Origin of the sequence: Pseudomonas sp. IT-P44, assembly GCF_949768225.1 — a bacterium.
GTDB classification, from domain to species: Bacteria; Pseudomonadota; Gammaproteobacteria; order Pseudomonadales; family Pseudomonadaceae; genus Aquipseudomonas; species Aquipseudomonas migulae.
In genome coordinates this window covers 286,058-339,591 of the sequence record NZ_CATKQM010000035.1, presented here as the reverse complement: position 1 = coordinate 339,591, position 53,534 = coordinate 286,058, and the positions used below count along the sequence as shown (strand labels likewise).

Sequence of the window (53,534 nt, the reverse complement as noted above, 5' to 3'; positions counted from 1 at the left end):
AAGCGCTTTGGTTACTTTCGCGCTTTTCGAAAGTGACTCGCTGTAAAAGCGAAACCAATAGCCGCCGTTACCCCAAAAATGGATATGTACTCCAAACAAAAAAACAACAGCATCAACCCCAACCATCACGGTTTATCCGACAAATCCTGAAATAACCCCCTACCCTGCTTGCGCGGCCACCTCCTGCTCTCTAACGTAGCGCCTTTACTGACGCTACCCCCCCGCAGGAGCTTTGCCATGGCCTCGCCAGCCCTCACACATTTTCTTCCCCGGTTCGGCGTTGCCGCAGCAGTGGCCGGTGTTTTGAGCCTGTCCGGTTGTCAGACCTGGAACGCCCAAGACACGCTCCCGCCCACCACCGGCGTGCAGCCGCTCAAAGGTCTGGCGCAAAACGTTTCGGTGCGTCGCAACGCCATGGGCGTGCCGTTGATCGAAAGCAGCAGCTTCCACGACGCGCTGTTCACCCTCGGTTATGTACACGCGAGCGACCGCATCACGCAGATGGTCACCCTGCGCCTGCTGGCCGAAGGCCGGTTGTCGGAGATGTCCGGTTCGGACCTGCTGGACGCCGACCGCTACATGCGCGCCGTCAACCTGAAGAAAAGCGCCGGCGAGTTGTACAAGGCCTCTTCGCCGCGCCTCAAACGCTTCTTCGAAGTCTATGCGCGCGGGGTCAACGCCTACCTGTTCCGCTACCGCGACAAGTTGCCGGCCGATCTCACCGCCACCGGCTACAAGCCCGAATACTGGAAACCGGAAGATTCGGCGCTGATTTTCTGCCTGCTGAACTTCAGCCAATCGGCGAACCTGCCCGAGGAAATCTCCTCGCTGGTGCTGGCCCAATCGGTCACCACCGACAAACTCCCGTGGCTGACACCGTCCGCCCCCGACGAAAAACTGCCGGTGGCCGAAGCCGAAAAACTTCAGGGCCTCAAGCTCAACGGGGCGATTCCAGGCCTCGCCGAAATCAGCAAAGCCACCGGCCAACTGTCCGATCTGAATCTGCTGGGCGCCACATCATCGAACAACTGGGCGATTGCCCCGCAACGCAGCCGCAGCGGCAAAAGCCTGCTGGCCAGCGACAGCCATGGGCCGCTGGGCGTGCCGTCGCTGTTCAGTTACGTGCAGATTCGTGCGCCGAAATACCAGGCGTCCGGCGTGACGATCGCCGGTTTGCCGATGGTGCTGGGCGGTTTCAACGGCAAAGTGGCGTGGAGCATGACCTCGGTCATGGGCGACAACCAGGACCTGTTCCTGGAAAAAATCCAACGCCAGGGCAACGGTCTTTCCTACGAAGTCGGCGGCAAATGGCAGCCGGTTATCGTTCGCAACGAAACCTATTTCGTCAAAGGCCAGCGGCCGATTCGCGAAGCGGTGTACGAAACGCGCCACGGGCCGCTGCTCAACAGCGCCAAAGGCACGGCGCTGGGCAACGGTTTGGGCCTGGCGTTGCAGACACCGAACTTCACCGATGACAAATCCCTGGACGCGTTTTTCGACCTGTCTCGCGCACAAACCGTCGAGAAAGCCTCGGACGCCAGCCGTGAAATCCGTGCGATCACGCTGAATCTGGTCTTTGCCGACGCCAGCAATATTGGCTGGCAAGTTACCGGTCGTTACCCGAACCGCCGCGAAGGCGAAGGCCTGCTGCCATCGCCGGGCTGGGAAGGTCGTTATGACTGGGACGGTTACGCCGACGCGATGCTGCACCCGTACGATCAAGACCCGGCGCAAGGCTGGCTCGGCACCGCCAACCAGCGGGTCATTCCCCATGGTTACGGCATGCAGCTGTCCAATTCGTGGTCGGCACCGGAACGTGGCGAACGCATGGCTGAACTGGCCGGCGTGGGCAAACACGACACGCGCAGTGTGATCGCCATGCAATACGATCAGACCACCACGTTCGCCGCCAAACTGAAAAAGATGTTTGCAGCGCCGGGCATGGCCAAGCCGCTCAAGCAGGCCATTGAAGCCTTGCCGGTAGCCGATCGCGGCAAGGCGCACGAAGCGTTTACCCGCCTGATGGCGTTCGACGGCAAACTCGCCGCGACCTCCGCCGATGCAGCGATTTACGAGCTGTTCCTGCAGGAAAGCGCCAAGCAAACCTTCCTCGACGAACTGGGCCCGGAAAGCAGTCCGGCGTGGAAAGCCTTTATCGCCAACGGCAAGTTGTCCTACGCGGCGCAAGCCGATCATCTGTTGGGGCGTGAAGACAGCCCGTTCTGGGATGACGCACGCACGCCGCAGAAAGAAGACAAACCGGCGATTCTCGCCCGCAGCCTCGCGGCGGCCATCACCGCAGGCGACAGTCAGTTGGGCGGCGATCACAAAGCCTGGCAGTGGGGCAAACTGCACCGCTATGAATGGAAAAACGCCAGTGGCCAGACCGTACGCGGTCCGCTCGCGGCCGGCGGCGATCACACCACGTTGAACACGGCGGCGTTCGCCTGGGGCCAGGACTTCAACACCACGCTGGCACCGGCCATGCGCTTCATCGTCGATTTCGGCCAGGCCGAACCGTTGATGGGCCAGAACGGTACCGGCCAGTCGGGTAACCCGGCGAGTCCGAACTACCTCGACAGCGTAGATCCGTGGTTGAAGGGGCAATACGTGAGTCTGCCGATGCAGCCGCAGAACTTCGACAAGGTCTACGGGACCAAGCGGTTGACGCTGACACCCGGCAAGTAACCCCATCCCCCTGTAGGAGCCGGCTTGCTGGCGATAGCGTCTGTTCAGTCAATAAACATGTCGACTGACACGCCGCCATCGCCAGCAAGCCGGCTCCTACAGGGAGCGTCGTTTTCCTGTGAAATATCGATAGAACTTCTGACCCCGCCCAAACCTCATAGCTAACAAGTCCCTCCATTTTGGTAACAACATGGATCTTGTTATCGCGCGCCCCGAAGGTTTGTACTGCCCGGCCGGAGATTTCTATATCGACCCGTGGCGGCCAGTCGAACGTTCGGTCATCACCCACGCCCACGGCGATCATGCCCGCGGCGGCAACCGGCACTATCTGGCAGCCGCGCCCGGCGAAGGCATCCTGCGCGCGAGACTGGGCCAGGACATCAATCTGCAAACCCTGGCCTATGGCGAGCGGTTGCTGCATCACGGCGTCACCCTGAGTTTCCACCCCGCCGGCCACGTACTCGGTTCGGCGCAGGTGCGCCTGGAATATGGTGGCGAAGTCTGGGTCGCCTCCGGGGATTACAAAATCGAACCCGACGGCACCTGTGCGCCATTCGAGCCGGTGCGCTGCCACACCTTCATCACCGAATCGACCTTTGGCCTGCCGATCTATCGCTGGCCGCCTCAGGCGCAGGTGTTTGCCGAAATCAATCAGTGGTGGCAAGCCAATGCCGCCGAAGACAAGACCAGCGTGCTGTTCTGCTATGCCTTCGGCAAGGCGCAGCGGATTCTCCACGGTATCGACGCGCGCCTCGGCCCCATTCTGGTGCACGGCGCTGTCGAGCCGCTCAACCGGGTGTATCGAGAAAGCGGCGTTTACCTGCCACCAACGATCCACGCTGGCGAGGTCAAAAAGAGCGACCCGATGATGCGCAAGGCGCTGGTCCTGGCCCCGCCCTCGGCGGGCGGCAGCAGCTGGATGCGGCGCTTCGGCGATTACAGCGATGGTTTCGCCAGTGGCTGGATGCGCTTGCGTGGCACGCGTCGGCGACGGGGAGTGGACCGGGGTTTTGTGCTGTCGGACCACGCCGACTGGCCAGGCCTGCTCTGGGCAATCGAACAGACCGGCGCCGAACGCGTGATGGTCACCCACGGTTCGGTCGCGGTCCTGGTGCGCCATTTGCGCGAGCAGGGTCTCGACGCCCAGGAGTTCACCACCGAGTACGGCGACGACGAGGAAGACATCACCGACACCGAACCGCAAAGCGCCGAGGTGCTGCCGTGAAGGCCTTTGCCCGGTTGTACGCCGAGCTCGACGCGACAACGTCCAGCAATGCCAAACTGGCGGCGATGCAACATTACTTCGCTCAGGCCGCCCCGGAAGACGCCGCCTGGGCGGTGTACTTTTTGTCCGGCGGGCGACCTCGGCAACTGGTGCCGGTGCGCATCCTGCGTGAACTCGCCGAGGCGTATTCCGGCCTGTCACCGTGGTTGTTCGAAGAGAGTTATCAGGCGGTGGGCGACCTGGCGGAAACCATCTCGCTGGTGCTGCCCGAAGCGCCCCACAGTTCCACCGACGGGCTGGCGGTGTGGATCGAAGACAAACTGCTGCCCTTGCGCGGCGAATCTCCCGACGTGCTCGCCCAGCAATTGCCCGAACTCTGGTCGCAACTGGACCGCCCCGGCCTGATGCTCTGCATCAAACTGATCACCGGCAGTTTCCGCGTCGGCGTCTCCAAGTTGCTGGTGACCCGCGCCCTGGCAGCGATGGCGCGGCTCGACAGCAAACGCGTGGCCCAGCGACTGGTGGGTTACACCGACCTCTCCAGCCGTCCCAGCGCAGCGAGTTACCTGAAACTGATCGCCGCCGAGTCGGCCGATGAACACTCACAAAGGGGCGGCCAGCCGTATCCGTTTTTTCTCGCCCACGCGTTGTCGCAACCGGTGGAGCAATTCGAAACCCTGCTCGGCCCCGCCAGCAACTGGCAGGTGGAATGGAAGTGGGACGGCATCCGCGCCCAAGTGGTCAAGCGCGATGGACGACTGTGGATCTGGTCGCGCGGCGAAGAATTGGTCACCGAGCGTTTTCCCGAATTTGACAGCCTGGTTCACGGCCTACCGGACGGTACGGTGATCGACGGCGAGATCGTTGCGTGGAAAACCGCACCACCGAGCACCGAAGATGCCTTCGATCCACTGGCGCCGAACCCACCGGCGGTGCAACCGTTCGCCCTGCTGCAACAGCGGATCGGCCGCAAGACCCTGGGCAAGAAAATCCTCGATGAAGTGCCGGTGGTCGTACTGGCCTTCGACTTGCTGGAATGGCAAGGCGCAGACTGGCGCAACCAGCCTCAAGCCAGGCGGCGCACCCAACTGGAACAGGTCATCACCCAGTGCAACAACCCGGTGTTACTGCCCTCCCCGGTGTTGACCGACAAAGACTGGCTCGACCTCGCCCGCCAACGCGAAGCCTCCCGCCGCCTCGGCGTCGAAGGCATGATGCTCAAGGCCCGGGATGCGCTGTATGGCGTCGGCCGGACCAAGGACATGGGCGTTTGGTGGAAGTGGAAAGTCGACCCGTTCAGCATCGACGCCGTGCTGATTTACGCGCAACGCGGCCATGGTCGCCGAGCCAGTCTGTACAGCGATTACACGTTCGCGGTGTGGGACAGCCCGCCCAGTGCCAGCGAGCGCACGCTGGTGCCATTCGCCAAGGCGTATTCAGGCCTCACCGACGAGGAAATGCGCCAGGTCGACAGCATCGTGCGCAAGACTACGGTGGAGACATTCGGCCCGGTGAGCAGTGTAAAACCGAGCCTGGTGTTTGAATTGGGGTTTGAGGGCATCGCCTTGTCCAAGCGCCACAAGAGCGGGATTGCGGTGCGGTTTCCGCGGATGCTGCGGTGGCGCAAAGACAAGAACGTTGACGAGGCTGACAATCTCGCCACCCTGCAGAATCTTTTGAGTTAACCAATCCCCTGTAGGAGCCGGCTTGCTGGCGATGAACGATAACTCGGTCATTCTGAATCACCGCGTCGATCCGATCGCCAGCAAGCCGGCTCCTACGAAAAGCTTGATCACGTGCTCAATGACGGTGCAGCTATTTCCCGGCGCCCGTTTTCGTGCATAAATCCCGTCCAGCCATTTCTTGAATCACCTTTTAAAACGCTTGTTCGGGACTCTGGTTCGGAAATTGCTACTTTCAATAGGTCTTACGCTTTCCAGTAACAATAATTCTGCGCCACAAGCGCTCATATTGGTTCTTAGGGATTGAATAATGAAAAAAGCATTGCTGACCCTTTCTGCACTGGCGTTGTGCATGGCTGCCGGCTCCGCGCTGGCCAAGGAATACAAAGAACTGCGTTTTGGCGTTGACCCTTCCTATGCTCCGTTCGAGTCGAAAGCGGCCGACGGTAGCCTGGTGGGCTTTGATATCGATCTGGGCAATGCCATCTGTGCCGAGCTGAAGGTCAAGTGCAAATGGGTCGAAAGCGATTTCGACGGCATGATTCCGGGCCTGAAGGCCAACAAATTCGACGGTGTGATCTCTTCGATGACCGTCACCCCGGCCCGCGAAAAAGTCATCGACTTCTCCAGCGAGCTGTTCTCCGGCCCAACCGCCTATGTGTTCAAGAAAGGTTCCGGCCTGACCGAAGACGTCGCGTCCCTGAAAGGCAAGACCGTAGGCTACGAGCAAGGCACCATCCAGGAAGCCTATGCCAAGGCCGTGCTGGACAAGGCTGGCGTGAAAACCCAGGCCTATCAGAACCAGGATCAGGTGTATTCGGACCTGATGTCCGGTCGCCTCGATGCCGCGATCCAGGACATGTTGCAAGCCGAACTGGGCTTTTTGAAGTCGCCAAAGGGCGAAGGCTACGAAGTCAGCAAGCCGGTTGACAGCGAATTGCTGCCAGCCAAAACAGCTATCGGTATCTCTAAAGGTAACAAAGACCTCAAGGCACTTTTGGATAAAGGTATCAAAGCGTTACACGATGATGGCACCTACGCCACCATTCAGAAGAAACACTTTGGCGATCTGAATCTGTACAGCGGCAAATAATGCCCGGCGCCCATCTCGCGATGGGCGCTTTTTTCATCCGATCAGGTTGCTGATTTATGTTCGAAAACCTATTACAAAATCTGGGGCTCTCAGCCTTCAGCCTCAAGGGCTTCGGTCCGTTGCTGATGGAAGGCACCTGGATGACCATCAAATTATCGGCGTTGTCGCTGCTGGTGGCCGTGTTGCTCGGCCTGCTCGGCGCCAGTGCCAAACTGTCAAAAGTCAAACTCGTGCGCGTCCCGGCGCAGGTCTACACCACGCTGATTCGCGGCGTGCCGGACCTGGTGCTGATGCTGCTGATTTTCTACAGCCTGCAAACCTGGTTGACGTCGTTCACCGATTTCATGGAATGGGAATACATCGAGATCAACCCGTTTAGCGCCGGGGTCATTACCCTGGGCTTCATTTATGGCGCGTACTTCACCGAAACCTTTCGTGGCGCGATTCTCGCGGTGCCCCGGGGCCAGGTCGAAGCGGCCACCGCCTATGGCCTCAAGCGTGGCCAGCGGTTCTGGATCGTGGTGTTCCCGCAAATGATGCGTTTCGCCCTGCCGGGTATCGGTAACAACTGGATGGTGATGCTCAAGGCCACCGCGCTGGTGTCGATCATCGGCCTCGCCGACCTGGTCAAGGCTGCCCAGGACGCCGGCAAAAGCAGTTATCAACTGTTCTACTTCCTGGTGCTGGCTGCGCTGATTTACCTGCTGATCACCAGCGCCTCCAACGTCATCCTGCGCTGGCTTGAACGCCGCTACGCCGCTGGCTCCCGGGAGGCCGTACGATGATCGAACTCCTGCAGGAATACTGGAAACCCTTCCTTTACACCGACGGCTACAACATCACCGGCCTGGCCATGACCCTGTGGCTGCTCAGTGCGTCGATCTTCATCGGTTTCCTGGTGTCGATCCCGCTGTCCATCGCCCGGGTGTCGCCGCACTTCTATATTCGCTGGCCGGTGCAGTTCTACACCTACCTGTTTCGCGGGACGCCGCTGTATATCCAGCTGCTGATTTGCTACACCGGCATCTACAGCCTGGCCGCCGTGCGAGAGCAGCCGATACTCGATGCGTTCTTTCGTGACGCAATGAACTGCACCATCCTCGCCTTCGCCCTGAACACCTGCGCCTACACCACGGAGATTTTCGCCGGGGCAATCCGCAGCATGGCCCACGGTGAAGTCGAAGCGGCCAAAGCCTACGGCCTGACCGGCTGGAAGCTGTATGCCTACGTGATCATGCCGTCAGCCCTGCGTCGCTCGCTGCCTTATTACAGCAACGAAGTGATCCTGATGCTGCACTCGACCACCGTCGCGTTCACCGCGACCATCCCGGACATTCTGAAAGTCGCGCGGGACGCCAACTCGGCGACCTTCCTGACCTTCCAGTCGTTCGGCATCGCCGCGCTGATCTACCTGACCGTCACCTTTGCGCTGGTCGGCCTGTTCCGCCTCGCCGAACGCCGATGGCTGGCCTTCCTCGGGCCGACCCACTAGGACTTTTCGCACATGCGCCACCAGATACATGACTTGCTGGCCCCGCTGCCGGGGACCGCACGACAGATTCACAGCTTCCACTTCGGCCCGACGTCGGCCCAGGGCAAGATCTACATCCAGGCGTCCCTGCACGCCGATGAAATGCCCGGCATGCTGGTCGCCTGGCACCTCAAACAACGCCTGGCCGAGCTGGAAGCCGCCGGCCACCTGCGCAGCGAAATCGTACTGGTGCCGATTGCCAACCCGGTCGGCCTCGAACAAGTGCTGATGGATGTACCGCTGGGCCGCTACGAGCTCGAAAGCGGGCAGAACTTCAATCGCTGGTTCGTCGATTTGAGCGAGGAAGTCGGCAATGAGATCGAAGGCCAGCTCGGCGACGATCCGCAGCGCAACCTCGAACTGATCCGCAACAGCCTGCGCCAGGCTCTGGCGCGACAGACTGCCAGCACTCAACTGCAATCCCAGCGCCTGATCCTGCAACGACTGGCCTGTGACGCGGATATGGTGCTGGACCTGCATTGCGATTTCGAAGCGGTCGCGCACCTCTACACCACGCCCGAGGCCTGGCCACAGGTCGAGCCGCTGGCCCGCTACATCGGTGCCGAAGCGAGTCTGCTGGCCACCGATTCCGGCGGTCAGTCGTTCGACGAATGTTTCACCCTGCTCTGGTGGCAGTTGAAAGAGCGCTTCGGCGAACACTTCGACATTCCGCTCGGCAGCTTCTCGGTCACCGTCGAATTGCGTGGCCAGGGCGACGTCAATCACCCGTTGGCCAGCCTCGACTGCCAGGCGTTGATCGATTACCTGATTCACTTCGGCGCGATTGCCGGCGAACCGGCGCCACTGCCGGAACTGACGTATCCCGCCACGCCGCTGGCGGCCGTCGAACCGGTGGCCACGCCCGTGGGCGGTTTGCTGGTGTTCACCGCGCTGCCGGGGGAATACCTGGAGGCCGGGCAACTGATCGCCGAAATCGTCGACCCGATCAACGATCTCGTCACCCCCGTTCACTGCACCGTCGCCGGGCTGATGTACGCCCGCTCGCTACGGCGCATGGCCACTGCCGGCATGGTGATCGCCCACGTCGCGGGCACCGAAGCCTATCGCAGCGGCTACCTACTTTCGCCTTGAGGATGCATGCCCCATGTACAAACTGACCATCGAAGGCCTGCATAAAAGCTATGGCGATCATCATGTGCTCAAAGGCGTTTCACTCAAGGCCAACACCGGCGACGTCATCAGCCTGATCGGCGCCAGCGGCTCGGGCAAAAGTACCTTCCTGCGTTGCATCAACTTTCTCGAACAGCCCAACGACGGCGCCATGAGCCTGGACGGCCAGAACATCCGCATGATCAAGGATCGCCACGGCATGCACGTGGCCGACGCCGATGAACTGCAACGGATCCGCACCCGCCTGGCCATGGTGTTCCAGCACTTCAACCTGTGGAGCCACATGACCGTGCTGGAAAACATCACCATGGCTCCGCGCCGGGTGCTGGGTTGCAGCAAGCAGGAAGCCGAGGACCGCGCACGTCGTTACCTCGACAAGGTTGGCCTGGCCGCACGCGTGGCGGACCAGTACCCGGCGTTTCTTTCCGGGGGCCAGCAACAGCGGGTCGCCATTGCCCGCGCATTGGCCATGGAGCCGGAAGTCATGCTGTTCGACGAACCGACGTCTGCGCTCGACCCGGAGCTGGTGGGTGAAGTGCTCCGAGTGATCCAGGGTCTCGCCGAAGAAGGCCGGACCATGATCATGGTGACCCACGAAATGAGCTTCGCCCGCAAAGTGTCGAGTCAGGTGCTGTTTCTGCACCAGGGCCTGGTCGAGGAAGAAGGCGCGCCGGAAGACGTGCTGGGCAATCCGAAGAGTGAGCGGCTGAAGCAGTTCCTCAGCGGCAACCTCAAGTAACACGTAGCCGTTGCAGGAGCGAAGCTTGCTCGCGAAGACGGTGGGTCAGGAGAGAAAGATGTCGGCTGACCCACCGTCTTCGCGAGCAAGCTTCGCTCCTACCAATACAAGCCATTCATTCGCGTGGTTGATCACACAACCGGCGCGGGAGGCGGCTCATCCGGCAGGGTCGGCTCACCGGGTTCGGTGGGTTGTTCGTTGGGGGTATCGGGATCAGGCTGGCCGGGGATGCCCCCCGCCATGCTGATGGGCGGATGTGCCAGCAACGACCAGGCCAAAACGCCAACCTGATTGGGCTCAAGCCTTGCCAGTTCGGCACTTATACGCGGGTCGATCTTCATATAGCACTCCTGAGCGATGGCCCGATCCGCCTTGCGCAGATCGGAGCAGTACACCCCATAGAGTGTACGCTCGCCCAGGAATTCCCACGGTTTGTCAGACGGTTGACTCAGGTGCGTGGCAGCGTCACGCCGCGTTGGCCCTGATACTTGCCGCCACGGTCCTTGTAGGACACTTCGCACTCTTCGTCGGACTCAAGGAACAGCATCTGCGCCACGCCTTCGTTGGCGTAGATCTTCGCCGGCAGGTTGGTGGTGTTCGAGAATTCCAGGGTCACGTGACCCTCCCACTCAGGCTCAAGCGGGGTGACGTTGACGATGATGCCGCAGCGGGCGTAGGTGCTTTTGCCCAGGCAAATGGTCAATACGTTGCGCGGAATACGGAAGTATTCGACGGTGCTGGCCAGGGCGAAGGAGTTCGGCGGGATGATGCAGACGTCGCTGTGGATATCGACGAAGCTGCCGGCATCGAAGTTTTTCGGGTCGACGATGGCCGAATTGATGTTGGTGAACACTTTGAAGTGATTAGTGCAGCGCACGTCGTAGCCGTAACTCGACACGCCGTAGGAGATCACTCGGCTATCGTCGCTGCCGCGCACCTGGCGCTCGACGAACGGTTCGATCATGCCCTGCTCTTGCGCCATGCGGCGAATCCACTTGTCCGATTTGATGCTCATGGCGGGTGTCCTGAATAGCGAGGTGGAAAAAATCTGTCCGGCATCTTACCGGGGCGCGCCGCCGGTTCAAAGTCCGGGGCACAATTCTTGGCGATCCCCCTTAAATTCCGGACCTCGACGGCAATACAATGCACCGTCAGTCACGAAAACAGAGAAACCTTCGCCGGAAGCATTGGCACGTTCCGGAAAAAGGGTTAAGGTGGCGCCACTGTGCTGCTTGTGTCACTGAGAATCTCTACACGATATGTTGAATTTCGATCCAACCATCTACAAGAATTTTTCCTGCTCTTTGCACTCAGTCTCGGCCAGGGTTCTTCCTGAGTCGCAGTTATCTTTGTTCAAGGAGTTACACCATGTCTAATCGCCAAACTGGTACCGTTAAGTGGTTCAACGATGAAAAAGGCTTCGGCTTCATCACTCCACAATCCGGTGACGACCTGTTCGTTCACTTCAAAGCTATCCAATCCGACGGCTTCAAAAGCCTGAAAGAAGGCCAACAGGTTTCTTTCATCGCTACCCGCGGTCAGAAAGGCATGCAAGCTGAAGAAGTTCAAGTTATCTAACTTGTACTTGCTTTAGTAAAAAGCCCCGCCCTTAAAAGCGGGGCTTTTTTGTGGGCGAATGTTTTGTAGTGATCCAAACCCTATTGATAGTACTGACGCCTTCGCGGGCAAGTCGGATCGCCGCACCGCTCGCTCCTACAGGTTTTGCGTCGGTATCGGAAATCGCGACCCGACGCAAAACCTGTAGGAGCGAGGCTTGCCCGCGAATGGTTTTACCAAGCCACACCAAACCCAGCGGTATAGCGGGTCTTGTCCAGATCGGCATCGTCTGTACCGCTGATGATGTCTCGCTCGGCCTTCAAGTTAAGCGACGCCCACTCGGTCACTTTGTAGCGCAAGCCCATTTCGGCATCGAGCGCATAATCCGCCACACCCGACAACGGCTTGCCCACTTCGCCATTGGTGAAGAATTCCACCTTCTTGCCGATCAGGTAGCGGTTGTAATCCCACTTCATCGCCAGGGAATAGAAGTTGTCCTTGCTGCCGTCGGAGAACTGGTAGTCCGTGTGGTTGAACAGCGAGCCGAGCGAGAATGCGCCTAGCTCGTCATCCCAGAACTGGTAACCCGGACCGGTACCGACGGTGCGCTGACGGGAGAGCTCTTCAACCTTGTCGCGCTTATAGACCGCACGGCCCTGCCAGAACCACTTCTCGGTCAGGAAGCGGTCGAGCGAGTACTCGCCCCGCCAGTTGTCGGTGGTGACCACGTCATCCTGGAATTCACGGTTGTACTCGCCTTCGGCGATATGCCGCCATCTGCCATGGCGCGCAGTGGTCTTGAAGTCGACATCGTAGTCGTCGGTGTCCTTTTCCGCCCGCTGGTAATCCAGCGCCGCATCGATATTGCCTTTCCAGACCAGATCCTCAACCACCGGCTTGGGCTTGAGAATCTGCTGGATACTCGCCAGCTCGACGGTCTTCGGTGCCTCGCCGTTTTCCAGCGTCACCTTGCCGTCGTCCGCCGCGTGCAGCGACTTGGCCTTCTCACCGCTGTAGGCATCCTGCTTGACCAGCAACTCCTGATCGCTCTCCAGGGTTTTGACCTGCTTCCAGTCGATCGGAACCGAACCGGCGTATTCGGTCTGGATCACCAGCTTGCCGCCGTCGAACAGAGTGATCTTGCCACTCAGCTTGTCACCGTTCTTTAACCACACGGTGTCGGCGAGCAAGGGCGTGGAAGCACTCAGGACAGCGAGGCACAACAGGGTTCTGGACACCATAAGCAAGGACAGGCTCAAGTTTGCGAAAAAAGTCGGCATTATCCATAGGAATAAGGCCCTAACAAGGACTGACCCGCCCATCTCTATTGAGTTCATTTCTCAATTACTGATCGAGGATTTACCCTACAGACGGTCAGCCACTGTAGGTGCGAGCCTGCTCGCGATAAACTCAAGATCGACGCGTTTTCCCAGACAGCTCGCGTTATCGTTAACGACCATCGCGAGCTGGCTGGCTCCTACAGGGACCCCGGATGTGACCGACGCCGATGCAGAAACCGAAAGCCCTGCGCAAATCCGACGCACGGCGCTGTACCTCACTCTGGCGCAGGTGCCCGAGGGCAAAGTCGTGAGTTATGGTCAACTCGCCGAACTCGCAGGACTGGGTCGCGCCGCGCGCTGGGTCGGGCGTACGCTCAGCCAGTTGCCCGGCGACACCAAACTGCCCTGGCATCGAGTGCTCGGCGCCGGCGGTCGGATCAGCCTGCCCGTGGGCAGTCCTTCAGGGGACGAGCAACGCGCACGATTGCGCTCCGAAGGCGTCAGTGTCCTGAACAATCGTGTTGATATTCAGCGCCATGGCTGGCGCCCGGTAGAGCACAGCGGTTAGAGTGCGCGCTTTGTTTCCGTAATCTTGAGGCAGACTTCAGCCCATGCCCCGTAAAACCTGGCGCGCCGCGCTCGCCGCCTATGCCAGCCCATCGACACTTGTGCTGTTGTTGCTTGGTTTCGCCGCCGGCCTGCCCTACATGCTGGTGTTTTCGACACTGTCAGTCTGGTTGCGTGAAGCCGGTGTGGCTCGCGAAACCATTGGCTATGCAAGCCTGATCGGTCTGGCCTACGCCTTTAAATGGGTCTGGTCACCGTTGCTGGACCAATGGCGCCTGCCATTTCTCGGCAAGCTCGGTCGCCGTCGCTCGTGGCTGGTACTTTCCCAGGCACTGGTAATCCTCGGCTTGATCGGGATGGGTTTCTGCGACCCGCAAAAACACTTGTCCTGGCTGATCGCCATCGCCGTAGTCGTGGCCTTCGCCTCGGCGACGCAAGACATCGCGGTCGACGCCTATCGCCTGGAAATCGCCGAAGACAGCCGCCAGGCTGCCCTGGCCGCCAGCTACATGTCCGGCTATCGGATCGCGGCACTGCTGGCCACTGCCGGCGCCCTGTTCTTTGCCGAAGGTTTTGGCTCCACCGGTTTCAACTACAAGCATTCGGCATGGGCCGGCACTTACCTGCTGTTCGGCGCCCTGATGGTTCCGGCGCTGCTGACCTCTTTCTTCATGCGCGAACCGCCGGTGCCGTTGCGCACGCAATTGCAGGCCGGGCGCTACAGCTTCGTGCATCAACTGGCCTCGGTGTTCGTACTGATCGTGCTGCTGGTTTCCGTGCCGGCCATGTTCACCCAGCTCTACAACACCGACTTCGCCAGCGTGCTGTTTGACGGCGTCAGCCTGCTCGACCTGCTGCTACAAGACCGCGCATTCCTGCGGGCGATCCTCTACACCTCGCTCACCGCAATGTGCCTGTCGGCCATAGGCCGTCGTGGCCTGGCGCCGGTGCTGACACCGGTCAACGACTTCATTCTGCGTTACCGCTGGCAAGCGCTGCTGCTGCTCGGGCTGATCGCCACGTATCGGATGTCGGATACGGTGATGGGCGTGATGGCCAACGTGTTCTATATCGACCAGGGCTTCACCAAGGATCAGATTGCCAGCGTCAGCAAAATCTTCGGCCTGATCATGACGCTGGTCGGCGCCGGCATGGGCGGCCTGCTGATCGTGCGTTTCGGCATCCTGCCGATCCTGTTCATCGGCGGCGTGGCGTCAGCGGGCACCAATTTGCTGTTCCTGATGCTCGCCGACATGGGCGCCAACCTGAACATGCTGATCCTGACCATTTCCCTGGACAACTTCAGCTCGGGCCTGGCGACCTCCGCGTTCGTCGCCTACCTGTCGAGCCTGACCAACCTCAAGTTCTCCGCCACCCAATACGCCCTGCTCAGCTCGATCATGCTCCTGCTGCCGCGCCTGATCGGTGGCTATTCCGGGGTCATGGTGGAAAAATTCGGCTACCATGATTTCTTCCTGATCACCGCGCTGCTGGGCGTTCCGACGCTGGTGTTGATCGCCTTGCACTGGTTCCAGGAGAGCCGCCGCGAAGGCCCGACCCCAAAGCCTGAGCCGGTTCCAGCCCAGGTCGCGGAAGAATCGTAGGCTCCCTTATCCAATAGCATGCAAAGGGCGTGGAGATTCCCGCCCTCCTGCCACACCACCGACCGCGCGCCTGTACGCCAGCAGATCTCGCCCGTACAATGCTCCGTCATTTCTCGTCATCAGCAACCGACAACGGCCAACCATGCGCACCAGTCAATTTTTGCTCGCCACACAGAAAGAAACGCCTTCCGACGCGGTCGTCATCAGCCATCAGCTGATGCTGCGCGCCGGCATGATCCGCAAACTCGCCTCGGGCCTGTACACCTGGCTGCCGATGGGCTTGCGAGTAATGCGCAAGGTCGAAGCCATCGTTCGTGAAGAAATGAACGCCGCAGGCTCTCTTGAAGTGTTGATGCCGAGTACACAACCGGCTGAGCTGTGGCAGGAATCCGGTCGCTGGGAAGAATACGGCCCTGAATTGCTGCGCTTCAAGGATCGCCACGGTCGCGACTTCTGCGCCGGCCCGACCCACGAAGAAGTGATCACCGACCTGATGCGCAACGAGTTGAGCAGCTACAAACAGCTGCCGATCAACCTGTATCAGATCCAGACCAAATTCCGTGACGAAATCCGCCCACGCTTCGGTTTGATGCGCGGCCGCGAATTCATCATGAAGGACGCCTACTCGTTCCACGCTGACCAGCCTTCGCTGCAGGTCACCTACGACCGCATGCACCAGGCGTACTGCAACGTGTTCACCCGCCTGGGCCTGAAGTTCCGCCCGGTTGAAGCTGATAACGGCTCCATCGGCGGCGCTGGCTCCCACGAATTCCACGTGCTGGCCGAATCCGGCGAAGACGATATCGTCTTCAGCAACGGTTCCGACTACGCCGCGAACATCGAGAAAGCCGAAGCGGTACCGCGTGAAACCTCCCGCGCCGCGCCGACTGAAGAGATGCGCCTGGTCGACACGCCAGATACCAAGACCATCGCCGCGCTGGTGGAAAAATTCAATCTGCCGATTGAAAAGACCATCAAGACCCTCGTGGTTCACGCTGAAGAGAAAGGCAAGCTGATTGCCCTGATCATTCGTGGCGACCACGAGCTGAACGAAATCAAGGCCGCCAACCAGCCTGGCGTTGCCAGCCCGCTGGTCATGGCGTCCGAAAGCGAACTGCGCGACGCCATTGGCGCCGGTGCCGGTTCCCTCGGCCCGTTGAACCTGCCGCTGCCGATCATCATCGACCGTTCCGTCGAGCTGATGAGCGACTTTGGTATCGGTGCGAACATCGACGACAAGCACTACTTCGGCGTGAACTGGGAGCGTGACCTGCCGGTTCCGACCGTTGCCGACCTGCGCAACGTCGTGGCCGGTGATCCGAGCCCGGACGGCAAAGGCACCCTGGAAATCAAACGCGGCATCGAAGTCGGGCACATCTTCCAGCTGGGCAACAAGTACAGCAAAGCGATGAAGTGCGAAGTGCTGGGCGAGAACGGCAAGCCGGTCACCCTGGAAATGGGTTGCTACGGCATCGGCGTTTCCCGCGTGGTAGCTGCGGCCATCGAGCAGAACAACGACGCCAACGGGATCATCTGGAGCGACACACTGGCTCCATTCCAGATCGCGCTGGTGCCGCTGCGCTACGAAACCGAACAAGTTCGCGAAGCGACCGACAAGCTGTACGTCGAGTTGACTGCGGCCGGCTTCGAAGTGCTGCTGGACGATCGCGACAAGAAAACCAGCCCGGGCATCAAGTTCGCGGACATGGAGCTGATCGGCATTCCTCACCGGATCGTGGTCAGTGACCGCGGCCTCGCCGAAGGCAATCTGGAATACAAGAGCCGCACCGAGCCCGAGGCGCAAGCGCTGCCGGTCGCTGACGTGCTGTCCTTCCTCCAGGCCCGTATCCGCCGCTGACACCAGATAGAGAAGTCATGTTCAAGCGAAACACCTTAGGCCTCGGTGGTGCCGCCCTGTGCGGCACCCTGCTGGTCAGCGGCTGCGCCAATCACATGTCGCAACGCAGCGAGCACGAGGCTCGTGTCGAGCGCAAATTGCTCGATCACAGCCTGCAGATCGATGTCGGTGAGCCCAAGGTGCTTGAGCTGCCGCAACGTCGGGTGAAGATCCACGAACAGAAGACCTTCGAAGTCACCGAGTTCGAAGTCACCCGTCATTACGATCGCTACACGCCTTACCAACCCTGGCGGGAGGTCTACGAGATCCCGCTGGGCGCGGTGGCCGTGGTGGCCGGTGTCGGCGCGAACGTGGTCAACGTGTTCGCCCTCGGCAACCTGCCGGATAGCGTGACCAAGGACTGGTTCAGCTACGGTTTCGCCGGGCTCAACCCGTTCATGAACGCGCCGTCCCACGGTCGTGCGCAGCAGAACCTCGCCGGCATCGACGAAGTCCAGCTCGACAAGCGCACCGAATACTCGAGCCTGCCCTGGAGCGAGCGCCCGGTGGAGGTCAAGGCCGGCAAGGATACGTTCGAGCTGAGCACCGACAAAAACGGTGTGTTGCGCCTGAACCTGCTGGACAGTCCGTTCGCCGAACATGACATCAATCACCTGAGTCGCCTGCTGATCAAGGTCGAAGATAGTCAGGACGATGTACATACGGATTCGACCCTGGCGGTCAGCAGCTCGTTGCGCGGCAAGTTGCTCGAAGCCCACGGGCTGATTTACGACGATCTTGAAGACGACGAAGTGAGCCAGTGGGTACACCGGGTCAAGCGTCTGTCGGAGCTGGGTCTGGAAGAAGAAGCCAGTGAGCTTGAACAGAGTTTGATTGAGCTGACGCGTAACGATCCTGAGTTGCAGACCGAATTCCTCAAGTCGTTGACCAAGGATGCCGGGCGGCTCGTCGCGGATCCGGGACCGAACTAAAAGCAAAAGCTTCGCGGGCAAGCCTCGCTCCACCAGGTATTGCGTGCCCCCCTGTAGGAGCGAGGCTTGCCCGCGAAGAGGCCGTCACATTCACCGCTAAACTACCGCTCAAACAACTCCATCTGCTCAAACCCTCCGCGCAAATCCTCCAGCCTCACCCCGATCCCCAACAACCGCACCGGTTTCCCGCCGCGATTGAACGCCTGGGTCAGCAACAACTGATAACTCCCCAGATCCCGCCCTGCCCCGGCCTGCTCCAGCGTGGTCTGGGTAAAGTCATGGAATTTCACTTTGACGAACGGCTTGCCCGGCCGATAGCTGTTGTCGATTCGCGCCATGCGGCCCGCCAGGGTTTCCAGCAACTCGGGTAATTTATCCAGACAGCTCACCAGATCCGGCAGATCCACGTCATAGGTGTTTTCGACACTGATCGATTGCCGCCGACTGTCGTTGTGCACCAACCGATCATCGATCCCACGGGCCAGACTCCAAAGCCGCTCGCCAAAACTGCCGAATTCACGCACCAGCGCCAACTTGTCCCATTCGCGCAAATGCGAACAATCGACAATGCCGAGCCTGCCCAGTTTGTCGGCAGTCACTTTGCCAACGCCATGGAGCTTGCTGACGGGCAAACCGCTGACGAAATCCTCGACCTGATCCGGCGTAATGACAAACAAGCCATTGGGCTTCTTCCAGTCGCTGGCAATCTTGGCCAGGAATTTGTTCGGCGCCACGCCGGCGGAAACGGTGATGTGCAACTGATTGGACACCCGACGACGGATGTCCTGGGCAATTCGCGTGGCGCTGCCGCCGAAGTGCGCGCTGTCTGACACATCGAGGTAAGCCTCATCGAGGGAAAGCGGTTCGATCAGGTCGGTGTAATCGCGAAAGATCGTGTGAATTTCCTTCGAGGCTTCCCGGTAGGCGTCCATGCGCGGCTTGACGATGGTCAGGTCAGGGCACAACTTCAAGGCGTGCCCCGACGACATCGCCGAACGCACGCCATACGCCCGTGCTTCATAGTTACAGGTGGCGATCACCCCGCGTCGATCCGCCGAACCACCCACCGCCAGGGGTTTTCCGGCGAGGCGCGGGTCGTCGCGCATCTCGATGGCAGCGTAGAAGCAGTCACAATCGACGTGGATGATTTTTCGCTGGCTCATATAAAAGCGGTGTTCATGGCGTAGAATTGGAGTCAAGGCGTGCCGGATCTGCAGTATCTCACCGACACCTGTATATAGCACCAGTAGTCTGAATGTTCTTACCCAATGGTAGGAAAAGTTACAGATGAATTTATTTTCTCAATCGAAAGCGCCCCTGCGATAGAGCTAAAAGCCTTGCCAGGCCTGACTCACAGCCGATCACACCGCCCTCTTTCAGAGCTAAGCGATTGAACCAGAACAGGTTTTATCTGGATTGAAGGTTGACAGCCCGGCGTTCCTCTGTAGAATGCCGACACACAGACGCGGGATGGAGCAGTCTGGTAGCTCGTCGGGCTCATAACCCGAAGGTCGTCGGTTCAAATCCGGCTCCCGCAACCAAACATCAAAAAAGGCTACTCGAAAGAGTGGCCTTTTTTGTGCGCGCGTGTTTTGCCATGCGATTCGATTTCAATTCATGCACGCTTTCCTGTAGGAGCCGACTTGTCTGCGGGCGGCGCTCCGACGATGGTCGTTAACGATAACGCGTGCTGCCTGAATCAACGCGGCGCACTCGAGTCCATCGCCAGCAAGCCGGCTCCTACAGGTAACGCGCCATCGGTGTCTCCCAACATTCCGTGAGAAATTTGTTTTTTGACAGCACGGAGAAATCGTTCTGATTCCGAAACTTAACGCGCCCCTGCGACCGTTCGCCGCTTATTTACGCTTATTTGACCCGGCGCCGGATTAACGGTTGACACACCGGCGTATCTCTATAGAATGCCGCCACACAGACGCGGGATGGAGCAGTCTGGTAGCTCGTCGGGCTCATAACCCGAAGGTCGTCGGTTCAAATCCGGCTCCCGCAACCAAACATCAAAAAAGGCTACTCGAAAGAGTGGCCTTTTTTGTATCTGTTGAAAAAGTCCTTTCGCAACAATGACCTGTCACTGTGTAGGGAAGCGTTCGGGATCACCTGAGTTCTGAGTTCAGACTATGCTGAATCGCAGACCGCCCCCCCTACGACGGATGCCATGCCATCGCCGCTGATCGGTGAGAGGCGTTAATATTTGTGATTATTTTTTTCTACAGGGATTGGTAACTTGGCTGGATACCCCCATCCTGTCGCGCACAATCCAAGAGGTGATTGATGCGCGCCAACTCGTCTGATTCACAAGACACCGTCACAGCGACACAACCGATCAAGGCCGAGCGTCTGCGCTTGCTTGATCTGGTCAGCAAGTACCGTCAGCCCATTGGCCTGGCGGTTACCCTGCTGTTGTTCGCTATCGCGCTGATTGCCTGTCGCCACCTGCTGAGCGAACTCGATCTGTACGCTCTGCACGACTCCATTCTCGACGTACCGAAACCGGCACTGCTCGGCGCATTGGCCGCAACCGTGGTCGGCTTCATCATCTTGCTTGGCTACGAATGGTCGGCCAGCCGCTATGCCGGCGTGACCCTGGCGCCGCGGCTTCTTGCCCTGGGCGGGTTCACGGCATTTGCCATCGGTAATGCCATCGGCCTGTCGATGCTCTCGGGAGGCTCGGTTCGCTACCGTTTATATGCGCGTCATGGCCTGGGGGCTTCCGATGTCGCGCACATGACGCTGTTCGCCAGCCTCTCGCTCGGCTGCGCCCTGCCCCCGCTGGCCGCCCTCGCCACGCTCAGCAACCTGCCTGCCGCCTCTGCCGCCCTGGGTCTCTCTCAGATGCTGCTGGGTGCGATTGCCGCCGCTGTATTGCTGCTGTTTACCGTATTGGCCGTCGGCATCTATCGCCGGCGCCTGCCAGAGCAGCCTTATGCAGACAACCTGTTGGTCAAGGTCGGCCGTCGCACCTTGCGCCTTCCTGGCCGTCGCCTGACATTCCTGCAACTGGTCATTACCGCCCTCGACGTAGCTGCCGCCGCAACCGTGCTGTATCTGTTGCTGCCGGAAGCACCGCCCTTCGGTGCATTCCTGCTGGTGTACCTGCTGGCATTGGCCGCTGGCGTGCTCAGCCATGTTCCCGGTGGCGTCGGCGTGTTCGAGGCGATTCTGCTGGCCGCCTTCGCCGATAAGCTTGGTGCCGCGCCGCTGGCCGCCGCGCTGCTGCTCTATCGCCTGATCTACGTGGTGCTGCCGCTGCTGGTCGCGTGCTTGCTGCTGTTGGTCAATGAAGGCCAGCGTTTGTTTCAGACGCGTCAATCCTTGCGTGCAGCCTCCGGCCTGGCCGCGCCGATTCTGGCGGTGCTGGTGTTTCTGTCCGGCGTGGTGCTGCTGTTCTCCGGCGTGACCCCGGAAATCGATACGCGCCTGGAACACATCGGTTTCCTGATTCCTCATCGACTGGTCGACGCTTCACACTTCGGCGCCAGCCTGGTCGGCGTGCTTTGCCTGCTGCTGGCCCAAGGCCTGCGTCGACGCCTGTCCGCCGCGTGGATGCTGACCACCATTCTGTTGCTGGTCGGCGCCGTGCTCTCGCTGCTCAAGGGTTTCGACTGGGAAGAAGCCTGCCTGATGACCCTGACCGCGAGCCTGCTGGGGGTTTTCCGGCGCTCGTTCTATCGCCCGAGCCGCCTGACCGAACTGCCGTTTTCGCCGTTGTATCTGGTGTCGAGCCTTTGTGTACTCGGTGCGTCGATCTGGCTGCTGCTGTTCGCTTATCAGGACGTTCCCTACAGCCATCAACTCTGGTGGCAGTTCACCCTTGATGCCGACGCCCCGCGCGGCTTGCGCTCGCTGCTCGGCGCCGCCGTGCTGCTGGTGGTGGTGTCCCTGACCTGGCTGCTGCGCACCGCACGCCCGGTGATCCACCTGCCCACGCCGGACGAACTGGACCGCGCGGTAAAAATCCTGATGGCTTCCGCACAACCGGACGGTGGCCTCGCCCTGACCGGTGACAAGGCGCTGCTGTTCCACCCTAACGACGAAGCGTTCCTGATGTACGCCCGCCGTGGACGCAGCCTGGTGGCCTTGTATGACCCGATCGGCCCGACCCAGCAACGGGCGGAAATGATCTGGCAGTTCCGCGACCTCTGTGACATCCACCACGCCCGCCCCGTGTTCTATCAAGTACGCGCCGAGAACCTGCCGTACTACATGGACATCGGCCTGACTGCGATCAAGCTCGGCGAAGAAGCCCGGGTCGATCTGCAGCGCTTTGATCTCGAAGCCAAGGGCAAAGAGATGAAAGACCTGCGCTACACCTGGAACCGTGGCACCCGTGATGGCCTGTCGCTGGAGATCCATGAGCCAGGGCATGCACCGATGGATGAGCTCAAGGTGATTTCCGATGCCTGGCTGACCGGCAAGAACGTGCGCGAGAAAGGCTTCTCGCTCGGTCGTTTCGGTGATGACTACCTCAAGCATTTCCGCATCGCTGTCATCCGTTTCGAAGGGCGCCCGGTGGCGTTCGCCAATTTGCTCGAGACTTTCGGCCATGACCTGGCCAGCCTCGACCTGATGCGCGCACACCCGGATGCGCCCAAACTGACCATGGAATTCATGATGGTCGGCCTGATTCAACATTATAAAAATCATGGATACGCGCGTTTCAGCCTGGGCATGGTGCCGCTGTCGGGGTTGCAACCCCGTCGTGGCGCACCACTGACCCAGCGTCTGGGCTCGATGGTTTTCCGCCGTGGTGAGCAGCTGTACAACTTCCAAGGCTTGCGCCGCTTCAAAGACAAGTTCCAGCCTGACTGGGAACCCCGTTATATGGCTGTGCCCGCCGGACTCGATCCGCTGGTTGCCCTGGCCGATACTGCTGCCCTGATTGCGGGCGGCTTGACTGGATTGGTGAAACGCTGATGATTCAACGCTCCTTGCGGTACGTACTGGGCACACTGGTAGTGCTGGCCCTGATTCTCGGTGGCGGTTACTGGTACCTCAAACGCCCGGCACCAGAACCGACGCTTGAACGGCTGACACCGGCCGACGGCGCCGCGATGACCCGCGTCATCCCCGGCAACACGCCGCGCGCCCAGGTGCTGGTGGCGGTCAATGACGACCAGAAGCTCAGCGACAAACAATTGATGACCCTGAGCCGCAGCGGCTCGGCGCAGATCGTTCAGGTGATCCTGCCCAAGGACTGCCTGTTGCAAAGCCGCGCCCTGCAATCCGGCCTGAGAGAACTCAAAGGCCCGGCGACGCTGGTCAGCGGCATCGGCCCTGGCGCCGTACTGGCATGGCGCTGGTTGTCCGAGCAAAAGGACGACAAGTCCCAGGCCGTTTCGGTGGACCTGGCCCTGGAAAAACCTGGCTGCACCCACCTGCTGCCGAAAAGCGCCGCTCACGGTCACTGGCTGGTGGCGTGGAACGACAACCCGGACGACACCAGTGCCGGCTTCGTGCGCGACCAACCCAACGCCGAAACCAGCATCAGCGACTACGACATCAACCTGCCGCAAGTGCTGAACAACGAACTGCGCAAGCTGCTCGTCGGTGGTGACAAAGCCGCTGGCGGCCTGCAAATCCCAGTGGTTGAAGTCCCGGCCGGCCAAGCCAAGGACACCGTCACCCTGTTCCTCTCCGGCGACGGCGGCTGGCGCGATCTCGACCGCGACGTAGCGGGCGAAATGGCCAAGATCGGCTACCCGGTCGTCGGCATCGACACCCTGCGCTACTACTGGCAGCACAAGAGCCCGGAGCAAAGCGCCCTGGACCTCGCCGAACTGATGCAGCACTACCGGCAGAAATGGGGCACCAAGCGCTTCATCCTGACGGGCTACTCGTTCGGCGCCGACGTCTTGCCGGCAATCTACAACCGCCTGGAAGCCTCGGAACAGCAACGCGTCGACGCAATCATCCTGCTGGCCTTCGCCCGCACCGGCAGCTTCGAAATCGAAGTCGAAGGCTGGCTCGGCAACGCCGGCAAAGAAGCTGCCACCGGCCCGGAAATGGCCAAGCTGCCGCCGGAGAAAGTGGTGTGCATCTTCGGTGAAGAAGAAATCGACGAAAGCGGCTGCACCGACAAGACCGCCGTAGGCGAAGCCATCAAACTGCCTGGCGGCCACCACTTCGACGAGAACTACCCGAAACTGGCCCAGCGGTTGGTGGATGTGATCGAGAAGCGCCAGGCGAAGGAGACGGCGGCTCAGGAGTGACCTGAACCCGCCCACAAAAAAGCCCCCGCTGCCTTACGGTAGCGGGGGCTTTTTCATTCCAGCGGCACACCACACTCCCCCTGTGGGAGCGAGCCTGCTCGCGATAGCGGTGTGTCAGTCGACATAAATGTTGAATGCAAGACCGCTTTCGCGAGCAAGCCCGCTCCCACATAGGGTCTTCACCGCCTTCATGCTGTGCACTCCCTCGCTGCCTGAATGGCAGCGAGGGCAATTGTTCAGATCCGACGCTCTGCCGCGTCGTAGACCTCTTCATCACGTCGGGCACCGACCGCGACGATCAGTAACTGAATCGCTCTCCCGTTGACTCGGTAAACAATCCGCGTGTCACTGGTTCGAATTCTTCTACAACCTGCAAGGCTGGCTCTAAGGGGTTTACCGCTTTTATCCGGCTCGCCGTTGATAATTCGCTCTTCGATCACATCAAGAATGCGATTCGCCGCAACAGCTCCCAGTAGATCCAGATCCTTCTGAACCTCCGGGTGATAGATAACGCCCCAAACCATCCCCAGCTCCTTTAGTCTTTCCTGGCGTACCTTGCCCGCATAGCGTCATGGCTGACTGCTTGGGCCTCATCGAAACCGGTCAGGCGTTCCCGAGCGGCTACTTCAATCCGAAGGTCATCCAGTTCGTCGAGCATTTCCTGATACGCATCGATATTGATAATCACCGCCGCCGGTTGATTGTCTTTGAAAATAACCAGGCGCTCGGTGGCGCGGCTGGAAATTTCCTTGAGCCTCGCGCTGAAGCCCCTGACCATCGCAGTCACCGATATCGCCTGGTCAGCACGTTCTAGTAATGCCGTCATATTTACCTCTCTACTATCACGCAACATTTCGCGCACAATTACACGCAGAGTATTGCGTTGAATATCACATTTCGCAAGCACGCCCATTTCTTCGGCTTTGTAGAATCACTTGCGGCGTTTAGTTTTTGTTTGTTTCAGATGGCGCGATATCGGATGACGCCCGCAGACCTTGTAGGCAAACTCCGAATCGTGTTTTTTGGGCACTTTGATGCCTTGTTGCGCTTTTCTTTGACGGGATAGTCTCCGGACGTCGCTGACCATTCAGCGATCGGGCTTGGAAACCCGTCGAGCGTAGGCAACAACGTGCCCAACATGACCGCAGACATTTACGGCTGCAATTCTGTGTCATGGCGGTTGTGCGTGGGACGTCTTCGGACGTGCCGGTTTCCTAGGCTCCCGGTTTTCCAACCTGCGCACAGCTGCCACCCATTCGCTTGGAAACGAACGTGGCGGCTCCTCAGTTTAGGAGATGCACCATGAGCAAAACAGATTCACCTGCCCCCTCAGAACTAAAAACCATCGGCCTCACCCCCGTCCTCTACTGCTCAAACCAACCCCTATTCCATGTCACGCGAGACGTTCCCCTCAGCGATGCGTTAGCCATGGCCTCCGACTTCCTGTACCTGGCCAAGGAGCTGACCAAAGATGCTGCCTACGCCCGAGACAGCGACCGACACGCCTGGGCCGCGCATTATTTGACGGCGATGAGCAAGGCAGTGGTTGATGATGCAGTGAAGGTGCTGGAGCGGCCGGTTTGGACAAAGACCGAATCAAAAAAATAATTACCTGAGCGCAATCCCAACAGACGCCACAGATCCATTGTGGGAGCGGGCTTGCTCGCGAAAGCGGTAGGTCAGCCGACATCAGCGCCGAATGTCAGACCGTTTTCGCGAGCAAGCCCGCTCCCACAATGGATCTGCATCGTCTTCATACTGTGCACTCAGCCACAAAAAAGCCCCCGCGGCCTTCACGGCAACGGGGGCTTTTTGATGTCGCGGGGTTACATCTCGACCTGCGTCCCCAACTCAATCACCCGGTTCAGCGGCAGATTAAAGAACCGCAAATTGCCGTTCGCATTCTTCAACATGAACGCAAACAACGCCTCGCGCCAGCGCGCCATCCCCTCAAGTTTGGAGGCGATGACCGTCTCGCGACTGAGGAAGTAGGTGGTGCGCATCGGGCTGAAATCCAGATCATCGAGATGGCACAGCTTCAGCGCTTGCGGCACGTCCGGTTCGTCGATAAAGCCAAAGTGCAGGATCACCCGGAAGAACCCTTCGCCGTGGGATTCCACCTCGAAGCGCCGTGTCGTCGGTACTCGCGGGATGTCTTCGTACACCACCGTCAGCAGCACCACTTGCTCGTGCAGCACCTGGTTATGCAGCAAGTTGTGCAACAACGCGTGGGGTACGGCGTCTGGCCGCGCGGTGAGGAACACGGCGGTGCCCTGGACGCGATGCGGCGGTTGCACGGCAATACTGCTGATGAAAATCGGCAGCGGCAGCCCGCCTTCGTCCATGCGCTCCACCAACAGTTGTTTGCCGCGCTTCCAGGTCGTCATCAGCACGAACAGCGCAATACCGGCGATCACCGGGAAGGCCCCGCCCTGTACGATTTTCGGCACGTTGGCGGCGAAGTACACGCCATCGACCAGCAAAAATCCCAACAGGACCGGAACCGCAAGGACCGGTGGCCATTTCCATAGCAGCAGTATCACTGCCGACACCAGAATGCTGGTCATCAGCATGGTCCCGGTCACCGCAACGCCATAAGCCGAGGCCAAGGCGCCGGAAGATTCGAAACCCAGCACCAGCAGCACCACGCCGACCATCAGCGCCCAGTTCACCGCACCGATGTAGATCTGGCCTTGCTCGGCGCTGGAGGTGTGCTGGATGTGCATGCGCGGAATGTAGCCGAGCTGGATAGCCTGGCGGGTCAGGGAGAACGCGCCGGAAATCACCGCTTGCGAAGCAATCACCGTGGCCAGGGTCGACAGGCCGACCAGGGGAATCAACGCCCAGCTTGGCGCCAACAGATAAAACGGGTTGCGCGCCGCTTCCGGGTCACCGAGCAGCAAGGCGCCCTGGCCGAAGTAGTTCAGCACCAGCGCCGGCAGCACGAGGATGAACCAGGCGCGGGCAATCGGCTTGCGCCCGAAGTGGCCCATGTCGGCGTACAGCGCTTCGGCACCGGTCAACGCCAGCACCACTGCACCGAGGATCGCCACGCCCATGCCCGGGTGAACGATGAAGAAGCGCACGCCCCAGACCGGGTTCATCGCTTGCAACACTTCCGGATGCTGCATGATGCCGTAGACGCCCAGCGCGCCCAGGACCAGGAACCAGGTGACCATGATCGGCCCGAACAGGATGCCGATTCGCGCGGTGCCGTGGCTCTGGATCAAAAACAGCGCCACCAGCACGATCAACGACAGCGGCACCACCCAATGGTCGATGCCTTCGAAGGCCAGCCCGAGACCTTCAATCGCCGAAAGCACGGAGATCGCCGGAGTGATCATGCTGTCGCCATAGAACAGCGCCGCGCCGATCAGCCCGCAGACCACCAGCAACGTGCGCAACCTCTTGTGCCCCGCCGCTGCCCGCCGCGCCAGCGCGGTCAACGCCATGATCCCGCCTTCGCCCTGGTTGTCGGCGCGCAAGACAAACATCATGTACTTGATCGAGACGACCCAGATCAGCGACCAGAAGATCAGCGCCAGGATGCCCAACACGCCGTCATGGTTGACCGGTACGCCGTAACCACCGGAAAACACTTCTTTGAGGGTATACAGCGGGCTCGTGCCGATATCGCCGTAAACCACCCCGACCGCCGCGACCAGCATACCGATCGGCTTCGCCGCCGAATGCTCGGCACCCGCCGCCTGACTACTTGCCTGACCCATCCAACACTCCTACTACCCAGACCGGACTTCTTGGAAGAAGCACTATGCTTTGTCACGCAGCATGCGCTGTTTTACATGACGTTACAGACGTTTTGTTGACTGTAAAAAATCGGTAACGCGTAACGGCGCGAAGCATAGCGCAGCACTCGTCGTATTTCCCTTCATAAAGCTGGTCAAGTGAACGTCTCATCGCTAGAATTGCGCACTTTTTGATCAGAGGCGCAACAAGCGCCCGTCTGTCGCCTTGCCGTCTTCGGCTGGAGGCGTCACAAATACCGAGGTTAGACATGTCCACCACTCCTGCGCCGGCCAATCCAAAGGTTGGCTTCGTATCCCTGGGTTGCCCCAAAGCACTGGTCGACTCCGAGCGCATCCTTACCCAGCTGCGCATGGAAGGTTATGACGTTGTGTCCACTTATCAGGACGCCGATGTCGTGGTGGTCAACACCTGCGGTTTCATCGACTCGGCCAAGGCTGAATCTTTGGAAGTGATCGGCGAAGCCATCAAGGAAAACGGCAAGGTCATCGTGACCGGCTGCATGGGCGTCGAAGAAGGCAACATCCGCAACGTGCACCCGAGCGTGCTGGCCGTGACCGGTCCGCAGCAGTACGAGCAAGTAGTCAACGCCGTGCACGATGTCGTGCCGCCGCGTCAGGATCACAACCCGCTGATCGACCTGGTGCCGCCGCAAGGCATCAAGCTGACCCCGCGCCACTATGCGTACCTGAAGATTTCCGAAGGCTGCAACCACAGCTGCAGCTTCTGCATCATCCCGTCGATGCGCGGCAAGCTGGTCAGCCGTCCGGTCGGTGACGTGCTCGACGAGGCCCAGCGCCTGGTCAAGGCCGGCGTCAAAGAGCTGTTGGTGATCTCGCAAGACACCAGCGCCTACGGCGTCGACGTGAAGTACCGCACCGGTTTCTGGAACGGCGCGCCGGTGAAAACCCGCATGACCGAACTCTGCGAAGCCCTGAGCACCCTCGGCGTCTGGGTTCGTTTGCACTACGTTTACCCGTACCCGCACGTCGACGAGCTGATCCCGCTGATGGCCGCCGGCAAGATCCTGCCGTACCTGGACATCCCGTTCCAGCACGCCAGCCCGAAAGTCCTGAAGTCGATGAAACGCCCGGCGTTCGAAGACAAGACCCTGGCGCGCATCAAGAACTGGCGCGAGATCTGCCCGGACCTGATCATTCGTTCGACCTTCATCGTCGGCTTCCCCGGCGAAACCGAAGAAGACTTCCAGTACCTGCTGAATTGGCTGACCGAAGCCCAGCTCGACCGCGTCGGCTGCTTCCAGTACTCGCCGGTCGAAGGCGCACCGGCCAACGACCTGGACCTGGACATCGTCCCGGACGACGTCAAGCAAGACCGTTGGGACCGCTTCATGGCGCACCAGCAAGCCATCAGCTCGGCACGTCTGCAAATGCGCGTCGGCCGTGAAATCGAAGTGCTGGTCGATGAAGTCGACGAGCAAGGCGCGGTCGGCCGTTGCTTCTTCGATGCCCCGGAAATCGACGGCAACGTGTTCATCGACAACGGCAGCAACCTGAAACCGGGCGACAAAGTCTGGTGCAAGGTTACCGACGCCGACGAATACGACTTGTGGGCTGAACAGATCTAAACGCAAAAAATACGCAAAGCCCCGCTCTCTTGACGAGATGCGGGGCTTTTTTACGTCTATCGTTTTGTGGGAGAAAGGACTCGCGCCATCCACTGCAAAAGGGGCATTCGGCCATGCGCCAACATTCGGTCATCCACACGCCGAAACAGAGCGACTACCAGGAACTGACTCAGGTCTGGGAAGACTCGGTGCGCGCCACCCATGACTTTCTGCCGGACAGCTACATCGAACTGCTGAAGAATCTGGTGCTGACGCGCTACCTCGACGCGGTGATGCTGATCTGCACCAAAGACTCGCGCCAGCGCATCACCGGGTTCGCCGGCGTGGCAGCGGGCAAAGTTGAAATGCTCTTCATCGACCCGGCCCACCGTGGCCAGGGCCTGGGCAAGCAGTTGCTGCGTTATGCCATGGAACACCTGAACGCCGATGAGCTGGACGTCAATGAACAGAACCCGCAGGCGCTGGGGTTCTACTTCAAACAGGGCTTCGAGGTGATCGGCCGCACCGAGCATGACGGCATGGGGCAGCCTTATCCGTTGTTGCATATGCGGCTGCGCCAAACCCGGCAACAGTCGAGCAACGGCTGACCTGTGTAGGAGCAGGCTTGCTGCGGGCGGCGCTCCGACGATGGCATCACCACGGTACGAATGACACACCGCATCGCCTGCATCGCCAGCAAGCCGGCTCCTACAAAAAGCCCAACGGTGAAATGGAGCCGGGATTAACCGGCGCCCAGCAGGTACAATGCCCACCCCTTTTTTGTTACGGCCCTGTCATGACTGACCCGATACGTCTCTCCAAACGCCTCATCGAACTCGTCGGCTGTTCCCGTCGGGAGGCTGAGCTGTTCATCGAGGGCGGCTGGGTCACCGTGGACGGCGAAGTCATCGACGAGCCGCAGTTCAAGGTCGACACCCAGAAAGTCGAGCTCGACCCGCAGGCCCAGGCCACCGCACCAGAGCCGGTGACCATCCTGTTCAACGTGCCGGCAGGCATGGACGCGGATACGGCCATGGCCACCATCAGCGCCGAAACCCTGAGCGAAGAACATCGCTTCAGCAAACGTCCGCTCAAGGGCCATTTCCAGCGCCTGACCGCCAGCACCGACCTGCAGGCCAACGCCAGCGGTCTGCTGGTGTTCACCCAGGACTGGAAGATCCTGCGAAAACTCACCGCCGACTCCGCGAAAATCGAGCAAGAGTATGTGGTCGAGGTTGAAGGCGAGATGGTGGCTCACGGCCTCAACCGCCTGAACCATGGCCTCACCTACAAGGGCAAGGAACTGCCGCCGGTCAAGGCCAGCTGGCAGAACGAAAACCGCCTGCGTTTTGCGATGAAGAACCCACAACCGGGCGTGATTGCCCTGTTCTGCCAGGCCGTCGGCCTGAAGGTCGTCGCTATCCGCCGCATCCGCATCGGCGGCGTGTCCATCGGCAAAGTGCCGCTGGGCCAATGGCGCTACCTGTCCGGCAAAGAGAAGTTCTAAGACTTTTCACGCCGCCACACATTCTGGCGCCGCGGTTTATGCGGCGCCCACTGCCGACTATCAGGATTGCACACCATGATTCATAACGACGTACTGCGCAGCGTGCGCTACATGCTCGACATCAGCGACAAGAAAGTCATCGAGATCATCAAGCTCGGCGGCATGGACGTGTCCCTGGAAGCCCTGCTGACCTACCTCGACAAGAAAGAAGAGGACGAGGAAGGCTTCGTACGCTGCCCGGACGAAGTCATGGCGCATTTCCTCGACGGCCTGGTGATCTTCAAGCGCGGCAAGGACGAAAGCCGTCCGCCGCAGCCAATCGAAGTGCCGGTGACCAACAACATCATCCTGAAAAAACTGCGCGTGGCCTTCGAGCTGAAAGAAGACGACATGCACGCGATCCTCAAGGCCGCCGAGTTCCCGGTGTCCAAGCCTGAACTGAGCGCGCTGTTCCGCAAGTTCGGCCACACTAACTATCGTCCGTGCGGCGACCAGTTGCTGCGCAATTTCCTCAAGGGCCTGACCCTGCGCGTTCGCCCGCAGTAAGCGACGACGGCCTATGGGCCACCCCCCTCACCTGTAGGAGCCGGCTTGCTGGCGATAGCGATCTTAAGGACGCCATCGCCAGCAAGCCGGCTCCTACAGGTCGGGGTAGCAGGTCTGGCTGTATGAATCCCCATTCCGCGCAAAAATAGTGGCTCCGCTTCCGGCGGCTGACGACTAGGGTGTATGCACCCTCAGCTCTCAGGATTCGCCATGCACCCGTACTTTTCCCTGCAAGGCCGCACCGCTCTGGTGACCGGCGGCACCCGTGGTATCGGCAAAATGATCGCCAAGGCCTATGTCGAGGCCGGCGCCACCGTGTACGTCTGCGCGCGCGATGCCGAAGCGTGTCAGCAAACGGCTGACGAGTTGAGCGCCTTCGGTACGTGCCATGCGGTGGCCGCCAACCTGGCCACTGAAGAAGGTGTGCTGCAACTGGTCACGGGGTTGGCCGAGCAGATCACCCATCTGGATATCCTGGTGAACAACGCCGGCACAACTTGGGGCGCGCCGCTGGAAAGCTATCCGGTCAAGGGCTGGGAAAAGGTCATGCAGCTCAACGTGACGTCGGTGTTCAACTGCATCCAGCAGTTCTTGCCGCTGCTGCGCAAGGCCGGGTCAGAAGCCAATCCGGCGCGGATCATCAACATCGGCTCGGTGGCGGGGATTTCTTCCTTCGGCGAACAGGCTTATGCCTACGGACCGAGTAAGGCGGCCCTGCATCAATTGTCGCGGATTCTGGCGCGGGAACTGGTGAGCCAGCACATCAACGTCAATGTGATCGCGCCGGGGCGCTTTCCAAGCAAGATGACCCAGCACATCGAGAACGATGAGCAGGCGCTGGCGGAGGATACGGCGTTGATTCCGATGAAGCGCTGGGGCCGGGAGGAAGAGATGGCGGCGTTGGCGATCAGCCTGGCGAGTACGGCGGGGGCTTACATGACCGGGAATATCATTCCTCTTGATGGTGGGTTCAGTCTCTAGATCGGCGGTGCGGCCTTCGCGGGCAAGTCGGACTGCCGCACCACTCGCTCCTACAGGTTCTTTGGCGTACACAAACTCTGTGTTCGCTCGAGAACCCTGTAGGAGCGAGTGGTGCGGCAGTCCGACTTGCCCGCGAATAGGCCCGCTCAGCCACCACCAGTCTTGAGGCCCGTCGGGGTATCATGCCCGCCTCAATCCTGCTTCGACCCTAAACCAATGACCTACAGCGTTTCCCCCATCGGCTTCGTGCGCTCCTGTTTCAAGGAGAAGTTCGCCATCCCGCGCCAGCCGCAACTGGCACCCGCCGCTCGCGGCGTGCTGGAACTGGTGGCGCCGTTCGATCAGGGCGACGCCGTGCAGGGTCTGGAGCAGGTCAGCCACGTCTGGCTGCTGTTCCTGTTCCATCAGGCCCTGGAAGAAAAACCACGCCTGAAAGTCCGCCCGCCTCGCCTCGGCGGCAACAAATCCATGGGCGTGTTCGCCACCCGCGCGACGCACCGGCCCAACGGCATCGGCCAATCCGTGGTGAAGCTGGACAAGGTCGAAGCCAATCGCCTGTGGATATCCGGCATCGACTTGCTGGATGGCACACCGATTCTCGACATCAAACCCTACGTGCCTTATGCCGACATCATCGACACGGCGTCCAATAGCATCGCCAGCGCTGCACCGCAGCTGATTCCCGTGCAGTGGACGGACTCGGCGTTGCAACAGGCGCATGGGCACGCTCAGCGTCTTGAAGAGCCTTTGGTGGAGCTGGTTGAGCAGTGCCTGGCGCAGGATCCGCGGCCGGCTTATCAGACGCCCGCGCCGGAGCGGGAATATGGGGCGCAATTCTGGGATGTGGATGTGCGGTGGCATTATCCGACGCCGGATTCGATCTGCGTCCTTGAGGTCATTCCCGCACAGGTTTAAACGCCAGAAACGAAAAAGCCCGCATGACCTTCTCGGGTCATGCGGGCTTTTCCATGCGCTACGCGATTAATGTAGGAGCCGGCTTGCTGGCGATGGACTGGAACTCAGCGCGTTTATCCTGGGAGAAACGCGTCATCGTTAACGACCATCGCCAGCAAGCCGGCTCCTACAGGTGACCTTCGGTCACTTCTCGACGAACGCACGCTCGATCAGGTAATCACCCGGCTCGCGCATCCGCGGCGAAACTTTCAGGCCGAAGCTGTTCAGCACTTCGCTGGTTTCGTCGAGCATGCTCGGGCTGCCGCACAGCATGGCGCGGTCGTCCTGCGGGTTGATCGGTGGCAGGCCGATGTCGCTGAACAGCTTGCCGCTGCGCATCAGGTCGGTCAGGCGACCTTCGTTCTCGAACGGCTCGCGGGTCACGGTCGGGTAGTAGATCAACTTGTCACGCAGGGCCTCGCCGAAGAACTCGTTCTGCGGCAGGTGCTCGGTGATGAACTCGCGGTAAGCGACTTCGTTGACGTAACGTACGCCGTGGCACAGGATCACTTTTTCGAAACGCTCGTAGGTTTCCGGGTCCTGGATGACGCTCATGAATGGCGCCAGACCGGTGCCGGTGCTGAGCAGGTACAAATGTTTGCCAGGCTTCAAGTCGTCCAGTACCAGCGTGCCGGTAGGCTTCTTGCTGATGATGATCTCGTCGCCTTCCTTCAGGTGCTGCAACTGGGAAGTCAGCGGGCCATCAGGCACCTTGATGCTGAAGAACTCGAGATGCTCTTCCCAGTTCGGGCTGGCAATCGAGTAAGCGCGCATGAGCGGCCGGCCGTTGGGCTGTTGCAGGCCGATCATCACGAACTGACCGTTCTCGAAGCGCAGGCCCGGATCGCGGGTGCACTTGAAGCTGAACAGAGTGTCGTTCCAGTGGTGAACACTGAGGACACGCTCGTGGTTCATGTTGCTCATGTACGTGGGACTCCTGGAGATTTTGCCTGCGCCTGTGGTCTGCGCAATTGCATCGCATTCTAATGGCAGCGACAATATCTGTTAAATGGATTATTAAGATAAGGGTTATCGGTTATATCGATATGCGATTTACTCTCCGTCAACTTCAAGTCTTCGTCGCCGTCGCCCAGCAGGAAAGCGTATCCCGTGCTGCGGGCCTGCTCAACCTGTCGCAATCGGCGGCAAGCACCTCGATCACCGAACTGGAGCGCCAGTCCAGCTGCCAGCTGTTCGACCGCGCCGGTAAACGGCTGAGCCTCAACGCCCTCGGCAAGCAACTGTTGCCGCAAGCGGTGGCGTTGCTCGACCAGGCCAAGGAAATCGAAGACCTGCTCAACGGCAAATCCGGTTTCGGCTCGCTGGCGGTCGGCGCGACCCTCACAATCGGCAACTACCTGGCCACGCTGCTGATCGGCAGCTTCATGCAGCGCCACCCGGAAAGCCAGGTGAAGCTGCACGTGCAAAACACAGCCAACATCGTGCAACAAGTTGCCCATTATGAAATTGATCTGGGTCTAATCGAAGGCGACTGCAGCCATCCGGACATCGAAGTGCAGAGTTGGGTCGAGGATGAGCTGGTGGTGTTCTGCGCGCCACAGCATCCGCTGGCACTGCGCGGCACGGCGACCATGGAAGAACTGAGCCACGAGGCGTGGATTCTGCGTGAGCAAGGCTCGGGCACGCGCCTGACCTTTGACCAGGCCATGCGTCATCATCGCAGCGCGCTAAATATCCGCCTGGAGCTGGAACACACCGAAGCGATCAAGCGCGCGGTGGAATCAGGATTGGGGATTGGCTGCATTTCACGGCTGGCACTGCGCGACGCGTTTCGCCGTGGCAGCCTGGTGCCGGTGGAGACGCCGGATCTCGATCTGGCGCGGCAGTTCTATTTCATCTGGCACAAACAGAAATTTCAGACACCGGCGATGCGCGAATTCCTCGACCTGTGCCGCGCTTTCACCGCCGGGGTTCAGCGCAGCGACGAGATCGTGCTGCCCACCATCGCTTAAAGCAGGATCACCGCCCACACCAGCGCGATCATGGTCAACGCCACCAGCTGCGCGGCGCTGCCCATGTCCTTGGCGTTCTTGGACAGTGGGTGCAGTTCCAGGGAAATGCGGTCGATGGCCGCTTCCACCGCTGAATTGAGCAACTCGACGATCAACGCCAACAAGCAGACGGCTATCAACAGCGCCTGCTCGACGCGGCTGACGTTCAAAAAGAACGAAATCGGAATCAGGATGACATTGAGCAACACCAGTTGCCGAAAAGCCGCTTCGCCGGTGAAGGCTGCGCGCAGGCCGTCCAGCGAGTAACCGGAAGCGTTAAGGATGCGTTTCAGGCCGGTCTGGCCTTTGAAAGGGGACATAAAAGTGGCAACTGACCAAAAAGGAGTGGGAAAGCTAGATCAACCAAAGTCAAAAAAGCGTGAAGACGCCAACCTTCAGTGGCTTGAAATTGACTCAAGTTGTTGCAGGAGCAACGCCGCCTGGGTTCGGGTCCGTACATTCAGCTTACGGAAAATCGCCGTGACGTGGGCTTTGATCGTCGCTTCGGACACGCTCAGTTCGTAGGCAATTTGCTTGTTCAGCAACCCTTCGCAGACCATGGTCAGCACCCGGAACTGCTGCGGTGTCAGGCTGGCGAGGCCTTCACTGGCGGCCTTGGCTTCATCGGAAACGCTGACCGCTTCGAACGCCTGAGGCGGCCAGAACACATCGCCATCCAGTACCGAACGTACGGCTTTCTGGATCACGCTCAGGTCACTCGATTTAGGAATGAAACCGCTGGCACCGAACTCACGGGACTTGACCATGATCGAGGCTTCTTCCTGGGCCGACACCATCACCACCGGAATTTGCGGGTACTGACCACGCAGCAGCACCAGCCCGGAAAAACCGTAGGCGCCCGGCATGTTCAGGTCCAGCAACACCAGGTCCCAGTCGGATTTTTCGTCGAGGCGGGTTTCCAGCTCGGCGATGCTCGCCACTTCCACCAGACGGACTTCCGGGCCAAGGCCCAGGGTCAACGCTTGATGCAAGGCGCTACGAAAAAGAGGGTGGTCATCGGCAATCAGGATTTCGTATGTGGCCATTTTTCAAATGATCCTGTTCTTCTAACAGCTCAAGGCGCAGCCACGGAGCTGCACCAACAGGGCACGTTCAACGCCAATGACGTGGCAATCACGTAAACAATACGGCGTATGAAACTACAGCCGCGCCCCAATCGGCGCCAAGCATGCCCAGCGAAACCGGGGTGGTCAAGGTGCCTGGCCGCTACAGTTCTTTGCAGTATGGGCGACAATCAGGCCGTGACGACGGCCGCTTTCGGTACGAAAGGCATCAGCTCGGCATGTGCCGGTGTTGCGACGTTCATTTCCAGCTGATGCTTGGCATCGAGGTAATGTTGGCTGAACACGTCGAAATAAGCGTCCAGTGCCGACGCGGCGTCGACATCGCCCGCCAGATCGAGGCACAGCGCCGCCACTTCCGCCGTGCACAAATGCTCGCTGCGGGTCGACCGGCGCAGACGATAGCGCGACAGTTTCTCGGGCAGCAGGCTCAGGATCGGCAATGATTCAAAGTACGGGCTTTTGCGGAAAATCTTCCGGGCTTCGGTCCAGGTCGCGTCCAGCAGAATGAACAGCGGTCGCTTGCTGCTATCCACCTCGACGGTGTTGGTCACGCGCTCAGGCTCGACGTACTCGCCCGGAAACACCAGATACGGCTGCCATTGCGGGTCGGCGAGCAACGCCAGCAGCTGCGGGTCGGTTTCCGTGCGCGACCAGATGAACGCATGGTTGTCGCGCACTACGTCAGCGATCAGCCACCCCGTGTTACTCGGCTTGAACACTTCCTTGTTGGTCATGATCAGGCACACGCCCGAGCGGGTCTCGACCTGCGGGCGCCAGGCACACAGGCAATGGCTCTCGATCACGCGGCAGGCACGGCAACGCGTCGCCCTCCAGCCTCGGGCCTGAATCGGCTTGATGCCCTCCTCTTCGCGCTGGTCGCGCAAGCGGGCTACGGCGTTGGGGGCGTGGTTCATCGTGGGCAACACCGGCAGACAGGAAAACTCGACACGAACGGCACTCAGGGCGATAAAGGCCGGCAGTTTACCAGAGCGGCCGGCACAAGCCTGTACCGTCCAGACGGGCTCCCCTATAATTCGCCGCCAATGAACGCACAGCCCTGTGGCTGGTCGAACCACCAGTCACTGAACCAGGAGAGTTTCATGCTGCGCCTTATCGTTCCCACCGCTGCCATCCTGCTGGCGTCGTCCTTCAGCGCTCAGGCTGCGTCCTTGAGTGAGCAGAATCTCAACAGAGAGCTGCGAAACGTCGCCGCACAAAGCAGCGTCGGCACGCCACGGGCGATCAACGAAGACATTCTCGATCAGGGCTACACCGCCGAAGGCAATGTTCTGATCAACCACTTGAGCGTGCAAAGCAGCCACGCCAACAAGATGCGGGCTGATCCGAAAGCGGTGTACTTCCAGCTTGGCGCCTCCGTCTGCAGAAACGAGGGGTTCCGCAAGCTGATGAAGAAGGGCGCGATCATGCGTTACGACTTTACCGAGGTGAAAACCAATCGCGCGGTCGGCTCCGCCAGCTTCGAGGAATCGGATTGCCCGAAAGCCACGCCGCCGGCAAAGAAAAAGTAATCAATGGGACTTGGCGCGCCGCTGTTCATCCTCGGCGCGCAGTTCGGCCAACAACGCCTGTAAATAGCGCGAGCGCCGCTCGGCTCCCTCCAAACGCCGGCAACACTCCTCTTCGAGACTCAAATGATTGGTCTCGGCCGATGACTTCAATAATCGATACAGTTGCGTATCGATCTCCAGAATGACTCTGGCCATAGCATCCCGCCTCCTTGCACTTCGCCCACGCTTTGAGCGAAAAAAATCCTTGAACCGCTTGTACCGTGCGCCCTGCCTTTGACGCAAAGCTGTCGTGTCACGTCTGTAATTTAGTAAATCAGAGTGCCGGACACTTGGCGCAGGTTCAGACGAGCGGTGAAATCACCTTGCAAATCGTCAATAAGCGGTTGCCAGGAAAGACTTTGCAGCGCAATGATCAAGTCAGCGAAAACCATCTAGAGGGTCTAGATTCATAGTGTTCCCGTTCACTTTTCAGGGCAGAAAAGGGGCTGCCTGGTTTGCGTTTCCGATGCGAATGTTTCTTTCATCCAAAGGAACAACAGAGCCTGTACGGAAGGAGAAGTTGATGCCTTACCAACCGAATGACCTCCTCAGCCGTCATTTCGAAGAAAGCGGCCACGACCTCATCAGCAAGGTCGAAGAGCAACTCAACCTGGTTTCACCCAACAGCCCGAACATCCCGATCTACCGCGACATGATCCTGACCGTGCTGCGCATGGCCCAGGACGATCACAACCGCTGGAATGCCAAGATAACCCTGCAAGCCCTGCGCGAACTCGAACACGCCTTCCGTGTGCTCGAACAATTCCGGGGCCGGCGCAAAGTCACGGTATTCGGCTCGGCCCGCACACCGATAGAACACCCGCTGTATGGCCTGGCCAGAGAACTCGGCGCCGCACTGGCGCGCTCCGACCTGATGGTGATCACCGGCGCAGGCGGCGGCATCATGGCGGCCGCCCACGAAGGAGCCGGCCTTGAACACAGCCTGGGATTCAACATCACCCTGCCCTTCGAGCAGCATGCGAATCCCACCGTGAACGGCACCACCAACTTGCTGCCGTTCCACTTTTTCTTTACCCGCAAGCTGTTCTTCGTCAAGGAAGCCGATGCGCTGGTTTTGTGCCCTGGCGGTTTCGGCACCCTTGATGAAGCGCTGGAAGTGCTGACACTGATTCAAACCGGTAAAAGCCCGCTGGTACCGGTGGTGCTGCTGGACGCGCCAGGTGGCACGTTCTGGCAAGGCGCACTGGATTTCATCCGCAATCAACTGGAGGAGAACCGCTACATCCTGCCGACCGACATGAAGCTGGTGAGCCTGGTCTACAACGCCGAGGAGGCGGTGGAACAGATCAATCAGTTCTACAGCAACTTCCACTCCAGCCGCTGGCTCAAGCATCAATTCGTGATCCGCATGAACCACAAGCTCAGCGACGCGGCGCTCGAACACATGCAACAAGCGTTCGCCGACCTGTGCCTGAGCGATCACTTCCATCAGCATGCCTACAGCGGCGAGGAGCACGACGAACCGCAGTTCAGCCACCTCGCTCGCCTGGCCTTCACCTTTAACGCCCGTGATCATGGACGACTGCGCGAACTGGTGGACTACATCAACCTGCCGGAAAACTGGGCGCAGTCCAAACCCCAGGCGCAACAACGCACGCGGGAACCGTCAAAGGTTACGTGAGGCCAAAAAAAACGGCCCGCTATCGAAATAGCGGGCCGTTTTTGTTTAATCATCCATTCCTCGACCGCTGAACAAGCGGTTGATCATTTCCATGGAATACCCCCGATAAGCGAGGAACCGCCCTTGCTTGGCGCGTTCCCGGGCGTCTATCGGTAAATGCCCGGCAAACTTGCGCCGCCAGGTATCTTCCAGTTGCTCCTGCCAGTTGATACCGCTCTCACGCAGTGCGAGTTCGATGTCATTGCGTTGCAGGCCACGCTGGCTCAACTCTTCGCGAATACGCAAAGGGCCGTAGCCGGAACGGGAACGGTAGGAAACGAAGCTTTCGAGGTAACGGGATTCGGACAACAGGCCCTCTTCCGTCAAGCGGTCGAGTGCTGTGTCGATCATTTCAGGGAGAGCGCCGCGCTGACGCAGTTTACGCGTCAGCTCGACTCGACCGTGCTCGCGTCGCGCGAGCAGGTCCATTGCGGTTCGTCGCACCGCGACGAGTGTATCGAGTACGGCGGTCATCGGATCAATCAGATATCAGCGTCAGCCAGGTCATCTTCAGTCTCTTTGACCGCAGAGGCTTTGGATTCCGCTACCGATGACGGAGACAGCAACTTGTCACGCAATTGCTTCTCAAGTTTCGCCGCGATTTCCGGGTTGTCCGCCAGGAACTTGGCCGAGTTGGCCTTGCCCTGACCGATCTTGGTGCCTTCGTAGGCATACCAGGCACCGGACTTCTCGACGAAACCGTGCAGAACACCCAGGTCGATCATCTCACCGTTCAGGTAGATGCCCTTGCCGTAAAGAATCTGGAACTCGGCCTGACGGAACGGCGAAGCGACCTTGTTCTTCACAACCTTGACGCGGGTTTCGCTACCGACGACTTCATCACCTTCTTTCACCGCGCCAGTACGACGGATGTCCAGACGAACCGAAGCGTAGAACTTCAGCGCGTTACCACCGGTGGTGGTTTCCGGGCTGCCGAACATCACGCCGATTTTCATACGGATCTGGTTGATGAAGATCACCAGGCAGTTGGCGTTCTTGATGTTACCGGTGATTTTACGCAGCGCCTGGGACATCAGACGGGCTTGCAGGCCCACGTGCATGTCACCCATTTCGCCTTCGATTTCAGCCTTTGGAACCAGGGCGGCTACGGAGTCGACGATGATCACGTCAACCGCGTTGGAACGCACCAGCATGTCGGTGATTTCCAGGGCCTGCTCACCGGTGTCCGGCTGGGAAACCAGCAGGTCGTCGACGTTGACGCCGAGCTTGCCGGCGTATTCTGGATCAAGGGCGTGTTCGGCGTCGACGAATGCGCAGGTCGCGCCGGCTTTTTGAGCCTGGGCGATTACCGACAGTGTCAGCGTGGTTTTACCGGAGGATTCAGGACCGTAGATTTCAACGATACGGCCTTTTGGCAGACCGCCAATGCCGAGCGCGATGTCCAGACCCAGAGAGCCAGTGGAAATAGCCGGGATCGCCTGACGGTCCTGATCGCCCATACGCATTACGGCACCCTTGCCGAATTGACGTTCGATCTGACCCAGGGCCGCAGCCAAGGCTTTCTTCTTGTTGTCGTCCATTAAAGTCCTCACGTAATCAATAAGGCCTGACGGCCAACACCTGTATAAGTAGCCAGTATTATTCCACAGCGATTCAGGATCGCCTACCCCTGATTTGAGATTTCTCCCGAGGCATGGCGCAGCAGCCCCTCTAGCGCGGCCTTCACCGTTTGTCGGCGGACCTCATCGCGGTTGCCGGGGAAGTGCTGCACCTCGCTGAACACCCGCTCCCCCACCCCCCAGGCCAGCCAGACCGTGCCGACCGGCTTGTTCGGCGAACCGCCATCCGGACCCGCCACACCGCTGACCGCCACGGCAAAATACGCCCGGCTTTTTTCCTGGGCGCCACGGACCATGGCCTCGACCACTTCGCGACTGACCGCCCCCACCGTCGCAAACAACCCGACCGGGACATTCAATTGCTCGGTCTTCTGCCGGTTGGAGTACGTCACATAACCGGCTTCGAACCACGCCGAACTCCCCGGAATCCGGGTGATCGCCTCGCAAATGCCGCCACCGGTACAGGATTCGGCTGCGGTGACGTGAGCATTGAGAACCTGCAGGCGTCTGCCCAGTTCAGCGGCCAGTTGGGTGATTTCTTTCACGGTCATCTCCTGAGTGGGCGGAATGGGACTACCGTACACGAGCGGATCACGCTTGCAAGTTACAGGATCGATCAAAATGTTAGCGACCGAGCGCCCTGATATAGGCCTGACAGGCCTGCAACGCAATCAGTGCACGGTCGCCGGCGTCGGTGATGGCGATAATTCGTTGAGCATGCGCCGGGTCAAGTCGGGCTCGAACGGCGCCATGATCCACGCTGCCGGTGCTGGCGGCGGTTGGCACTGCACAGGCTGAGGCAGCGTCATGGGCATCGAGGAGGACTGACAGCCGCACATCAGCAGTGGCAAGACGATCGCGAAAGCGACCTTGATCACGTTGGGCATCGCTAAGCGCTCGATAATGGGTTTGTTCGCTGGCCGATAGCCGCTGTTCCAGCGCCAGCCGTTTATCCTGCTCGGCCTGCTGTCGAGTGGCGGCCACCACGGTCAGTTGATTCAACGTCTCGGCCTGCACCCTGGCCTGTTCCGCCAGTTGCCGCCCATAACGCCCATCCTGAAATCGCCAGGCCAGCGTCGCCGAGCCACCAGCCAACACAGCCAGCAACACAACAACGCCAACCACCCGCCACGACCCCGGGATCAAACCGAAGGCTGGCATAACACCGCCCTCGCCCGCGCCCAGAGTTGCAAACGATCCTGCAGCCCGTTCAGCCCCCCGTTGATCCGGCGGGTGATGCTGTTGAACTGGTCACGATCAGCCAGCTCGTTGAGGCCGTTTTGCCCCCAGAACCAGGCGGCGGATTCGGCGGCCCATTGCGGTTGCTCCAACAGTTCCGGCAACTGCAGCAGACGCTCGTCGCCGAACAATCCGAGGCTGCACTGTTGGTAGTTATGGTGACCGGTAATCTGGATCAGGCCACGGCCTCGGTACCTTTGGCCATCACCGTCGGGCATGGGTGTATTGCCCAAACGAGCGGCCAGGGTGCCGGTGTCGTACTTGCTCAAATACTGATCACCGCCGAGTTCGCGCACGTAGTGCAACTGCCCGGATTCGTGACCGACTTGCGCCAGAAAAGCCGCAATGCGTTTGGGCGTGTTGATGTCATGGCCATCCATGGCGCTATTGAGAGCAGAAATGAAAACGCCCGCTTGGCTGCGGGCGTTGGGAAGTATTTGCTGTAATTGCAGGACAGTAAGCGGCATGAGTGATGTTCCGTTCGCCATTGATCCGCCAGACCGGCGCCAGTGCATTTGATTGCGTTATTACGTGGCATCCGGACACTTCGCCTCGATCATGCAGCGATAGCTTTGATATTTGTCACCGCTGGCAATGACCTTTTCGATCGACCAGTACCCGCGCAGAAAATCCGGCCAGGACTGGTCGAGCAACAAGACACCCTCGGCGGACAACGCCGGATTGCCCGGACAGCTGATTTTCACCTTGAGCTTTTCACGCAGCAATTTGCGTACTTCTCCCTCACCGACGTCCCTGGCCTCCGTTTCATTCTGGCAGAGCCGACCGATGACCTTGAACGGCGGGCTACCGGTTTCAATCACCCGCACCACCCCCGCTGCCGCGTCCCACCAACTCGTCTTGCAGCCCTGGTTTTTCGCCCGGACGGTGTCATCGAGCGTGGCGGAAATGAAGGCGCGATCGCCGGGTCGATTGTTGGTCGTCACCGACAGTTTCACCTGGGGCAACACCTTGCCCGACAGTGACTTGGTCTGACTTGGGAGCGCCAGCACATACAGCTCATTCATCGGTTTGGCGATGGCCTTGTATATGCCGGCGAGGCGAGTCAAAAACGCCATGTCACTTTCGTTGGACTGATCGATGTGGTCGATTTTTTTCAGTGCCAGTTGGGGTGCCACCCGTGGCGAAAAACCATGCCGCTCAGCGATCTCGCGAAACAACGCACCCAGGGTGGTCGGCCCATGACTGGCCGATCGACGCTGCAGGAAGCCGGTCTTGTCATCGGCACTGAACGGCGCTGCGGTTGCCACCAGCGTCAAGCGCAGCGGGAACAACGTCGGCGTCAGGCGAGACACCGTGAACTGGCCCTTATCCACCAGACTGGACTCCGCGTAACCGACCTTCAGGCCAATCTTGCCGCCCAGGATCGGCAGCCCCTCAAGCCCTTCCAGATCGAGCGTCAATGTCAATTGATCGGACTCGGTACCGGCGGCATCAATGTGCTCCCAACTGATCAGGCGCTTGTTGATCAAGTCCTTATTGGCCCCATAAATCTCTACCTCTGGCGTGAAACCCAATGTCATGGAACCTCCTTAATCCCACGCGGTAACCAGCGTGGTCACCACAGGTTGTGAGTCAATTTCCGGCAGGACTACCCAGATACCCGCAGGTAATACCGCCCCCTGTTCTGCCAGCGTGGGGTTGAGCCGCCACAGTGCCTCTTCGACGGCATCGTCACAGCGACCCAGTTCGCGGTACAGCAACAGGTTCACCGAATCACCGGCCACACTTCGAACTCTACGCATGGATGAACTCCGACAGGTCTATTGCCCAACCGACGACCATCGCCGTGCCGTCATCGATGATCACGCTTTGGGTTTCCGTCACCGTGTTGATTCGCCAAAGCCCCCAGTTGCGTCCGATGCCATCCACCAACGGCACCGGCTTGCGCTGTTCCTGCAACGTGCGCAGTTCATCGAGCCGCTCCATGGCCACCGCGTACATCGACGTCCCAGTAATCTTCATCGTTTGGGCTTTCTGCCCGGTCTGACTGGATTTCGGCTTGCCGGTCACAATGTCCAGTTCCACCCAGCCACCGTCCGATGTGTGCACGATGTTGTGGTAGGCGAAGTTGCGGGACAGGCCGAAAATGAAACTGCCCAGGATCATTTGCTGGCGCATTACCTGCCTCCATCGGTCAGGGCCGCACCACGTCGGGTGGCGAGGGCGTTGGTGGACATCAGTGGAACAAACTCGCCGTGGAACTGCGTTTGCAGCTGCTGCGCCACGATCGTCCGGATGTGCTCGGAGCTCTCCCCACCGGTGCAGGTGACCTGAATCGACGGTGAGTAATTGATCTGCTGGTTTTGTGCTGGTGCGCTGGTCAGTTCTTTGTTGACCTGTTCTGGCGAGGCCAGGCGATCGGTTGTCGGGGCGGCGAGTTTTTCGCCCAGTACGGCACCCGACTCACTGCCCAGCCAGCCTCCAATCAGGCCACCCAGAACGCCGCCAATGGCGGTGCCGATCACAGGAACAACACTGCCTAACGTGGCGCCCACCGCAGAACCGGCGGACGCACCCGCCCAACCGCCACCTGCTGCACCAAGACCGGCACCGAGCATGCGGCGATTGCCGGTCATTACGCCGCCGACGACGTCCATCGCCGCACCGACGGCTTTCAATGGTCCGGGTGCACGGCGGGTCAGCGAACGCATCGAGGCCCCCATCGCCAACAGACGTGAAGCGCCGCGCGAGCCTCGTGGACTGACACGCACGGTCGGGCCCGTCCTGATGTCCGGCTTGTTCGCCTGTTCCTTATCTCTGAAATCTTCGGAAAACACCTGACCGAACTGTTTTGGAAGCCGGGCAGATGCCGCTCCCAAAAGCCGCTTGGCCATCTGATTTTTCATCTCGTCGAGTACGGGAGTGAACAGGGCTACCAAATACGGAAAGACTGCCGTGGCAGTGTCCTTCAGACCACTGAGCCGAGGGCTGAGGGAGGCAGGTGTGCTTTCTGCCGCCACGGGCGGTGTATTGCTGGTGGCCACGGGTAAATGATTGTCGCGAACGCTGTCGATGTTCGACTGTTGCTCGTCGGGTATTTTCCCAGGGCGATTGATGATCTGCGGCTGATCAATTACCTCGTGACTGTCGAGCCTCAAAGGTATCCGCCAGCCGGCCTGCTTCTCTGCCTCCATCATGGCCGGCGTTCTGTACGCCGACGCAGAGATTGCGGCAGCCATCAGCGGGACACTGGCGACGCTCTGGTTTGACTCCATCACCGTCTCGCGCCGACGCTCGGGTGAACGATCAGCCTCAACAGCGCTCTTCACGCCGACCGACTTGAGCAGCGATGGCCGCTCAATGGCGCCACCCGCGTCACCCACGCTGTTTTGCCCACTGGCCAACGCCGTCCTTGGGGCGGAACCTGTTGCCGGCATCAACGAGCGCGGCGAGGAAAACGTCAGGTTCAACGATTCCAGTGCCGTGGTCAGCAGACTGATTTTGAGACTCAGTGTGGCCAGCACCTGGCTGAAACCGGGCGCCAGATCCTCTGTGCCCCCCCCCGTCACCAGCGATGACACGGCACTGCTCAGGCCCACCTCGCGAAACTTCAGCCAGTCTTCATTGATGGCTGTGTTCTTGAGCGAATATTTATCGTCCGCCATCCCCCTCTACTCCTGTTTGACGCCAAGGCGAGTGATCGCAATGTCGTAGCGGCGCAAGGCCTTGCCGACGTCCCATTCCAGAATGTCCGCTTCACTTATCGGATAAATGAGCGGCACCACATCGAGGATTACTTCGATGTCGCGCTCCGAAAGAAGGCCGCCGGTTTGTTTAAAAAATCGTCGATTCGCACCTGCAATTGTGTCCAGTCAGGCACGGTCAAACTGGCCAGATCGGGCAGCATCAGGCCGGTGCAATGGGCCGTGATGAATTCGGCGCGTTCCTTGGCGGTCTTGAGTTTTTTCATCGCCTTGGTCGCACGCAGCACCGGCATTTCCAGGGTCAGCGTGGTCAGGGCTCGACCCGCCACGGTGAGCGGTTGCAGCAAGCTCACTTCGTCGGGATCGGTCGACGGCTGTTCACCCTCGTCCGCTTGTTCAAGGAAATGCGACGTCGGCAAGGTCGACATCTCATGCACGTACTGCGCGATGCTCACGTAGTCCGGGCGTTTGAGTTGATCGAGTTCCTTGACCGACAAACCGGTGGCCAGCAGCGCCAGCTCGAAGAACTGATCGTCCTCATCATCGCCGGCACGGGCCAGGGCCTCTTTCTGTGCGGCGTAGTACAACGGTTTGAGTTGAATCTGTTCGATCTCCGACTGATCGTCAGCAGTAATCGGCGACAACAAGGCGTGAACAGGTGGAGTCCAGGACATGAAATGAATTCCTTGATGAATCATGGGAGGCGTTGCGCATTGCACCTTGTGGGAGCGGGCTTGCTCGCGAAGGTGGAGTGTCAGTCGACATTTACTTTGACTATCAATCCGCATTCGCGAGCAAGCCCGCTCCCACATTAGTTCGGTGATCGCAGTGCGACTTAAGGGATCAGCACCGCGCGACGGGCGCCGCCGAGAATGTCGACGCCGTTGAGCACGAACTTCTGGGTGCGCACGTCGATGTCGATCACCGGGATGCCGTTTTCCAGGCGGTTGTAGGTGCGGCAGGACAGCTCAAGCGTGGTGAGGGGTTTTTCGCCCATCTTCAGCTTGGCCTCGGTCAGCGATTTGAGCTTGCCGCCGACGGTGTGGTAGGTGAACCAGGTGTTGCCATCCTGATCCTGACCGGCTTCACGGACGTTCAACAAAATGTCGTCGCCCAGCTTCACGCCGAGGGAGAGCATCACTTCGGCGCCGACGCCTTGCAAAATGAGGGTCGCGCCCAGCACTTTGCCGCTCTTGATCATTTCTTCGGCGATGAAGCGCCCGCCCGCCATCGCTTCCATATCGAATTCGATCTTCGGCGGGGTGAACTCTTCCACGGTCGCCGACAACGGCAAGCCTTGCAGGGTGGCCGCGATGGCCTGTCTTACGCGGTTGGTAAACATTAGAGAACGTCCTCCAGGAACTGCTCGATGATTTCATCGCGGGCATTGAGTTGATAAACCATGTGTTCGTTCGGCGCGTAGCGGCCGTAGTCGATGACCACGTACCAGGTGCCGTTCTTGTACTTCTCGACGCTGTTCAATTCCGGGTGCAGGTACACGCTGCCGCCGGGGATGGTTTCGTCGGCGACCAGGGTTTGCAGCCAGTCGTTGATGCGCTTGACCTCCTGGTCCATGAACGACTTGGTGAGGTTCTTGGCCATGGCTTTCTGGCCGGCCTTGACCAGCTTGCGGCTGATCGCATCTTCCAGGCCGACGTAGCTGATGAACTTGCCGGTGATGGAACGGTTACCCAGCAGCGAGAAGCCGCCGAGGATGGTGCGGGCGTAGTAGCTGATGCCGTAGCGGTTGAGCAGATCGCCCTCGGTGGAGGTGTCGAGGATGTTGTATTCCACGACGCGCGAAACGTCCTCGGCAAAGGTCACCTGGTTGCCCGGGCTCTCCCATTGCTTGACCTTGGCCAGGGCCGCGATGGCCAGGCTCGACGGCGACAGGAACACGTTTTTCTTCGCGGCCTTGGAGTACACCGACGGCATGTTGTGCACCAGCAGGCAGCGGTCGAAACCCAGTTCCGCGCCGCCCAGTTCCTGGCTGTAAGTCACCTGGTCGGCGACCGCGGCATCCTTGCCGTCGAGCACCACACGGGCCTTGATGCGCTTGCCGAAAGACGCGAACTCACCGGCCACGGCTTTGGTGCTGGTGAAGCCCGGCGCGCCGATGATGGTCAGGTCTTCCGGCACGCTGCCCAGTGCCGCAAGGCCGAGCTTGCGGCCGGTCAGCGGATCGACGCCGCCGATGACGTTGTTCAGCGTGTCCGCCGGGGTCGCGCCCTCTTCGACGATGACCACGTAGACCGGCACCTTGACCACTTTCAGGATCTGGAAGACCGCGTGATACAGCGTGCCTGCCTCGGTGCCGGTCGGATCGAGCAGCGCCTGGGTGGTGAAGCTGTTGATGCGGAATGGCGCATTGCGTGGAATCAACGGGTCAGCCTTCGGCGCGGTGCCGATCAGACCGATGACGTTGTCACCCAGGCCACCCATGGCCTCGGGGGATTCGGTGGCATTGACGCTAATGCCGTTGTGCTCGAAGTTCAAAACCTCAGCCATGGTTATTCAGCCTTCTTGGCAGCAGCTTTTTTCGCTGCGGTGGATGTAGAGGCCGAATCGGCAGCCTCGGCTTTTTTCAGCTCCAGACGACCAGCGCTGCGTAGCGCACTGGCCTCCACATCGAGCAGTTGCAGTTCCTGGCCGATGCTCGACCAGTGGCCACCCCCGGTAGGGAATGGGAGGAGCACGGTGTACGTTTGGCGTTCTGCCATTTCTGTTTCTCCATAAACGAAAAAGCCCCTTGGGTAAGGGGCTGTCGGGTGTTGTGTGTTTGTGTTGCGGATAAGAAAACGCCCCGGCGGTGCGGGGCGTTTATTGGGTGTGTTCGGCGATCCAGGACGGGGCGACCGGGCGATGCTGGGTATCGGGGAAGTCCGGTGATTGAGGCCAGTCGCGTAGGGCTTGCATGTACACAAGCAACTCACCGAACTGCTCTGCGGTCAGCGTGGTAGGCCCACCGATTTCAATCTGATCACGATGACGTTCGCGCAGCCACATAACCGCCGACAACTGAGTATCGCGCCAAGTGCGCTCCTGTGCAGAAAGATCAGGTTCCGGCTCAGGTGCATCTATCAGATAGGGCAAACCACGCTCGTCATGAGCGCGGACCTTGCCAGGCACAGGATTACCAATGACCGACAGGTACAAGGCTTCGGGAATATCAACAGCGTCTGGAGGCATTTCTGTATGAATGCCCTCCAAATAAGTAGTGCCTGTACTCGGGCTATAAAAACGCTTCATTTGTTCTACCCTCCTTAATTTCCGATAGCGAAAAATGATGCGCTGCCGTTTGCACTGTTTGCGACCTTGAAGGAATCCTTGGTCTCACCCAGCACCTCAACAAACTCGCCAACTGTTGGCGCCAGGTTTCCGTAGGCCCCGCCAATGAGGAACATGCAGGCGTTCGGGAAGGCAACCGGGAAAGGTACGGTGCTGATGGTGCCCAGCGCTTGAGTAACTCGCCCCCACTGAAAGACAAGCCCACCGAGCCACGTCGGGAATATGATGTAGCCGTTGAGTGCCAAGCTGATCGAAAACCCAAACCGCAGCTTCTTCGGCGTCACGATCGTTGCGTCGTCCGCACCGGCGTTCACCTGAACCTGAGTCGCAACTTTTGCTGTGCCCTGATTGACCTCAGTAGCCTGTGACGCAAGTGTTGCCAGCGCTGCAATGTCGATGTTTCCCTGGTTGATCGGCGCGTTCCAGGCCTTGATGCACCACATCACCGCCAGGTTGCGCGGTCGAGACGTACCCAGCATCAAGCCGGGGGTACCCAGGGCAATAGGGGTCACTGCACCTGTATTCACCACGTATAACCCTGTCAAGTCAGGAGTAATCAAGGTGTCTAAACCGTAGTCCGCTGCAAGCTGGGAGGCGGTTGGCGCGAGAGATGTAACGCCTGTCCCACCTGATGGCAGGTCGGAAGCAACCATAGAACCTTTCTGCGAGCTACCAATAGCGCGCCCGGCATCAACCCCGCGCCCATGGTCCCAACCGCGCAAAAACTCGCCGCGCGATTCAGGAAGGCGAAAATTCCCCGCACCTTCGTTGCCCTGGTTGAACGACGTCCCGAGGAACGTGGCCAAGTCCGGATAGGTCGCAATGCTGCGCACACTGCCGTCCAGCTCAAGAAACCCGGGCGGAACCTTGTTCACCGGCAACCCGACCATACTCCCGACCGGCAGTGCCGATGCCTGGGCAATCAACGCCTCGATTTCAGGCTTGGTGTAAGTGTCCTTGATCCCAAAACCCGCCAGCGTTTCCGGATTAGCACCTGCAGTGGCGCGACCATACTTGTCGACGGTCACACTCTTGTAAGTCCCTGCCTGAATCCCCGTTCTACCGGCCAGCATTTCAAAGCTCAGCGCCGTAGTCCCCAGCGTGATCGGCCCGTTCGTCACCAGGTGCCAAAGCGAATCACCATTCGCCGCGCCCTCCTCGACCATCACCGTCAGGCCCGGCGTTACCTTGGCGCTGGCATTGGCATCCGTCGCCCGCACCCAGGCGCCGTTGGCCGCCACATAAAGGCCGTTATCCTTCGCCAGCGTTTGCGCCGTCACCAGCACGCGCTGCCCGGACAGCACCGCGACGCCATCGATTTGCTGCGCGCCACTGAGCACGATGTTTTCCGTGGTGGCCACGCGAACGGATTGCTTGCCATCGAGCTTCGCCAGTTCGTCGGCGAGATAACCCATCACCCACGCCCGCGTCGCTTTGACCACGGTGTCGTCGATCAACAGCGTCACGAGCGACGCATTGCTGGTCTCGAAAATCGAGCGAATGTAGAACTCTTTGCCCGATCCCGAGGTCGCCAGCACCGGTTTGAACGACTCCGGGTATTTGACGATGGCATAGAGGATGCCGGTGTCGGTCCAGAGCCCGGCTTCACGCACATACCAACCGCCCTCTTCTGGCGGGATGGTCACTTCGGCGAGCAGCCAGCTCGGATTTTTCTCGTCCTGGAACAGGGCGTTCAGTGGCCCGCGCCACACTTCTCGTTTAAGCGCCGTGGCGGTTGCCGCCGGGTTGTAAACCGCGCCGCCGCCGTCACCGACCGAAATCTGCGACAGTTTGATCGGCACGCCCGCCGCCTTGCAGGCAGTTTCGTAGGCGATCCCCGCATTGGTAAGCAGGGTGTAATAGTCGGCCATTTAGGACCCCTGAGGATAAATAGTGGATGTTTCAACGGCGTAGAGCCCGGCGGCCAAGAAGGCCTGCCCCGAGGCCTCGAGCCCTTCGATGACAATCGGATAAACCGTGGTGAGTTCGCCGCACACCGTCGCCGCGCCAATGACGTGACTGCCGAATGCGCTCAAGCCGACGGACACCGACAGAACGTCGCGCTCGCTTTTGGCGTCCGCCAGGCGACGGTCGAGACGAGCGTCGATTTCTTCGCTGTAGGGTTGTTCGGTAAATGCCCTGACGGAAAAGCTGTAAGGCGCGCCCGGCGGTGTCTGCTCGTACCAGGCACGCACCTCGGGCATTAACCGCAATCCTTTCGCGGCGTTTTCCAGGGCCTGGCGTGTCCCGGCCTGTCGCGCGGTAGGCCAGGCCAGTTCAACGGTCAAACGCTTTTCCGCCTCGGCGGCCTCGGCGCTCCATTCGCTGACACCACGATCCGCTGCGAGATAAGGCAGAAATGCCTGAGGCGTCGAGGTCGGGTTCATCAGCTCGGGGAACGGCGGCGCGATGCGGTCAAGCAATGCACCGAAGCCGATATCGAGGGCTTTTTCCAACGGTGAGCTGTTGGCTGGCAACAGGCTCGGGCGCGGCGTCTGGTCACTCATAGCGTGAGCACCTCGACCTCGACCCCGGTGCAGTAAGGCGCTTCAAACGCCGTCGTCACAATCGGCTCGACCGGTTCGAGAATGTCCAGTTGAACCGCGCCGGCACTATGCAGCGTGTAGTCGATCCAGCTCGGATCGATCCGCCCTTCCAGTCGATGACAGCTCTGGGCATACGCTTGCAGTTGCTGTTGCGCGGCCACCTTGGTCAGCCCCGAATCAGGGCCGGCGTTGATTCGGGCGACGACGCGGATTTTGTAGTTTTTGATATGGGCGCTTTGCACCGTGACCCGATCCGTTTCCGGTCGGACGTCAGGCCGGGCGAAGTGCCGGCGCACACCGTCGAGCAGGTCATCGGACGCGGTGCCATCGCCCTCCCGTGCCAGCACCGTGACCATCACTTCACCGGGCGCGGTGCGGCGTCCATTGCCGTCCTTGACCTGCGCCGCGTAGCCGTCCGGGTCGAAGGTGTACGTGACCGTCACCTCACCCGGTGCATGGGTGTCCACCTTCACCACAGGACGCTCGCCGAGGGTGAAGACCTCGCGGCGATATTGCATGCGTGAACCGGCGGCCGGTGCGTGCGGCGCCAGGTAATAACGCAACCGGGCGTCGTCGTCGCTTTCGTAAACGGGCGCAATCGGCGGGAATGCCGCCGGGTCGCCAGGGTCCAGCAACTGACGCTCAAGCCCCATGTCCGCAAGGCGGGCATCGAGGTTGCTGCCAGTCGCCCACCAGGCCAGCATCTGCTTGATGCGGGCGTTGTATTTGCGTTCGTGGATTTGCAGGCGCACACAAAAGGCCTCAAGGGCCAGGGTCAGCAACTCGCTTTCGTTTTCGAGGCTGACCTTGATCTTTGCCGCCGACTCGGGAGCGCGGGCGCCAACGTACTCGACGACAAACGTCTTGAACTCGGCGAGCAAATCCTCGAACGCTTCGACGGTGACGATCGAAGGTTCGGCCAACTGGTTCTGGCCGGGTATCAACATACTCATGTCACCACCTCGAAAGTCTGTTTGCGGTTTTGCCAGGTGCCGGCGAATCGCAGGACCAGCCCGGCACCTTGCCGGCTGGCCACAATGACCTGCGGCTGGAAATCATCGATGCCGTTCTGCGGGTTGTAGAACGCTTGTGCCGCGTGGCTCTGGGCAAGCATCAGCAAGTCGTCGCCGAGGTTGCGGCCCAGCAGTTCCGGGATCAGCGAGCCATACAAAGGACGCTTCTGCCGGGTGCCCAACGGCGTGGTCAGCGCTCGGGTTGCGCGCTGTACAAACTGCGGCCAGTCATCGACCGCCGCCCCGGTGTTTCTTTCGATTCCGATCATGGGAAACTCTTTATGCGGTACTGATGACGCGTCCCTGGTGATCCACCACCGGGCCGCTCAGGTGCACACCGGAAGCGTCGAGTCGCAAGCCGACCGCGCCCAGTTGCAGTTCGAT

57 protein-coding genes and 2 tRNA genes (1 of these 59 cut by a window edge) are annotated in these 53,534 nt (G+C 59.9%); 27 read left to right on the top strand and 32 right to left on the bottom strand.

Annotation, left to right across the window (positions count from 1 at the left end):
• The first annotated feature begins 237 nt into the window (after window positions 1–237).
• The 8 genes from ACM6IO_RS19750 (at window position 238) to ACM6IO_RS19715 (ending at window position 10,089) form a co-directional block, all read left to right on the top strand.
• The gene (locus tag ACM6IO_RS19750; RefSeq protein WP_414912060.1) at window positions 238–2,688 is read left to right on the top strand and encodes a penicillin acylase family protein; all 2,451 of its coding nucleotides are present in this window, start codon (window positions 238–240) and stop codon (window positions 2,686–2,688) included.
• 190 nt (window positions 2,689–2,878) lie between these two features.
• On the top strand, window positions 2,879–3,913 hold the full coding sequence (locus ACM6IO_RS19745) for a ligase-associated DNA damage response exonuclease (RefSeq protein WP_414912059.1): 1,035 nt from the start codon (window positions 2,879–2,881) through the stop codon (window positions 3,911–3,913).
• Entirely contained in the window at window positions 3,910–5,598 is a 1,689-nt protein-coding gene (locus ACM6IO_RS19740; protein ID WP_414912058.1) for an ATP-dependent DNA ligase, read from the top strand. Before ACM6IO_RS19745 ends, ACM6IO_RS19740 begins: the two co-directional genes overlap by 4 nt.
• Window positions 5,599–5,905: 307 nt before the next feature.
• On the top strand, window positions 5,906–6,688 hold the full coding sequence (locus tag ACM6IO_RS19735) for a transporter substrate-binding domain-containing protein (RefSeq protein WP_008030070.1): 783 nt from the start codon (window positions 5,906–5,908) through the stop codon (window positions 6,686–6,688).
• Between the two features lie 56 nt (window positions 6,689–6,744).
• Window positions 6,745–7,473, top strand: coding sequence for an ABC transporter permease (locus ACM6IO_RS19730; protein WP_008030068.1), 729 nt, complete (start codon window positions 6,745–6,747; stop codon window positions 7,471–7,473).
• Complete coding sequence (locus ACM6IO_RS19725; protein ID WP_008030066.1) at window positions 7,470–8,180, top strand: ABC transporter permease; 711 nt, start codon at window positions 7,470–7,472, stop codon at window positions 8,178–8,180. The genes ACM6IO_RS19730 and ACM6IO_RS19725 overlap by 4 nt, the downstream gene beginning before the upstream one ends.
• 12 nt (window positions 8,181–8,192) lie before the next feature.
• Window positions 8,193–9,311 carry a succinylglutamate desuccinylase/aspartoacylase family protein gene (locus tag ACM6IO_RS19720; RefSeq protein WP_414912057.1) on the top strand — a complete coding sequence of 373 codons (1,119 nt, stop codon included), beginning with the start codon at window positions 8,193–8,195 and terminating at the stop codon, window positions 9,309–9,311.
• A gap of 13 nt (window positions 9,312–9,324) precedes the next feature.
• A complete protein-coding gene (locus tag ACM6IO_RS19715) occupies window positions 9,325–10,089 on the top strand; it encodes an ABC transporter ATP-binding protein (protein ID WP_008030062.1) in 765 nt (254 codons plus the stop codon).
• Window positions 10,090–10,220: 131 nt separating this feature from the next.
• On the opposite strand, the gene ACM6IO_RS19710 is transcribed toward ACM6IO_RS19715, so the two are convergent.
• Together ACM6IO_RS19710 and dcd are read right to left on the bottom strand one after the other, a co-directional pair.
• The gene (locus ACM6IO_RS19710; RefSeq protein WP_084321795.1) at window positions 10,221–10,430 is read right to left on the bottom strand and encodes a hypothetical protein; all 210 of its coding nucleotides are present in this window, start codon (window positions 10,428–10,430) and stop codon (window positions 10,221–10,223) included.
• A gap of 107 nt (window positions 10,431–10,537) precedes the next feature.
• Entirely contained in the window at window positions 10,538–11,104 is a 567-nt protein-coding gene (gene dcd, locus ACM6IO_RS19705; protein WP_008030058.1) for a dCTP deaminase, read from the bottom strand.
• Window positions 11,105–11,457: 353 nt separating this feature from the next.
• On the opposite strand from dcd, the gene ACM6IO_RS19700 reads away from it, so the two are divergent.
• Window positions 11,458–11,667, top strand: coding sequence for a cold-shock protein (locus ACM6IO_RS19700; protein WP_002554837.1), 210 nt, complete (start codon window positions 11,458–11,460; stop codon window positions 11,665–11,667).
• Between the two features lie 212 nt (window positions 11,668–11,879).
• Here ACM6IO_RS19700 and ACM6IO_RS19695 read toward each other — a convergent pair whose 3' ends face one another.
• The gene (locus ACM6IO_RS19695) at window positions 11,880–12,887 is read right to left on the bottom strand and encodes a DUF481 domain-containing protein (protein ID WP_008039264.1); all 1,008 of its coding nucleotides are present in this window, start codon (window positions 12,885–12,887) and stop codon (window positions 11,880–11,882) included.
• Between the two features lie 253 nt (window positions 12,888–13,140).
• On the opposite strand from ACM6IO_RS19695, the gene ACM6IO_RS19690 reads away from it, so the two are divergent.
• The 4 genes from ACM6IO_RS19690 to ACM6IO_RS19675 all read left to right on the top strand — a co-directional run bounded on the left by ACM6IO_RS19690 (window position 13,141) and on the right by ACM6IO_RS19675 (window position 17,926).
• Window positions 13,141–13,494: an MGMT family protein gene (locus tag ACM6IO_RS19690; protein ID WP_008030054.1), complete on the top strand. Its 354-nt coding sequence runs from the start codon at window positions 13,141–13,143 to the stop codon at window positions 13,492–13,494.
• Between the two features lie 43 nt (window positions 13,495–13,537).
• Window positions 13,538–15,097: an AmpG family muropeptide MFS transporter gene (locus ACM6IO_RS19685; RefSeq protein WP_008039268.1), complete on the top strand. Its 1,560-nt coding sequence runs from the start codon at window positions 13,538–13,540 to the stop codon at window positions 15,095–15,097.
• A 142-nt stretch (window positions 15,098–15,239) separates the two neighbouring features.
• Entirely contained in the window at window positions 15,240–16,955 is a 1,716-nt protein-coding gene (locus ACM6IO_RS19680; RefSeq protein ID WP_414912056.1) for a proline--tRNA ligase, read from the top strand.
• A gap of 17 nt (window positions 16,956–16,972) precedes the next feature.
• Window positions 16,973–17,926: a hypothetical protein gene (locus ACM6IO_RS19675; protein ID WP_192417943.1), complete on the top strand. Its 954-nt coding sequence runs from the start codon at window positions 16,973–16,975 to the stop codon at window positions 17,924–17,926.
• A 101-nt stretch (window positions 17,927–18,027) separates the two neighbouring features.
• Here ACM6IO_RS19675 and dinB read toward each other — a convergent pair whose 3' ends face one another.
• Window positions 18,028–19,089, bottom strand: coding sequence for a DNA polymerase IV (dinB, locus tag ACM6IO_RS19670; protein WP_008030047.1), 1,062 nt, complete (start codon window positions 19,087–19,089; stop codon window positions 18,028–18,030).
• A gap of 301 nt (window positions 19,090–19,390) precedes the next feature.
• Here dinB and ACM6IO_RS19665 point away from each other — a divergent pair.
• The 4 genes from ACM6IO_RS19665 to ACM6IO_RS19650 all read left to right on the top strand — a co-directional run bounded on the left by ACM6IO_RS19665 (window position 19,391) and on the right by ACM6IO_RS19650 (window position 24,153).
• Window positions 19,391–19,467, top strand: a tRNA-Met gene (locus ACM6IO_RS19665).
• 393 nt (window positions 19,468–19,860) lie between these two features.
• Window positions 19,861–19,937 (top strand) — tRNA-Met (locus ACM6IO_RS19660).
• 278 nt (window positions 19,938–20,215) lie between these two features.
• Entirely contained in the window at window positions 20,216–22,858 is a 2,643-nt protein-coding gene (mprF, locus tag ACM6IO_RS19655; RefSeq protein ID WP_008030043.1) for a bifunctional lysylphosphatidylglycerol flippase/synthetase MprF, read from the top strand.
• Window positions 22,858–24,153, top strand: coding sequence for a virulence factor family protein (locus tag ACM6IO_RS19650; protein ID WP_008030041.1), 1,296 nt, complete (start codon window positions 22,858–22,860; stop codon window positions 24,151–24,153). Before mprF ends, ACM6IO_RS19650 begins: the two co-directional genes overlap by 1 nt.
• A gap of 236 nt (window positions 24,154–24,389) precedes the next feature.
• On the opposite strand, the gene ACM6IO_RS19645 is transcribed toward ACM6IO_RS19650, so the two are convergent.
• Window positions 24,390–24,677: a type II toxin-antitoxin system RelE family toxin gene (locus tag ACM6IO_RS19645; RefSeq protein WP_414912055.1), complete on the bottom strand. Its 288-nt coding sequence runs from the start codon at window positions 24,675–24,677 to the stop codon at window positions 24,390–24,392.
• Between the two features lie 11 nt (window positions 24,678–24,688).
• Entirely contained in the window at window positions 24,689–24,979 is a 291-nt protein-coding gene (locus tag ACM6IO_RS19640; RefSeq protein WP_192228523.1) for a type II toxin-antitoxin system Phd/YefM family antitoxin, read from the bottom strand.
• A gap of 476 nt (window positions 24,980–25,455) precedes the next feature.
• Between ACM6IO_RS19640 and ACM6IO_RS19635 the strand changes: the two genes are divergently transcribed.
• Window positions 25,456–25,761, top strand: coding sequence for a DUF3077 domain-containing protein (locus tag ACM6IO_RS19635; RefSeq protein WP_414912054.1), 306 nt, complete (start codon window positions 25,456–25,458; stop codon window positions 25,759–25,761).
• Window positions 25,762–25,979: 218 nt separating this feature from the next.
• Here the strand turns inward: ACM6IO_RS19635 and ACM6IO_RS19630 are convergent, their stop codons facing one another.
• On the bottom strand, window positions 25,980–27,881 hold the full coding sequence (locus ACM6IO_RS19630) for a potassium transporter Kup (protein WP_223414436.1): 1,902 nt from the start codon (window positions 27,879–27,881) through the stop codon (window positions 25,980–25,982).
• Window positions 27,882–28,168: 287 nt separating this feature from the next.
• Here ACM6IO_RS19630 and rimO point away from each other — a divergent pair, with 287 nt between their 5' ends.
• The 6 genes from rimO (at window position 28,169) to tsaA (ending at window position 33,434) form a co-directional block, all read left to right on the top strand.
• On the top strand, window positions 28,169–29,506 hold the full coding sequence (rimO, locus tag ACM6IO_RS19625; RefSeq protein WP_008030039.1) for a 30S ribosomal protein S12 methylthiotransferase RimO: 1,338 nt from the start codon (window positions 28,169–28,171) through the stop codon (window positions 29,504–29,506).
• A gap of 113 nt (window positions 29,507–29,619) precedes the next feature.
• Window positions 29,620–30,093, top strand: coding sequence for a GNAT family N-acetyltransferase (locus ACM6IO_RS19620; protein WP_008039278.1), 474 nt, complete (start codon window positions 29,620–29,622; stop codon window positions 30,091–30,093).
• A gap of 188 nt (window positions 30,094–30,281) precedes the next feature.
• Complete coding sequence (locus ACM6IO_RS19615) at window positions 30,282–30,992, top strand: rRNA pseudouridine synthase (protein WP_192228521.1); 711 nt, start codon at window positions 30,282–30,284, stop codon at window positions 30,990–30,992.
• A gap of 75 nt (window positions 30,993–31,067) precedes the next feature.
• Window positions 31,068–31,538: a DUF1456 family protein gene (locus tag ACM6IO_RS19610; protein ID WP_008030033.1), complete on the top strand. Its 471-nt coding sequence runs from the start codon at window positions 31,068–31,070 to the stop codon at window positions 31,536–31,538.
• A 210-nt stretch (window positions 31,539–31,748) separates the two neighbouring features.
• Window positions 31,749–32,519, top strand: coding sequence for an SDR family oxidoreductase (locus tag ACM6IO_RS19605; RefSeq protein ID WP_192228520.1), 771 nt, complete (start codon window positions 31,749–31,751; stop codon window positions 32,517–32,519).
• A 216-nt stretch (window positions 32,520–32,735) separates the two neighbouring features.
• Window positions 32,736–33,434 (top strand): tRNA (N6-threonylcarbamoyladenosine(37)-N6)-methyltransferase TrmO, encoded by a 699-nt coding sequence (tsaA, locus tag ACM6IO_RS19600; RefSeq protein ID WP_008039281.1) that lies wholly within the window; start codon window positions 32,736–32,738, stop codon window positions 33,432–33,434.
• Window positions 33,435–33,617: 183 nt separating this feature from the next.
• On the opposite strand, the gene fpr is transcribed toward tsaA, so the two are convergent.
• On the bottom strand, window positions 33,618–34,397 hold the full coding sequence (gene fpr / locus ACM6IO_RS19595) for a ferredoxin-NADP reductase (protein WP_003443014.1): 780 nt from the start codon (window positions 34,395–34,397) through the stop codon (window positions 33,618–33,620).
• 122 nt (window positions 34,398–34,519) lie between these two features.
• Between fpr and ACM6IO_RS19590 the strand changes: the two genes are divergently transcribed.
• Window positions 34,520–35,446: a LysR family transcriptional regulator gene (locus ACM6IO_RS19590; protein WP_008030029.1), complete on the top strand. Its 927-nt coding sequence runs from the start codon at window positions 34,520–34,522 to the stop codon at window positions 35,444–35,446.
• On the opposite strand, the gene ACM6IO_RS19585 is transcribed toward ACM6IO_RS19590, so the two are convergent.
• The 3 genes from ACM6IO_RS19585 to ACM6IO_RS19575 form a co-directional block, all read right to left on the bottom strand.
• On the bottom strand, window positions 35,443–35,805 hold the full coding sequence (locus ACM6IO_RS19585; protein WP_008030027.1) for a diacylglycerol kinase: 363 nt from the start codon (window positions 35,803–35,805) through the stop codon (window positions 35,443–35,445). The two genes, ACM6IO_RS19590 and ACM6IO_RS19585, sit on opposite strands and share 4 nt — an antisense overlap.
• Before the next feature lie 75 nt (window positions 35,806–35,880).
• On the bottom strand, window positions 35,881–36,531 hold the full coding sequence (gene erdR / locus ACM6IO_RS19580; protein WP_192228519.1) for a response regulator transcription factor ErdR: 651 nt from the start codon (window positions 36,529–36,531) through the stop codon (window positions 35,881–35,883).
• Between the two features lie 209 nt (window positions 36,532–36,740).
• Entirely contained in the window at window positions 36,741–37,484 is a 744-nt protein-coding gene (locus ACM6IO_RS19575) for a tRNA-uridine aminocarboxypropyltransferase (protein ID WP_008039290.1), read from the bottom strand.
• Window positions 37,485–37,670: 186 nt separating this feature from the next.
• Here ACM6IO_RS19575 and ACM6IO_RS19570 point away from each other — a divergent pair, with 186 nt between their 5' ends.
• Complete coding sequence (locus ACM6IO_RS19570) at window positions 37,671–38,099, top strand: PA3611 family quorum-sensing-regulated virulence factor (protein ID WP_008030019.1); 429 nt, start codon at window positions 37,671–37,673, stop codon at window positions 38,097–38,099.
• On the opposite strand, the gene ACM6IO_RS19565 is transcribed toward ACM6IO_RS19570, so the two are convergent.
• The gene (locus ACM6IO_RS19565) at window positions 38,100–38,294 is read right to left on the bottom strand and encodes a hypothetical protein (protein ID WP_192228518.1); all 195 of its coding nucleotides are present in this window, start codon (window positions 38,292–38,294) and stop codon (window positions 38,100–38,102) included.
• Window positions 38,295–38,404: 110 nt separating this feature from the next.
• Complete coding sequence (locus tag ACM6IO_RS19560) at window positions 38,405–38,530, bottom strand: hypothetical protein (protein WP_259331695.1); 126 nt, start codon at window positions 38,528–38,530, stop codon at window positions 38,405–38,407.
• Between the two features lie 131 nt (window positions 38,531–38,661).
• Here ACM6IO_RS19560 and ACM6IO_RS19555 point away from each other — a divergent pair, with 131 nt between their 5' ends.
• Complete coding sequence (locus ACM6IO_RS19555) at window positions 38,662–39,780, top strand: TIGR00730 family Rossman fold protein (protein ID WP_008039292.1); 1,119 nt, start codon at window positions 38,662–38,664, stop codon at window positions 39,778–39,780.
• A gap of 45 nt (window positions 39,781–39,825) precedes the next feature.
• Here the strand turns inward: ACM6IO_RS19555 and recX are convergent, their stop codons facing one another.
• The 19 genes from recX to ACM6IO_RS19460 form a co-directional block, all read right to left on the bottom strand.
• A complete protein-coding gene (gene recX / locus ACM6IO_RS19550; protein WP_192228517.1) occupies window positions 39,826–40,293 on the bottom strand; it encodes a recombination regulator RecX in 468 nt (155 codons plus the stop codon).
• Between the two features lie 8 nt (window positions 40,294–40,301).
• Entirely contained in the window at window positions 40,302–41,360 is a 1,059-nt protein-coding gene (recA, locus tag ACM6IO_RS19545) for a recombinase RecA (protein WP_008030012.1), read from the bottom strand.
• An 83-nt stretch (window positions 41,361–41,443) separates the two neighbouring features.
• Window positions 41,444–41,944: a CinA family protein gene (locus ACM6IO_RS19540; protein WP_192228516.1), complete on the bottom strand. Its 501-nt coding sequence runs from the start codon at window positions 41,942–41,944 to the stop codon at window positions 41,444–41,446.
• Between the two features lie 79 nt (window positions 41,945–42,023).
• Entirely contained in the window at window positions 42,024–42,560 is a 537-nt protein-coding gene (locus ACM6IO_RS19535; RefSeq protein ID WP_414912053.1) for a lysis protein, read from the bottom strand.
• Window positions 42,542–43,105: a glycoside hydrolase family 19 protein gene (locus tag ACM6IO_RS19530; RefSeq protein ID WP_414912052.1), complete on the bottom strand. Its 564-nt coding sequence runs from the start codon at window positions 43,103–43,105 to the stop codon at window positions 42,542–42,544. The genes ACM6IO_RS19535 and ACM6IO_RS19530 overlap by 19 nt, the downstream gene beginning before the upstream one ends.
• A gap of 60 nt (window positions 43,106–43,165) precedes the next feature.
• Window positions 43,166–44,179, bottom strand: a complete 1,014-nt coding sequence (locus tag ACM6IO_RS19525) for a phage late control D family protein (RefSeq protein ID WP_414912051.1) — start codon at window positions 44,177–44,179, stop codon at window positions 43,166–43,168.
• Window positions 44,180–44,188: 9 nt separating this feature from the next.
• Window positions 44,189–44,401, bottom strand: coding sequence for a tail protein X (locus ACM6IO_RS19520; protein WP_207285797.1), 213 nt, complete (start codon window positions 44,399–44,401; stop codon window positions 44,189–44,191).
• Window positions 44,394–44,777 (bottom strand): phage tail protein, encoded by a 384-nt coding sequence (locus ACM6IO_RS19515; RefSeq protein WP_207285798.1) that lies wholly within the window; start codon window positions 44,775–44,777, stop codon window positions 44,394–44,396. Before ACM6IO_RS19515 ends, ACM6IO_RS19520 begins: the two co-directional genes overlap by 8 nt.
• Window positions 44,777–46,264 carry a hypothetical protein gene (locus ACM6IO_RS19510; protein ID WP_414912050.1) on the bottom strand — a complete coding sequence of 496 codons (1,488 nt, stop codon included), beginning with the start codon at window positions 46,262–46,264 and terminating at the stop codon, window positions 44,777–44,779. Before ACM6IO_RS19510 ends, ACM6IO_RS19515 begins: the two co-directional genes overlap by 1 nt.
• 128 nt (window positions 46,265–46,392) lie before the next feature.
• Window positions 46,393–46,977, bottom strand: a complete 585-nt coding sequence (locus ACM6IO_RS19505) for a phage tail assembly protein (protein WP_414912049.1) — start codon at window positions 46,975–46,977, stop codon at window positions 46,393–46,395.
• Between the two features lie 161 nt (window positions 46,978–47,138).
• Window positions 47,139–47,645 (bottom strand): phage major tail tube protein, encoded by a 507-nt coding sequence (locus ACM6IO_RS19500; protein WP_192228509.1) that lies wholly within the window; start codon window positions 47,643–47,645, stop codon window positions 47,139–47,141.
• On the bottom strand, window positions 47,645–48,811 hold the full coding sequence (locus ACM6IO_RS19495) for a phage tail protein (RefSeq protein ID WP_414912048.1): 1,167 nt from the start codon (window positions 48,809–48,811) through the stop codon (window positions 47,645–47,647). Before ACM6IO_RS19495 ends, ACM6IO_RS19500 begins: the two co-directional genes overlap by 1 nt.
• 2 nt (window positions 48,812–48,813) lie before the next feature.
• The gene (locus ACM6IO_RS19490; protein ID WP_008039310.1) at window positions 48,814–49,023 is read right to left on the bottom strand and encodes a hypothetical protein; all 210 of its coding nucleotides are present in this window, start codon (window positions 49,021–49,023) and stop codon (window positions 48,814–48,816) included.
• 100 nt (window positions 49,024–49,123) lie between these two features.
• A complete protein-coding gene (locus ACM6IO_RS19485) occupies window positions 49,124–49,552 on the bottom strand; it encodes a phage tail assembly chaperone (protein WP_414912047.1) in 429 nt (142 codons plus the stop codon).
• A gap of 14 nt (window positions 49,553–49,566) precedes the next feature.
• The gene (locus ACM6IO_RS19480) at window positions 49,567–51,462 is read right to left on the bottom strand and encodes a phage tail protein (protein WP_414912046.1); all 1,896 of its coding nucleotides are present in this window, start codon (window positions 51,460–51,462) and stop codon (window positions 49,567–49,569) included.
• The gene (locus tag ACM6IO_RS19475; protein ID WP_414912045.1) at window positions 51,463–52,098 is read right to left on the bottom strand and encodes a phage tail protein I; all 636 of its coding nucleotides are present in this window, start codon (window positions 52,096–52,098) and stop codon (window positions 51,463–51,465) included.
• A complete protein-coding gene (locus ACM6IO_RS19470) occupies window positions 52,095–53,090 on the bottom strand; it encodes a baseplate J/gp47 family protein (protein WP_223453211.1) in 996 nt (331 codons plus the stop codon). The genes ACM6IO_RS19475 and ACM6IO_RS19470 overlap by 4 nt, the downstream gene beginning before the upstream one ends.
• A complete protein-coding gene (locus ACM6IO_RS19465) occupies window positions 53,087–53,419 on the bottom strand; it encodes a hypothetical protein (RefSeq protein ID WP_008029983.1) in 333 nt (110 codons plus the stop codon). Before ACM6IO_RS19465 ends, ACM6IO_RS19470 begins: the two co-directional genes overlap by 4 nt.
• A 10-nt stretch (window positions 53,420–53,429) precedes the next feature.
• Window positions 53,430–53,534: the final stretch of a phage baseplate assembly protein V gene (locus tag ACM6IO_RS19460; protein WP_223435436.1), read on the bottom strand. Its footprint extends 507 nt past the window's final position; the window shows 105 of its 612 coding nt (coding positions 508–612); the start codon falls outside the window, past its right edge; it ends in the stop codon at window positions 53,430–53,432.

Excerpts from the sequence above, each read along its gene's own strand:
- ACM6IO_RS19700 (WP_002554837.1), top strand. The coding sequence starts at position 11,458 with ATGTCTAATCGCCAAACTGGTACCGTTAAGTGGTTCAACGATGAAAAA.
- ACM6IO_RS19615 (WP_192228521.1), top strand. The coding sequence starts at position 30,282 with ATGACTGACCCGATACGTCTCTCCAAACGCCTCATCGAACTCGTCGGC.
- ACM6IO_RS19630 (WP_223414436.1), bottom strand. The coding sequence starts at position 27,881 with ATGGGTCAGGCAAGTAGTCAGGCGGCGGGTGCCGAGCATTCGGCGGCG.
- rimO (WP_008030039.1), top strand. The coding sequence starts at position 28,169 with ATGTCCACCACTCCTGCGCCGGCCAATCCAAAGGTTGGCTTCGTATCC.
- ACM6IO_RS19480 (WP_414912046.1), bottom strand. The coding sequence starts at position 51,462 with ATGGCCGACTATTACACCCTGCTTACCAATGCGGGGATCGCCTACGAA.
- ACM6IO_RS19730 (WP_008030068.1), top strand. The coding sequence starts at position 6,745 with ATGTTCGAAAACCTATTACAAAATCTGGGGCTCTCAGCCTTCAGCCTC.
- ACM6IO_RS19635 (WP_414912054.1), top strand. The coding sequence starts at position 25,456 with ATGAGCAAAACAGATTCACCTGCCCCCTCAGAACTAAAAACCATCGGC.
- ACM6IO_RS19605 (WP_192228520.1), top strand. The coding sequence starts at position 31,749 with ATGCACCCGTACTTTTCCCTGCAAGGCCGCACCGCTCTGGTGACCGGC.
- ACM6IO_RS19645 (WP_414912055.1), bottom strand. The coding sequence starts at position 24,677 with ATGGTTTGGGGCGTTATCTATCACCCGGAGGTTCAGAAGGATCTGGAT.
- mprF (WP_008030043.1), top strand. The coding sequence starts at position 20,216 with ATGCGCGCCAACTCGTCTGATTCACAAGACACCGTCACAGCGACACAA.
- dinB (WP_008030047.1), bottom strand. The coding sequence starts at position 19,089 with ATGAGCCAGCGAAAAATCATCCACGTCGATTGTGACTGCTTCTACGCT.
- ACM6IO_RS19715 (WP_008030062.1), top strand. The coding sequence starts at position 9,325 with ATGTACAAACTGACCATCGAAGGCCTGCATAAAAGCTATGGCGATCAT.
- ACM6IO_RS19725 (WP_008030066.1), top strand. The coding sequence starts at position 7,470 with ATGATCGAACTCCTGCAGGAATACTGGAAACCCTTCCTTTACACCGAC.
- recX (WP_192228517.1), bottom strand. The coding sequence starts at position 40,293 with ATGACCGCCGTACTCGATACACTCGTCGCGGTGCGACGAACCGCAATG.
- ACM6IO_RS19515 (WP_207285798.1), bottom strand. The coding sequence starts at position 44,777 with ATGCGCCAGCAAATGATCCTGGGCAGTTTCATTTTCGGCCTGTCCCGC.
- ACM6IO_RS19640 (WP_192228523.1), bottom strand. The coding sequence starts at position 24,979 with ATGACGGCATTACTAGAACGTGCTGACCAGGCGATATCGGTGACTGCG.
- ACM6IO_RS19590 (WP_008030029.1), top strand. The coding sequence starts at position 34,520 with ATGCGATTTACTCTCCGTCAACTTCAAGTCTTCGTCGCCGTCGCCCAG.
- ACM6IO_RS19570 (WP_008030019.1), top strand. The coding sequence starts at position 37,671 with ATGCTGCGCCTTATCGTTCCCACCGCTGCCATCCTGCTGGCGTCGTCC.
- ACM6IO_RS19710 (WP_084321795.1), bottom strand. The coding sequence starts at position 10,430 with ATGAAGATCGACCCGCGTATAAGTGCCGAACTGGCAAGGCTTGAGCCC.
- ACM6IO_RS19520 (WP_207285797.1), bottom strand. The coding sequence starts at position 44,401 with ATGCGTAGAGTTCGAAGTGTGGCCGGTGATTCGGTGAACCTGTTGCTG.
- fpr (WP_003443014.1), bottom strand. The coding sequence starts at position 34,397 with ATGAGCAACATGAACCACGAGCGTGTCCTCAGTGTTCACCACTGGAAC.
- ACM6IO_RS19565 (WP_192228518.1), bottom strand. The coding sequence starts at position 38,294 with ATGGCCAGAGTCATTCTGGAGATCGATACGCAACTGTATCGATTATTG.
- ACM6IO_RS19475 (WP_414912045.1), bottom strand. The coding sequence starts at position 52,098 with ATGAGTGACCAGACGCCGCGCCCGAGCCTGTTGCCAGCCAACAGCTCA.
- ACM6IO_RS19750 (WP_414912060.1), top strand. The coding sequence starts at position 238 with ATGGCCTCGCCAGCCCTCACACATTTTCTTCCCCGGTTCGGCGTTGCC.
- ACM6IO_RS19485 (WP_414912047.1), bottom strand. The coding sequence starts at position 49,552 with ATGAAGCGTTTTTATAGCCCGAGTACAGGCACTACTTATTTGGAGGGC.
- ACM6IO_RS19650 (WP_008030041.1), top strand. The coding sequence starts at position 22,858 with ATGATTCAACGCTCCTTGCGGTACGTACTGGGCACACTGGTAGTGCTG.
- ACM6IO_RS19585 (WP_008030027.1), bottom strand. The coding sequence starts at position 35,805 with ATGTCCCCTTTCAAAGGCCAGACCGGCCTGAAACGCATCCTTAACGCT.
- ACM6IO_RS19620 (WP_008039278.1), top strand. The coding sequence starts at position 29,620 with ATGCGCCAACATTCGGTCATCCACACGCCGAAACAGAGCGACTACCAG.
- tsaA (WP_008039281.1), top strand. The coding sequence starts at position 32,736 with ATGACCTACAGCGTTTCCCCCATCGGCTTCGTGCGCTCCTGTTTCAAG.
- ACM6IO_RS19535 (WP_414912053.1), bottom strand. The coding sequence starts at position 42,560 with ATGCCAGCCTTCGGTTTGATCCCGGGGTCGTGGCGGGTGGTTGGCGTT.
- ACM6IO_RS19695 (WP_008039264.1), bottom strand. The coding sequence starts at position 12,887 with ATGGTGTCCAGAACCCTGTTGTGCCTCGCTGTCCTGAGTGCTTCCACG.
- recA (WP_008030012.1), bottom strand. The coding sequence starts at position 41,360 with ATGGACGACAACAAGAAGAAAGCCTTGGCTGCGGCCCTGGGTCAGATC.
- ACM6IO_RS19680 (WP_414912056.1), top strand. The coding sequence starts at position 15,240 with ATGCGCACCAGTCAATTTTTGCTCGCCACACAGAAAGAAACGCCTTCC.
- ACM6IO_RS19720 (WP_414912057.1), top strand. The coding sequence starts at position 8,193 with ATGCGCCACCAGATACATGACTTGCTGGCCCCGCTGCCGGGGACCGCA.
- ACM6IO_RS19510 (WP_414912050.1), bottom strand. The coding sequence starts at position 46,264 with ATGGCGGACGATAAATATTCGCTCAAGAACACAGCCATCAATGAAGAC.
- ACM6IO_RS19575 (WP_008039290.1), bottom strand. The coding sequence starts at position 37,484 with ATGAACCACGCCCCCAACGCCGTAGCCCGCTTGCGCGACCAGCGCGAA.
- erdR (WP_192228519.1), bottom strand. The coding sequence starts at position 36,531 with ATGGCCACATACGAAATCCTGATTGCCGATGACCACCCTCTTTTTCGT.
- ACM6IO_RS19470 (WP_223453211.1), bottom strand. The coding sequence starts at position 53,090 with ATGAGTATGTTGATACCCGGCCAGAACCAGTTGGCCGAACCTTCGATC.
- ACM6IO_RS19525 (WP_414912051.1), bottom strand. The coding sequence starts at position 44,179 with ATGACATTGGGTTTCACGCCAGAGGTAGAGATTTATGGGGCCAATAAG.
- ACM6IO_RS19490 (WP_008039310.1), bottom strand. The coding sequence starts at position 49,023 with ATGGCAGAACGCCAAACGTACACCGTGCTCCTCCCATTCCCTACCGGG.
- ACM6IO_RS19530 (WP_414912052.1), bottom strand. The coding sequence starts at position 43,105 with ATGCCGCTTACTGTCCTGCAATTACAGCAAATACTTCCCAACGCCCGC.
- ACM6IO_RS19735 (WP_008030070.1), top strand. The coding sequence starts at position 5,906 with ATGAAAAAAGCATTGCTGACCCTTTCTGCACTGGCGTTGTGCATGGCT.
- ACM6IO_RS19505 (WP_414912049.1), bottom strand. The coding sequence starts at position 46,977 with ATGTCCTGGACTCCACCTGTTCACGCCTTGTTGTCGCCGATTACTGCT.
- dcd (WP_008030058.1), bottom strand. The coding sequence starts at position 11,104 with ATGAGCATCAAATCGGACAAGTGGATTCGCCGCATGGCGCAAGAGCAG.
- ACM6IO_RS19560 (WP_259331695.1), bottom strand. The coding sequence starts at position 38,530 with ATGGTTTTCGCTGACTTGATCATTGCGCTGCAAAGTCTTTCCTGGCAA.
- ACM6IO_RS19675 (WP_192417943.1), top strand. The coding sequence starts at position 16,973 with ATGTTCAAGCGAAACACCTTAGGCCTCGGTGGTGCCGCCCTGTGCGGC.
- ACM6IO_RS19495 (WP_414912048.1), bottom strand. The coding sequence starts at position 48,811 with ATGGCTGAGGTTTTGAACTTCGAGCACAACGGCATTAGCGTCAATGCC.
- ACM6IO_RS19500 (WP_192228509.1), bottom strand. The coding sequence starts at position 47,645 with ATGTTTACCAACCGCGTAAGACAGGCCATCGCGGCCACCCTGCAAGGC.
- ACM6IO_RS19555 (WP_008039292.1), top strand. The coding sequence starts at position 38,662 with ATGCCTTACCAACCGAATGACCTCCTCAGCCGTCATTTCGAAGAAAGC.
- ACM6IO_RS19685 (WP_008039268.1), top strand. The coding sequence starts at position 13,538 with ATGCCCCGTAAAACCTGGCGCGCCGCGCTCGCCGCCTATGCCAGCCCA.
- ACM6IO_RS19745 (WP_414912059.1), top strand. The coding sequence starts at position 2,879 with ATGGATCTTGTTATCGCGCGCCCCGAAGGTTTGTACTGCCCGGCCGGA.
- ACM6IO_RS19610 (WP_008030033.1), top strand. The coding sequence starts at position 31,068 with ATGATTCATAACGACGTACTGCGCAGCGTGCGCTACATGCTCGACATC.
- ACM6IO_RS19465 (WP_008029983.1), bottom strand. The coding sequence starts at position 53,419 with ATGATCGGAATCGAAAGAAACACCGGGGCGGCGGTCGATGACTGGCCG.